Origin of the sequence: Streptomyces sp. NPDC002138 (assembly GCF_040296485.1) — a bacterium.
In the GTDB taxonomy this organism is placed as follows: Bacteria; Actinomycetota; Actinomycetes; order Streptomycetales; family Streptomycetaceae; genus Streptomyces.
The window spans coordinates 160,084-213,865 of the sequence record NZ_JBEOXE010000003.1 but is presented as its reverse complement, the minus strand read 5'-3'; the positions used below and the strand labels follow the sequence as shown (position 1 = coordinate 213,865).

The 53,782-nt window shown below is 72.7% G+C and carries 52 protein-coding genes (1 of these 52 cut by a window edge); 25 read left to right on the top strand and 27 right to left on the bottom strand.

The window, feature by feature from the left end:
* The 5 genes from ABT084_RS03145 to ABT084_RS03125 form a co-directional block, all read right to left on the bottom strand.
* Positions 1-1,117 (bottom strand): trypsin-like serine protease (locus ABT084_RS03145; RefSeq protein ID WP_351037924.1); only part of this gene is annotated, 1,117 nt, incomplete at its 3' end.
* Positions 1,118-1,219: 102 nt separating this feature from the next.
* Positions 1,220-1,759 carry a hypothetical protein gene (locus tag ABT084_RS03140; RefSeq protein ID WP_351037923.1) on the bottom strand — a complete coding sequence of 180 codons (540 nt, stop codon included), beginning with the start codon at positions 1,757-1,759 and terminating at the stop codon, positions 1,220-1,222.
* Between the two features lie 326 nt (positions 1,760-2,085).
* Positions 2,086-2,661, bottom strand: coding sequence for a TetR/AcrR family transcriptional regulator (locus ABT084_RS03135; protein ID WP_351037922.1), 576 nt, complete (start codon positions 2,659-2,661; stop codon positions 2,086-2,088).
* Between the two features lie 160 nt (positions 2,662-2,821).
* Entirely contained in the window at positions 2,822-3,661 is an 840-nt protein-coding gene (locus ABT084_RS03130; protein ID WP_351037921.1) for an NmrA family NAD(P)-binding protein, read from the bottom strand.
* Positions 3,658-4,083 carry a nuclear transport factor 2 family protein gene (locus tag ABT084_RS03125; protein ID WP_351037920.1) on the bottom strand — a complete coding sequence of 142 codons (426 nt, stop codon included), beginning with the start codon at positions 4,081-4,083 and terminating at the stop codon, positions 3,658-3,660. The genes ABT084_RS03130 and ABT084_RS03125 overlap by 4 nt, the downstream gene beginning before the upstream one ends.
* Positions 4,084-4,675: 592 nt before the next feature.
* Between ABT084_RS03125 and ABT084_RS03120 the strand changes: the two genes are divergently transcribed.
* A complete protein-coding gene (locus tag ABT084_RS03120) occupies positions 4,676-9,496 on the top strand; it encodes a HEAT repeat domain-containing protein (protein WP_351037919.1) in 4,821 nt (1,606 codons plus the stop codon).
* A gap of 152 nt (positions 9,497-9,648) precedes the next feature.
* Here the strand turns inward: ABT084_RS03120 and ABT084_RS03115 are convergent, their stop codons facing one another.
* Complete coding sequence (locus tag ABT084_RS03115) at positions 9,649-10,353, bottom strand: hypothetical protein (protein WP_351037918.1); 705 nt, start codon at positions 10,351-10,353, stop codon at positions 9,649-9,651.
* A 564-nt stretch (positions 10,354-10,917) separates the two neighbouring features.
* Between ABT084_RS03115 and ABT084_RS03110 the strand changes: the two genes are divergently transcribed.
* Entirely contained in the window at positions 10,918-11,895 is a 978-nt protein-coding gene (locus ABT084_RS03110; RefSeq protein ID WP_351037917.1) for an alpha/beta fold hydrolase, read from the top strand.
* A 219-nt stretch (positions 11,896-12,114) separates the two neighbouring features.
* Here the strand turns inward: ABT084_RS03110 and ABT084_RS03105 are convergent, their stop codons facing one another.
* Positions 12,115-12,618: a nuclear transport factor 2 family protein gene (locus tag ABT084_RS03105; RefSeq protein WP_351037916.1), complete on the bottom strand. Its 504-nt coding sequence runs from the start codon at positions 12,616-12,618 to the stop codon at positions 12,115-12,117.
* Between the two features lie 159 nt (positions 12,619-12,777).
* Here ABT084_RS03105 and ABT084_RS03100 point away from each other — a divergent pair, with 159 nt between their 5' ends.
* Positions 12,778-13,515, top strand: a complete 738-nt coding sequence (locus ABT084_RS03100) for a DUF4232 domain-containing protein (RefSeq protein WP_351037915.1) — start codon at positions 12,778-12,780, stop codon at positions 13,513-13,515.
* A gap of 36 nt (positions 13,516-13,551) precedes the next feature.
* Here ABT084_RS03100 and ABT084_RS03095 read toward each other — a convergent pair whose 3' ends face one another.
* Together ABT084_RS03095 and ABT084_RS03090 are read right to left on the bottom strand one after the other, a co-directional pair.
* Positions 13,552-14,772, bottom strand: coding sequence for a low temperature requirement protein A (locus ABT084_RS03095; RefSeq protein ID WP_351037914.1), 1,221 nt, complete (start codon positions 14,770-14,772; stop codon positions 13,552-13,554).
* A gap of 131 nt (positions 14,773-14,903) precedes the next feature.
* Positions 14,904-15,539 carry a TetR/AcrR family transcriptional regulator gene (locus ABT084_RS03090; protein WP_351037913.1) on the bottom strand — a complete coding sequence of 212 codons (636 nt, stop codon included), beginning with the start codon at positions 15,537-15,539 and terminating at the stop codon, positions 14,904-14,906.
* 46 nt (positions 15,540-15,585) lie between these two features.
* On the opposite strand from ABT084_RS03090, the gene ABT084_RS03085 reads away from it, so the two are divergent.
* Positions 15,586-17,196, top strand: coding sequence for an FAD-dependent oxidoreductase (locus tag ABT084_RS03085; RefSeq protein ID WP_351037912.1), 1,611 nt, complete (start codon positions 15,586-15,588; stop codon positions 17,194-17,196).
* Between the two features lie 33 nt (positions 17,197-17,229).
* Here ABT084_RS03085 and ABT084_RS03080 read toward each other — a convergent pair whose 3' ends face one another.
* Both ABT084_RS03080 and ABT084_RS03075 read right to left on the bottom strand, forming a co-directional pair.
* A complete protein-coding gene (locus tag ABT084_RS03080; RefSeq protein WP_351037911.1) occupies positions 17,230-17,961 on the bottom strand; it encodes a hypothetical protein in 732 nt (243 codons plus the stop codon).
* 209 nt (positions 17,962-18,170) lie between these two features.
* Complete coding sequence (locus tag ABT084_RS03075) at positions 18,171-18,878, bottom strand: TetR/AcrR family transcriptional regulator (RefSeq protein WP_351037910.1); 708 nt, start codon at positions 18,876-18,878, stop codon at positions 18,171-18,173.
* A gap of 106 nt (positions 18,879-18,984) precedes the next feature.
* Between ABT084_RS03075 and ABT084_RS03070 the strand changes: the two genes are divergently transcribed.
* Entirely contained in the window at positions 18,985-19,872 is an 888-nt protein-coding gene (locus ABT084_RS03070) for an NmrA family NAD(P)-binding protein (RefSeq protein WP_351037909.1), read from the top strand.
* Positions 19,873-19,906: 34 nt separating this feature from the next.
* Here the strand turns inward: ABT084_RS03070 and ABT084_RS03065 are convergent, their stop codons facing one another.
* Positions 19,907-21,169, bottom strand: a complete 1,263-nt coding sequence (locus ABT084_RS03065) for an RICIN domain-containing protein (protein WP_351037908.1) — start codon at positions 21,167-21,169, stop codon at positions 19,907-19,909.
* 180 nt (positions 21,170-21,349) lie between these two features.
* Complete coding sequence (locus ABT084_RS03060) at positions 21,350-22,081, bottom strand: SDR family oxidoreductase (protein WP_351037907.1); 732 nt, start codon at positions 22,079-22,081, stop codon at positions 21,350-21,352.
* A 144-nt stretch (positions 22,082-22,225) separates the two neighbouring features.
* Here ABT084_RS03060 and ABT084_RS03055 point away from each other — a divergent pair, with 144 nt between their 5' ends.
* Complete coding sequence (locus ABT084_RS03055; RefSeq protein ID WP_351037906.1) at positions 22,226-22,801, top strand: TetR/AcrR family transcriptional regulator; 576 nt, start codon at positions 22,226-22,228, stop codon at positions 22,799-22,801.
* A gap of 60 nt (positions 22,802-22,861) precedes the next feature.
* Here ABT084_RS03055 and ABT084_RS03050 read toward each other — a convergent pair whose 3' ends face one another.
* Positions 22,862-23,248 carry a scabin-related ADP-ribosyltransferase gene (locus ABT084_RS03050; protein WP_502968825.1) on the bottom strand — a complete coding sequence of 129 codons (387 nt, stop codon included), beginning with the start codon at positions 23,246-23,248 and terminating at the stop codon, positions 22,862-22,864.
* 3 nt (positions 23,249-23,251) lie between these two features.
* Complete coding sequence (locus tag ABT084_RS03045; RefSeq protein WP_351037904.1) at positions 23,252-23,617, bottom strand: hypothetical protein; 366 nt, start codon at positions 23,615-23,617, stop codon at positions 23,252-23,254.
* Positions 23,618-23,825: 208 nt separating this feature from the next.
* Between ABT084_RS03045 and ABT084_RS03040 the strand changes: the two genes are divergently transcribed.
* On the top strand, positions 23,826-24,401 hold the full coding sequence (locus ABT084_RS03040) for a GNAT family N-acetyltransferase (RefSeq protein ID WP_351037903.1): 576 nt from the start codon (positions 23,826-23,828) through the stop codon (positions 24,399-24,401).
* A gap of 21 nt (positions 24,402-24,422) precedes the next feature.
* On the opposite strand, the gene ABT084_RS03035 is transcribed toward ABT084_RS03040, so the two are convergent.
* Positions 24,423-25,199 carry a TetR/AcrR family transcriptional regulator gene (locus ABT084_RS03035; RefSeq protein WP_502968819.1) on the bottom strand — a complete coding sequence of 259 codons (777 nt, stop codon included), beginning with the start codon at positions 25,197-25,199 and terminating at the stop codon, positions 24,423-24,425.
* Positions 25,200-25,287: 88 nt separating this feature from the next.
* On the opposite strand from ABT084_RS03035, the gene ABT084_RS03025 reads away from it, so the two are divergent.
* A complete protein-coding gene (locus ABT084_RS03025; protein WP_351037902.1) occupies positions 25,288-26,454 on the top strand; it encodes an FAD-dependent monooxygenase in 1,167 nt (388 codons plus the stop codon).
* 9 nt (positions 26,455-26,463) lie between these two features.
* Here ABT084_RS03025 and ABT084_RS03020 read toward each other — a convergent pair whose 3' ends face one another.
* Positions 26,464-27,312, bottom strand: coding sequence for an aldo/keto reductase (locus tag ABT084_RS03020; RefSeq protein WP_351037901.1), 849 nt, complete (start codon positions 27,310-27,312; stop codon positions 26,464-26,466).
* 311 nt (positions 27,313-27,623) lie between these two features.
* Between ABT084_RS03020 and ABT084_RS03015 the strand changes: the two genes are divergently transcribed.
* Together ABT084_RS03015 and ABT084_RS03010 are read left to right on the top strand one after the other, a co-directional pair.
* The gene (locus ABT084_RS03015; protein WP_351037946.1) at positions 27,624-28,868 is read left to right on the top strand and encodes a PP2C family protein-serine/threonine phosphatase; all 1,245 of its coding nucleotides are present in this window, start codon (positions 27,624-27,626) and stop codon (positions 28,866-28,868) included.
* 153 nt (positions 28,869-29,021) lie between these two features.
* Positions 29,022-30,425, top strand: coding sequence for an amidohydrolase family protein (locus tag ABT084_RS03010; RefSeq protein WP_351037900.1), 1,404 nt, complete (start codon positions 29,022-29,024; stop codon positions 30,423-30,425).
* A 29-nt stretch (positions 30,426-30,454) separates the two neighbouring features.
* Here the strand turns inward: ABT084_RS03010 and ABT084_RS03005 are convergent, their stop codons facing one another.
* The 3 genes from ABT084_RS03005 to ABT084_RS02995 all read right to left on the bottom strand — a co-directional run bounded on the left by ABT084_RS03005 (position 30,455) and on the right by ABT084_RS02995 (position 34,247).
* A complete protein-coding gene (locus ABT084_RS03005; RefSeq protein ID WP_351037899.1) occupies positions 30,455-31,282 on the bottom strand; it encodes a helix-turn-helix transcriptional regulator in 828 nt (275 codons plus the stop codon).
* Between the two features lie 107 nt (positions 31,283-31,389).
* On the bottom strand, positions 31,390-32,586 hold the full coding sequence (locus ABT084_RS03000; RefSeq protein ID WP_351037898.1) for a PP2C family protein-serine/threonine phosphatase: 1,197 nt from the start codon (positions 32,584-32,586) through the stop codon (positions 31,390-31,392).
* Positions 32,583-34,247: a sensor histidine kinase gene (locus tag ABT084_RS02995; protein ID WP_351037897.1), complete on the bottom strand. Its 1,665-nt coding sequence runs from the start codon at positions 34,245-34,247 to the stop codon at positions 32,583-32,585. The genes ABT084_RS03000 and ABT084_RS02995 overlap by 4 nt, the downstream gene beginning before the upstream one ends.
* 161 nt (positions 34,248-34,408) lie before the next feature.
* Here ABT084_RS02995 and ABT084_RS02990 point away from each other — a divergent pair, with 161 nt between their 5' ends.
* A complete protein-coding gene (locus ABT084_RS02990; protein ID WP_351037896.1) occupies positions 34,409-35,182 on the top strand; it encodes a response regulator in 774 nt (257 codons plus the stop codon).
* A gap of 139 nt (positions 35,183-35,321) precedes the next feature.
* A complete protein-coding gene (locus ABT084_RS02985; RefSeq protein ID WP_351037895.1) occupies positions 35,322-35,825 on the top strand; it encodes a hypothetical protein in 504 nt (167 codons plus the stop codon).
* A 48-nt stretch (positions 35,826-35,873) separates the two neighbouring features.
* Here the strand turns inward: ABT084_RS02985 and ABT084_RS02980 are convergent, their stop codons facing one another.
* The 3 genes from ABT084_RS02980 to ABT084_RS02970 all read right to left on the bottom strand — a co-directional run bounded on the left by ABT084_RS02980 (position 35,874) and on the right by ABT084_RS02970 (position 38,861).
* Positions 35,874-36,764, bottom strand: a complete 891-nt coding sequence (locus ABT084_RS02980; RefSeq protein ID WP_351037894.1) for an FkbM family methyltransferase — start codon at positions 36,762-36,764, stop codon at positions 35,874-35,876.
* 19 nt (positions 36,765-36,783) lie between these two features.
* Positions 36,784-37,896, bottom strand: a complete 1,113-nt coding sequence (locus tag ABT084_RS02975) for a tetratricopeptide repeat-containing glycosyltransferase (protein ID WP_351037893.1) — start codon at positions 37,894-37,896, stop codon at positions 36,784-36,786.
* A 77-nt stretch (positions 37,897-37,973) separates the two neighbouring features.
* Positions 37,974-38,861 carry a helix-turn-helix transcriptional regulator gene (locus tag ABT084_RS02970; protein ID WP_351037892.1) on the bottom strand — a complete coding sequence of 296 codons (888 nt, stop codon included), beginning with the start codon at positions 38,859-38,861 and terminating at the stop codon, positions 37,974-37,976.
* 142 nt (positions 38,862-39,003) lie between these two features.
* Between ABT084_RS02970 and ABT084_RS02965 the strand changes: the two genes are divergently transcribed.
* From ABT084_RS02965 to ABT084_RS02940, 6 genes are all read left to right on the top strand, one after another.
* Positions 39,004-39,783, top strand: a complete 780-nt coding sequence (locus ABT084_RS02965) for an NAD(P)H-dependent oxidoreductase (RefSeq protein ID WP_351037891.1) — start codon at positions 39,004-39,006, stop codon at positions 39,781-39,783.
* Positions 39,784-40,055: 272 nt separating this feature from the next.
* A complete protein-coding gene (locus tag ABT084_RS02960) occupies positions 40,056-41,468 on the top strand; it encodes a family 2B encapsulin nanocompartment shell protein (protein ID WP_351037890.1) in 1,413 nt (470 codons plus the stop codon).
* A gap of 69 nt (positions 41,469-41,537) precedes the next feature.
* Complete coding sequence (locus tag ABT084_RS02955) at positions 41,538-42,929, top strand: family 2 encapsulin nanocompartment cargo protein terpene cyclase (RefSeq protein ID WP_502968818.1); 1,392 nt, start codon at positions 41,538-41,540, stop codon at positions 42,927-42,929.
* Between the two features lie 34 nt (positions 42,930-42,963).
* Positions 42,964-43,863, top strand: coding sequence for a geranyl diphosphate 2-C-methyltransferase (locus ABT084_RS02950; RefSeq protein WP_351037889.1), 900 nt, complete (start codon positions 42,964-42,966; stop codon positions 43,861-43,863).
* Between the two features lie 87 nt (positions 43,864-43,950).
* A complete protein-coding gene (locus ABT084_RS02945) occupies positions 43,951-44,472 on the top strand; it encodes a DUF2199 domain-containing protein (protein WP_351037888.1) in 522 nt (173 codons plus the stop codon).
* Positions 44,473-44,538: 66 nt separating this feature from the next.
* Complete coding sequence (locus ABT084_RS02940) at positions 44,539-44,880, top strand: avidin-fold protein (protein ID WP_351037887.1); 342 nt, start codon at positions 44,539-44,541, stop codon at positions 44,878-44,880.
* Between the two features lie 20 nt (positions 44,881-44,900).
* Here the strand turns inward: ABT084_RS02940 and ABT084_RS02935 are convergent, their stop codons facing one another.
* From ABT084_RS02935 to ABT084_RS02925, 3 genes are read right to left on the bottom strand one after another with little or no spacing between them, the layout of a single operon-like run.
* Positions 44,901-46,490, bottom strand: coding sequence for a phytoene desaturase family protein (locus tag ABT084_RS02935; protein WP_351037886.1), 1,590 nt, complete (start codon positions 46,488-46,490; stop codon positions 44,901-44,903).
* Complete coding sequence (locus tag ABT084_RS02930; RefSeq protein WP_351037885.1) at positions 46,483-46,971, bottom strand: SRPBCC family protein; 489 nt, start codon at positions 46,969-46,971, stop codon at positions 46,483-46,485. Before ABT084_RS02930 ends, ABT084_RS02935 begins: the two co-directional genes overlap by 8 nt.
* A gap of 57 nt (positions 46,972-47,028) precedes the next feature.
* The gene (locus ABT084_RS02925; protein WP_351037884.1) at positions 47,029-47,256 is read right to left on the bottom strand and encodes a DUF6296 family protein; all 228 of its coding nucleotides are present in this window, start codon (positions 47,254-47,256) and stop codon (positions 47,029-47,031) included.
* Positions 47,257-47,410: 154 nt separating this feature from the next.
* Here ABT084_RS02925 and ABT084_RS02920 point away from each other — a divergent pair, with 154 nt between their 5' ends.
* From ABT084_RS02920 to ABT084_RS02890, 7 genes are all read left to right on the top strand, one after another.
* Positions 47,411-48,568, top strand: a complete 1,158-nt coding sequence (locus ABT084_RS02920) for an aromatic acid exporter family protein (protein WP_351037883.1) — start codon at positions 47,411-47,413, stop codon at positions 48,566-48,568.
* 90 nt (positions 48,569-48,658) lie between these two features.
* Entirely contained in the window at positions 48,659-49,261 is a 603-nt protein-coding gene (locus ABT084_RS02915; protein ID WP_351037882.1) for a TetR/AcrR family transcriptional regulator, read from the top strand.
* Between the two features lie 293 nt (positions 49,262-49,554).
* On the top strand, positions 49,555-50,619 hold the full coding sequence (locus ABT084_RS02910; RefSeq protein WP_351037881.1) for an AraC family transcriptional regulator: 1,065 nt from the start codon (positions 49,555-49,557) through the stop codon (positions 50,617-50,619).
* 87 nt (positions 50,620-50,706) lie between these two features.
* On the top strand, positions 50,707-52,002 hold the full coding sequence (locus tag ABT084_RS02905; protein WP_351037880.1) for a VWA domain-containing protein: 1,296 nt from the start codon (positions 50,707-50,709) through the stop codon (positions 52,000-52,002).
* Positions 52,002-52,814 carry a hypothetical protein gene (locus ABT084_RS02900; protein WP_351037879.1) on the top strand — a complete coding sequence of 271 codons (813 nt, stop codon included), beginning with the start codon at positions 52,002-52,004 and terminating at the stop codon, positions 52,812-52,814. The genes ABT084_RS02905 and ABT084_RS02900 overlap by 1 nt, the downstream gene beginning before the upstream one ends.
* A gap of 140 nt (positions 52,815-52,954) precedes the next feature.
* Positions 52,955-53,218, top strand: coding sequence for a hypothetical protein (locus tag ABT084_RS02895; RefSeq protein WP_351037878.1), 264 nt, complete (start codon positions 52,955-52,957; stop codon positions 53,216-53,218).
* A 56-nt stretch (positions 53,219-53,274) separates the two neighbouring features.
* On the top strand, positions 53,275-53,679 hold the full coding sequence (locus ABT084_RS02890; RefSeq protein WP_351037877.1) for a hypothetical protein: 405 nt from the start codon (positions 53,275-53,277) through the stop codon (positions 53,677-53,679).
* Positions 53,680-53,709: 30 nt separating this feature from the next.
* On the opposite strand, the gene ABT084_RS02885 is transcribed toward ABT084_RS02890, so the two are convergent.
* Positions 53,710-53,782, bottom strand: the final stretch of a protein-coding gene (locus ABT084_RS02885) for a hypothetical protein (protein WP_351037876.1). Its footprint extends 632 nt past the window's final position; the window shows 73 of its 705 coding nt (coding positions 633-705); the start codon falls outside the window, past its right edge; the stop codon is at positions 53,710-53,712.

Sequence of the window (53,782 nt, the reverse complement as noted above, 5' to 3'; positions counted from 1 at the left end):
CATCACCATTGAAATCACCCGACCGGAGCTCAATGGCATTCCAATCCCAACCCGCACTCGCCGGAACACTCGCACTCGCCGTGAACGGCTGAATGTGCCCAGCAGCATCGGCCAGACCCGTGAACATCTTGATGGAGCCGTCACCGAACCGGTACATCATGCCGACATCCGCACGCCGATCCCCATTGAAATCACCCGAGATCAGCTTCATCGAAGCCCGATCCCAACTGTTCACCGGAACCGTGTACCCCAACGAGAAATCACCGAACCCACCCACCGCATTACCCAACGAGGTGTAGAAACCAATCTCAGAGTTCGCATGGTGATACACCATCACCGCGTCGGAGCGGCCGTCACCGTTGAAGTCGTGCGGAGCGACCGGGCGGACGGTTTCCCCGATCCAGTCGTTCAGGTCGTCGACGCGCGCGGTGACGGCGCCGGTGCGGGTCTCGGCGGCGGGGGTGCCGAGGCATCCTCCTTGCCAGGAACGGCTGTTGATGCCGACGAGCTCGCCGGCCTGGCTGAGCAGGGGGCCGCCGGTGTCTCCCTTGCAGATGGCCGCGCCGTCCTTGCCGGTGACGGCGAGGGTGGTGGCGTCGGTGGTGTTGAGGGTGAAGGTGCCGGTGTGGAGCTTGTCGGTCACCCATTCGGTCTTGGTGCGGCCGAATCCCGCGGCCGTGACGTCGGAGCCGGTGGCGGGCGCAGTGGTCGCGCGCTTGATGACCGCGATACCGGGGGCGGAGGTGGCGAGACGGCCGAGGACAAGGTCGCGGTCGGTGCGGGGCACGAGATCGGTGACCTCGACGACCTGGCCGGTGCTGAGCGTGGCGGTGCTCTTCAGGGCGGGCTTGCCGGCCTGGACGGGCGAACCGGGCCGGTCGGCGAAGCAGCTGGCGGCGGTGGCGATCCACGACTGGTCGACCAGAACGGCGGTGCAGGCGCGGGAGTTGGCCTCGCCTCCGACGGTGAGCCTGACGAGCGGGGCGAACTGTCCGCCGGTGGCTTCGGGGCCGGCGACCGCGAGGGCGGTGGGTGCGGCGGTGAGAGCGGCCGAGACCGCGATGGCGGTGACGAGCAGACCGGCTGTCCGCGCGGAGTGCGGAGGGGAAACAGGCATGCGGGATCCTTCAGGCGAGCAGGGGCGGGCGAGCAGGGGCGCGGGAATCGACCGACAAGGGTGACGTATCGCGGGAACGTCACCGCCTGATGAGGCGGGCGGTCACTTGGTCGTCTTGATTTCCATGAGCATGAAATCGCGACCCTGATCGTCCGCGCTCTCGCCCACCGGGGTCCACGCGTTCTTGTTCACGTCGTAGGACTTTCCCTCGGCGCCCGTGGTCATGTCGACCCGAGCCGCGTAGCTGTTGCCCTTGACCGCGAATACCGCGGGGATTTCGAGCGTCAGGTAGCCGGTGGTCCCGGTCACCCGGAAGCAGATCTTCTCGTTCGCGCGTGACCACACTTCGAGCAGGTCGGAGCCGCTCGCGCAGTCGGCGAGGAGGATATGGCCGTCGCCGCGCTTCAGCGTGATGCCGCGCTCCGCGAGGATCTTGTCGGCGTTCGGATAACCGAAGTCCTCGACGGCGTAACCAGGGCCTTCATCGGCCGTCGCCTTCATCGCGACGCTGTCCGTGGCGTTGCCCTCGGCGCTGTGCGCGGTGGTCCCGCCGATGGCTCCGCCGGCGATCGCGAGCCATGCCAGGGCGCCCGCCGCGACGGCCGCGCAGGCGGCCCGGAGCGTCGTCTTGCGTGCCTTCATCGCTGTCCTAGTCGTCGGTTCGGGATTACCCCCGAACATGGGTCAACGCAGAGGTGAAGGCGGCCGTCCGGCCCGAAGTAAACGATCCCGTCCGAGAGTTCGTGCCCCGTGGAAGCCCCCCGCTGCCGGTTGGAGAGTAGCCCGCCGGCCGGAGTTCTGTAACGGTCGAAATCGAGACAGAGGAGAGGCGGACGGCCGGGAAATGACCTTCCCGGCCGGGCCTCCGGAAGGGACCGCCTGGAGGTCTGAATTCCGCATCACTGCACGGATTTCCGCGTTCCGGATATTGCCCCTGACCGAGTCGGCTCAGGGCGATTCGGGCCGGCTCACTCGCCGCCGAGGACCTTGTCGACGTACGCCGCGAGCGAGGCCCGCAGGCCGTCGGAATCCATCCCCTGATCGTCGATCAGGTGGGCCACGAGGTCGGCGCGGATGGCGGCCAGCAGCGCGTGGGCGGTGAAATCCGGGTGGGGTACGCCGGGCATCTGCTCCAGTGCCGCGCGGAGGAGGTCGTGCCACCAACCGTAGTGCTCGGCCCGGTAGGGGCTGCTGAGCCCCGCGTCCTCCGCGGCCGACATCAGGTTCCGGTTCTCGATCTTGAAGCGCAGCGAGGCGTCGAGGAGGTCCAGCACGCGCTGCCGCGGCGAGGACCCGGCCGCGCCCCACGCCTCCTGCACGGCGCGCTGGAGGGGTTCGAGGCGGGAGGCGATCACGGCGCCGATCAGGCCCGAACGGTCCCCGAAGCGCCGGAAGAGGGTGCCTTTGCCGACGCCCGCGGCCGCGGCGATGTCGTCCATCGACACGCTCTGCGGGCTGCCGCTGGCGGCGAAGAGGGCGTCGGCCGCGGCCAGGACGGCTTCTCGGTTGCGCAGGGCGTCCGCGCGTTCTGGGCGCTGAGCCACAGGTCCTCCTTGGCGGCCTCGGCCGGTCCCCGCCGGAACGGGCTCGTGGTGCCGGTCGACGATACGTGGTGCCACCCTACGGAGGGTGCCCGGTGCGGGACTCCACCCACTCCGCCTCCTCCGCCCGCCCCCCTCGCTCCCCTCGCTCGCCTCGCTCCCCTCATGACACTTCCCGTTCGACGAAGGCGCGGAAGGTGCCCGGGGGCCGCCCGGTGATCCGCTGGACGGTGTCCGACGTGCGGTCCTCGGCGCCGTCCGCGATGGCCCGGTCCAGGCCGGCGAGCAGGGTGGCGAACTCCACCGGGATCTCGGCCGCCCAGCGGTCGCGCAGCTCGTCGAAGGTCAGGTGCCGGTGTACGACGGGGCGGCCGGTGACCTCGGTGATGATCGCGGCGACGTCGTCGTAGCTCAGCGTCTCCGGCCCGGTGAGGAGCAGATCGCCCTGGAGAGCCTCCTCGTCGGTCAGGGCGCGTACGGCGACGGCGGCGATGTCCTGCGCGTCGACGAAACCGACGCGGCCGTCCCCCGAGGCCGTCCGGATGGCGCCCTCCGCTCGGATGCTGCGGGCGTGCGGGGTGGTTCCGGTGAAGTTCTGCATGAACCACGAGGGCCGCAGCACGGCCCACTCCTCGAGCAGGCCGGGCAGCGCCTGGTGGACCTGCCCCACGGCCGGACCGCCCGCGGGGATCGCCGATGAGCTGAGCAGCACCGCCCGCCGCACCCCGGCCGCACGGGCCTCCCGGAGGAAGGGCAGCATCACCGCGGCCGGGTCGGAGGAGCCGATGGGCGGGACGAGGTACACACGGTCGACACCGCCCAGGGCCGCACCCCAGGTAGCGGACTCGTTCCAGTCGAAGCGGACGGCCTCCGCACCCTCCACCGGCGTGGCGGTGCGCCCGGCTGCCTTGACGAGGTGGCCTTCGCGGACGAGTCCGGCGGTGACGCGGCGGCCGGTGGTACCGGTGGCTCCGATGACCAGGGTGGCCTTGAGGTCGCTCATCGGTTCGCTCCGACGAAGTCGGCGCCCGGTTCCTGAACGGCGAGGGGGTTCCAGTAGTCACGGTAGGAGGTGATGAGCCCGTCCTCGACGGTGACCACGGCGATGTATTTCATGTCGAAGGGACCGCCGGTCTCCACCAGGCGGCCGACCCCGCGCATCTCGACCACGACCGTCTCGGGGGTGGTGGTCTGGTGGACCGTCACCTCCGGGAAGTCGTGGAGGTCGACGTGGTCGGGGTAGTGGCGCATGTAGTCGGCGATGGCCTGTCGCCCTTCCAGCCTGCCGGGCCAGCCGTGGGGCGCGAAGGGGAACTCCAGGACCCCGTCCTCGTGCCAGAGGTCCACCCACCCGGGGATGTCCTTGTCCAGCAACAGACGCAGGCCGTGCCGGTAGAGCTCCGCGGGTGCCATGGGGAGGGTCATGTTCGGGGGTTCCGTTCTGCTCCGGGACGCGGCGATCAAAAACGGACCGTCGGTCCGTATGTACGAACCATACGGACCGCCGGTCCGCTTCGCAAGGATGCGCCGCCGGGCACGATCCCGGCGGCTTGGGATACCTGGCGGGGCGGCGTGACTTTGGTGGCACCGGCCACCGCAGTTCCGCACCGAAGCATCACCGAGGCCCGGTCCTCCGTGGTCGCCCTGCCACCGCGGCGGGACCGACCGGCGACCTCATGGCCCACGACCTCTCCTACTGGGGCGCGCGGAAGCACGTGCGGTGGGACGCCTGCGGCCACCGCGTGAGCCTGATCAACCTGGGCGACCTCGAAGGAATCACGGGCCCGTGACGCCGGAACCCGCCGGGTACCTCGCGCCTCCTCCCCCTCTGCCCCTCCCGACGGACACGGGCGCGGGCGCGGCCAGGGCGGGGTTCTCGGCGGCGGCCGTCGGCCGGATCTCCTACGGCGCGGCCCGCCCGACGCACCTGGTGGGCGCTGAGCCGGAGCCGCATCAGGAACCAGCGATCCCGGCTCCGGAGCGCGGGCCGCCGCGGCGGCCCGGTTAGCATCCGATGATGAGCACGTCGCCGAACAAGGCCATCCACTATGCGATACGTCGAGCCGACGTCGACTGGCTGGGCCGCCATCTTGACGCGCGGCTCTGCCCGGCGGCCGTCTTCGGGCGTCTGGTCCGGCACGAGGATCCGCGCCTGCGGCGGCTGGGGTTGGCGCTTCTGGCCGAGCGCGTCGCGCCGGAGTCCGGCCCGGCGGCCGACGAGGTGGAGATGGCCGAGCTCGCGGGGCTGCTGCCGGTAGCGGTGGAGGGGCCGCCGGAGGTGGCGCTCGTACTGGCTCGGCTCCACGAACGGCTGGGGCCGTATCTCCGCGGGCGCCCCCGGCCGGCGTGGCGCGGCGCCGAGCTGCCCGCACGGGTACGGATCGCCTGGCTGCGCGCCGAGCTGCTCAACGAGCCGGCGGTCATCCGCCGTGAGGCTCCGGGCGAGCTGCTGTACCAGGCCGTACGGGAGGCGAGCATCACCCGCGCGCACCGGCCCGAGCAGCTCGTGAGCGAGCTGGTGGACAGCGGCGACCCGGTGTTGCAGGCCGCGGCGCTGCGGCTGGCCCGGCAGGGGCTGCACGCCGGTCTGCTCGCTCCCGGGCTGGTCCGCGCACGTATGATCCGCCTGCTCGCCGCCGACAGCGCGGACGCCCTCGTCGCCGTGCTGGGTGAACTCACCGAACCCTGGGCGGCGTTGGATCCCTTGCCGGCGGCATGCCTGTCCGCGTTCCTCACGGCCGAATCGGTGCACGCACGCCCCGGGGTGGCCGACGCCGCGCTCGCGGCCGCGGCTCATCATGGGCACCCTGACCTGCTGCGGCTGGTCATCGACGATCCGGACCTGCCGCCGGGCCCCCGGCGGCGCGCGCTGGAACTGCTCGGTGAGCTGGCGGAGCGCGGTGACATCGGTACGTTGACGGCCGTCGCCGCCCGGGACCCGTTGCTGTTCGGCGCGCCGATGGTGGCGTGTCTTCGCGGGCTCCATCGCCGCGGCCACTTCCCGGACGGTCCGGACGTGCCGTCGATCGTCGCCCTGGCCCTGGCCGATCACACGATCGCGCCCGACGAGGTCGCGACGGTCCTGTTCACCTGCCGACAGGCGATGTTCCGCGTACTGGTGGATGCCGCCGCCGACGATCCGAGCTGGCCGCGGCGGCTCGCGCTGCTGGTCGCCCTGGCCGACCAGGGGGTGCCGGAGCTTCCGATCGGGGACGCGATCACCCGGGCCCTTGGCTCGGCCCCCGTGCCGGGGCCATTCCTCGACGCGATCCGCGCGGTGCGCCCTGCGGATGCCGAGGACGCCGTCATCGCCCTCCTGCCCTCGGCACCCGCGGCGGCGCTGGGCGCTCTGGAGGCCATCGGCGGCCCGCGGACGGTGGCAGCGCTGCGCGAAGGACTAGGGCTCACCGCGCCCGCCACGCCCACCACGCCCGCCGCGGCCGCCACTGAGGACGGTACGGGCGTGATCGCGCCACACCTGCGCGCGGTACGCAACGACGCCCTCGAGGTGCTGTGGCATCTGACCCACGATCCGGCACAGCGCCGCTCCCTCCTCGTCCGCCTCGACCCCGCCGACCTGCCGGCGCGCGTCGCGGCGGATCTCGGTGGCCCGGACGAGGAGGAACTGGCCCTCCTGAGTTCCCATCTGGACCCGGACCAGCCGGTGGCGGCACTGTGCAGACTGGCCGCCCACGGCGGCGCGGGCACGCTGCCGGTCATCGCGGACCTCCTCCTGCGCGTCGTGGCCGAGCTGGCGGCTTCGCGCGCGCCGGGCGTGGTCCCGGCGCCGGGCGCAGGCGGCCAGCCGGCCGCCGAGCCCGTCGTACCCCAGGAAGTCGTCGACGCCGTCCACGACTTGGGCCGCCGTCTCCACGAGCGGGGACGGATCAGGCCGTCCTGCCTGCTGGACGCACGGACCGCGCGGGAGGCCGGAGACGCACTCGTCGCGACGACGGCGCTCGACCTGCTGGACCGTCCCGGACTGTCGAGCGGCGAGCAGGCGGTCCTGCTCGAACTCCTGCTCCGAGCCCCCTACGCCCGCGCCCGAGCGCGGGCGCACCGCCTGTTGCGGCACCGCGACCGGCACGTGCGCAAGCACGTGATCGCGTTGCTCGCCCGCGACACCACGGGGGACGACGCACAAGCGCTGTCCGCGACCTTGATCGCGCTGACCGCCGCCCCGGACATCCAGACCGTCCGGCAGGCGTTGCTCGCCCTCGGGCACGCGCGGGCCCGCTGGGCCTCCCGCGCCATCGCCGCGTGTCTCGGGCATCCGAACATGAACGTCAAGAAGACCGCCGCCGAGGTCCTGGTCCGCGCCGGCACCCCCGCGGCGGTACCGGCGCTCCTCTTCTGGCTCGGGCACCACGACAATCCCGGCCTGCGCGGCACGCTCGTCGAGGCCCTGCGCGCCGTCCTCGGCGATGCCTTCCTGGCGACCGTACTCGCCGCCGCCGAACAGAGCGAAGACGGCCGCGCCCGCGAGCTCTTGCTGGCAGGCCTCGACCGCACGCTGCCCGCGCGCTCGGTCCTCGCGCTGGACGCCCAGGCATCACCGGTCGCCACGCCCCTGCTCGCCCTGGTGGCGAGCGGCCGGGTCGGCCTCGCCTCGGGGACGGTCGAGGACCTGTCCACGGCCATGGCCAAGCACGGGATCGCGACGCCCGCCACGGCCGTCGCGCCCGCCGCGCTCCCGTCAGCGGTGGACGCCGCGGCGGACCCCGACATCAGGTCGCTGACGGTGGACGGCTGGAATCCGGCGGTCGCGCGACGCATCGCCGAGCGCCACGAGCCGCCGCACCCCGCTCAGTTGGCGGCGCTACGGCCCCTGCTGGCGGACTGGCTTCGGCTGGCCGGGAGCGAACCCGGAACAGAAGCCGGAACAGCAGCCGGGGCCGCAGCCGGGGCCGCAGCCGGGGCCGAACCCGGGACCGAACCCGGGACCGAACCTGGGGCCGCAGCCGGGGCCCGGGGTCGCGTGCTGCGGCTCACGCTCCGGCTCTGTCCCGCACCCTGGTCGGCCGCGGAGCTGTCGACTTTCGCCCGGTCCGCCAGGGTTCTGGTGGACGGGCTCGGCGAGCCATCGGCAAGAGACCGGCAGGACCTCGTCGTGCTGCTCGAAGCCGTCGCGCCGACGCTGTCGGCGATCGAGAGGCAGACTGTCGCCGACGCGGTACGCGCACTACCCGCCGCCGCACCCGGAGGGGACCGCTCCACTCTGGACCTGCTCGGTAGCCTCGGCGCGGTGCTGGTGCGCGCCGACCTCGAGCAGGCACTCGCTTCGGCCCGGCTGGGCGCCGACCCCTGGCGGGCCGAGGCAGCGGTGCTGCGGGATGCGTTCACACCCTCGCAGCCCGCCGCGAGCTCAGCGACCGCCGCGCCCGCCGCGGCAGCTGGGGAGGCGGGGGCGGCGGCGGAGGCGTGGCGAGCCGCGCTGTTTGCGACCGTACGCACCCCGAGCGCCCTGGAGGAATTCCGCCGCCTCCCGCGGCAGCAGGACGCCATCCCCGGCTCCCGGTACCGCCTGACCGCCTTGATCGAGGTCTACGCCTCCGCCGCCCCCGAGGTCCGCAGCGCCCTCGTCGACTGGATGACGGCCCTCCAGCCCCTCGACGCACCACCCTGGACCATCGCCGAGACCACCCGTGCGCCCGCGCCACGACCGCGGCGGACCGTGTCCATCGACGACCTCGACCAACCCCGCTCGACCGCGCTGCGCGAACGCCTGGTGGCCATGCTGCAGGCGCCCGAGGCGGACCGGCGGCACACCGCGGCCCGGGCGCTCCTGGCCTGGCCCGAGCCCGAGGCCGGACTCACCGTGCTCCGCGCGTTCCTGCACGGGCGCATCGACGTACCCGTCGGCGGCGGACTGGCCGGGACACTGAGCGCGATCGGCGAGACGGAACTGCGCGCGGACGGCGTCCTGCACGACAGGGTCGCTCTCGCGGCAAGCGCGCTCGACCCGGCGAACCTGGAGCCGCTGGTCCCGCTGCTGCTGGAATGGTGGGAGCACGACCCGCCATCGAGCGGCTCCGCGGTGGCGCGGGCGCTGCGCCGGGTCCCCGGCGACGTACTGGCGGGGCACCTCGGCGACCGCCTCGACGCCGGTGCCTGGGGGTTCCTCGAACTGCTCCGCGGGCGGCCCCTGCTGCGCACCCCCGTGCTGACCCGCACCTGTCGCCGACTGCGCGCCGAAGGGCGGGACGACCTCGCGGACCAGCTGATCCTCGTCGAGGGTCCGCTACGTCGCCCGGACGCCGCACGGCAGGACGCCGCCGCGCTGGCCTCGCTCCGCGACCGCGACCGTGCCCCCACCGTACCGACGGCAGCAGCCCAACCCCCCTCTCGACAGGAGCTGTTGGACCTGGCCCGGACCGGCGACCCGGTGCGGATACGCCAGGCACTCATGCTGCTGACCGAGGGACACGCCGGTCCCGACCCGGACCAGGACCCCGGCCTGCGGGACCTGCTGGGCGCATTGCTGCACCATCCCAGGCCGAAGGTCCGGCTGCACGCCCAGCGGACCTCGCGGGCCATGCTGGACCGCCAGACCTACCTGCACCACACCTCCGTCCTGCTCGAGGACCCCCAACCGGACCTGGTCCGCACGGCGATCCGCACCCTCTGCCACGCGGCCTGGACCCCCGCGATCCCCGCCGTGACCGGCTTGCTGGAACACCCCCACCCCGCCGTCCGCAAGGCCGCGGCCGAGGGACTCGTCCACATGGGCACCCAGGCCCTCCCCGCCCTCAGACACGCCGCCGACCACGCCCGTCCCGACAAGCGCTCCCTCTACGCAGACGTCCTCGAACGGATCCTGCCCACCGACGCCGGGTAGCCGATATGAGCCTCGATCTCAACCTCGGCATCGGCATCGGCATCGAGGAGCACCAAGCGGTGGGCATGCCGAGGTCGACATCGGCTGTCGCTCGAGCGCTCGGCCCGCGCTGCTCATTGGCCGGGGCAACGCGTCCCGGTGGCTCCGTCCGGTCAGCAGGCGATCGGGACCCAAGTGTGCACGGGGAAGGTGTAGGGGGAGGAGTCCCGGGTGCTCGACACGATGTCGAGTTCGGCGCCGGTGGGCGGGGCGACCAGGCGGAACGTCTGCCAGGAGTCACCGGTGACGTCGGTGGTGCCGGACGCTCCCGCCGTGTAGCCCTTCTTGCCGGGGATCCAGTAGTCGGTCCAGACCGGCAGGCCCGCGGTGCGGGGCCCGTCGTTCGAGCGGTGCACGGTCACGTCCACCGCGCGGACGGAGTACGGCCACCTGCCGACGCTGGTGCACTGCTGGAAGACGGTGACGGCGGCGAGGTCCTGCCACCACCTCTTGTCGACGTCGCTCGCGTTGTCCCGCGTGCAGTGGAGCAGTGGGCGCGTCAGCGTGTTGCTGTAGTAGGTGCCGTCGGGCCAGGCGATCTCGAAACTGATGCTCAGCGTCGAGTCAGCGGGTGGGGAGTCGATCGTGTAGTTGAAGGTCGCGTGTCCTCTGGCGGGGTCGTACTGGCCGAAGAGGGTGCCGTACTTGCTGGTGCCGGGGATGGTGTACACGACGGTGATCTTGGACCCGGCGGGGTCGTGCCCTACGGCGCTCAGGTTCAGGCTCAGCCGGTCCACGGGTACGGCGATGCTCGTCGTACCGCTCCCGATGGTGTCGATGGCGCAGTGCTGGTCGATGTAGGGATCCCGGGCGTCCAACCCGGCGAATGCGGGTGAGGCCCCGGCGGCGGTCAGGCCGAGGAGTACGGCCAGACTCGCTATCAGCGCGCTCCAGGTTCTCCGAGTTCTCCAGGTTCTCCGGGTTCTCCGGGTTCTCCAGGTTCTCCAGGTCATCGCTGATGCTCCCTCAGGTGGTTGGTGGCGACGGCGCTCTCCACTTGCGGCGGAAGAGACGCCACCCGGGGGCACCCGGTTCCGGCGCTGATCGGCTTGTGCGACCGCGATGCGTCGGCGGTCGGGTGTCCGCGCAGGCTCCCGCACGACCGGCGGCGAGCACACGGCAGCCCTCCCGCGGAGAGGTCGGGAGGGACGCCGGTGCCGGAGGTTTCCGGTGCCGTCACCGTAGGCCCAAGGCCCCGCGAGACGGTAGGCATATGCCAGAAATGGCTCGGACGCATACGGAGCCCCGGCAGCGGAGGGGGCGACGGCCGCCCCGCGGCTGCCGACGGCCCGCGGTACGGGTCCGGGTGGCGGGGTACGGGTCCGGATGGCGGGGTACGGGTCCGGATGGCGGGGCGCGGGAGGGCGAGGGAGGCTTGGGGCATGCGATGGCGTGTGCCCGGGGCCGCGGCGGCGCTCGTGGCCGCCGTCCTGCTGACGGCCGCAGCGCCGCCCCCGGGCGGCGGTGACACCGAACAGCGGGTGGACATCGGCGGCGGCCGGAGCCTGTACCTCCACTGCTCGGGCTCCGGGAGCCCGACCGTGGTGCTGTTGGCCGGGCTGCACGAGGCCTCCGACCCGTGGTCCCTGACGGACACCGCCCCGCCCGTGCCGAGGTCCCCCGCGGTGCTGCCGGGCGTGGCCGCCTTCACCCGGGTGTGCGCCTACGACCGGCCCGGCACCATCCGCTACACGCGACCGCCGGAGCTCACCGACCGCAGCACGCCCGTGCGGGGTACCCGGGCCCTGGCGGCCATGGTGCGGGACCTGGACCGGGTGCTGACGGCCGGGCGCGTACCCGGCCCGTACCTGCTGGTGGGGCACTCCTTCGGCGGGATGCTCGCGCTCCGGTACGCGCAGGAGCACCCGCAACGGACCCGCGGGCTGGTCCTGGTGGACGCGCTGGGACCGGCGCTGAAGCCCGCGATGGGGGCGGACTGGACGGCGTACGTCGAGGCGCTGCGGCACCCGGGCACGTCCTTCGACGCGGATCCGGACTTCGAACAGGTCGACATCGACGGCGGTGTCACCGCCATCGACCGCGGCGGCCCGCTCCCACCGGTCCCGGTCGCGGTGCTCAGCAAGACCGCACCCTTCGCCGCGCCGCCCACAATGTCCAAGGACCTGCTGGCGAAGCTGGAGAAGGCGTGGCCCGGGGCCCAGCAGGCGCTGGTGGGCATGCGGCCGCAGACTCCGCACTTGCTGGCGACCGGGAGCGACCACTACGTCCAGCTCCACGACCCGGACCTCACGATCGCGGCGGTCCGCCTCGTCGCGGACCGGGCCGGGGGCCATCCGGGCGCGGCGCCCGGCCCGTGCGGCACGGCGTCCGGGGCCCCGCCGCCCCGCGGGGGATGCTGAGGTCTCTCTCCCCGCAGGAGAGATCCGTGAGCGATCCCAGCCCCCGAGTGCCCCGGAGGCCGGCGGCCTGAGCGTGGCCGCTGCGCTCGCTCCCCTGCTCCAGCGCCAGACGTGGCTGTTCCGATGCCGCGGACGCGCGGCGACTGCGCAGCGAAGCCAACCCGTCCTGACGGACCGTCTCCCCGTCTCATCCCCGCTGCCCGGGCGCGCCGCCTCCGGTCAGCCGACGGGCGGGGTCCAACCGGCCGGCAGGCCGGACTGGGTGAGCACCGCGGTGAGGCTGTAGTGGTCCTCGTCGGAGGTGATCCGGCAATGGTTCCTGTCGAGGTCGAGGAGGGTGGTCATCGGCACCGCGAACGGCTGGGGCGCGCCCTTGAGATGGCCGGAGTACACGGCCTCGACGGTGATGTGGTCACCGGCGCGGTGGGCGGCGCGCACGGTGACGTGGACGTCGTCGATGAGGCCGTCGGCGCGGACCTTCCATCCGGCGATCTCCTGGGGGCCGTGGAAGGTGATCCCCACGCCCAGGTCGGCGTAGGTGCCGTCGGTGGTGAACAGGGCGCCGAGCGCCTGCGGGTCGGCGCCGTTCCAGGCGCGGGCCCAGTCCGCGACGATGCTCGGCGGCCGCCGCTCGGCGCCCGCGGCGCGGGCGTCGGTGGCGGTCGTGGCGGTGGCGGCCGTGACGGTGGCGGGGAGCGCCGCGGCGGCGACCAGCACGGTCATGGCGCGGGACGGGCGGGAGTTCGGGGCTCGCCCTCACGACGGAATCGTCACTGCCGCATGCGAGGGCTGTAACGGTGCTTCGCGGGGGGTGCAAACGAACCCGGGACGGGCATCCTGTCCAGACCAATCCCAGCACGTCAGAAGCCACGGGGGCTCGTGATGCGCACGTACCGCAAGACCACCCACGCCCGGACGCTCGGCGCCCTCGGCCTCGCCACCGCCGCGCTCCTGGCCGCGACGGCCTGCGAGCCGAGCGACGGCAAGGCCGGGGCGAGCGCGCCGCCGAAACCCTCCGCCTCCCCCTCCGTCGCCGCGTCCGCGTCCGCATCCGCATCCGCCTCCGCCTCCGGGCCCGGGTCGGCGCCGACCGTTCCCCCGGCCTCCGCCAAGCCCTCCGCGTCCTCCGCCGCGCCGGGCCGTCCGGGCGAGGCCGAGGGCGACTCCACGGGCATCGACGGCAACTGCTCAGACGACTACACCAGGGTCACGGTGGAGTGGGCCGTGCCGCCCGCGAAGGACGACTCGAAGCTGCTGCTGACCGTGACCAACACCGGGACCAAGCCGTGCAAGTTGAAGACCTACCCGGTGCTCCGGCTCGAGGACGGTCACGGCCGCCTCGTGGGGGTCTTCGAGAATTCCAAGCCGCCGACGGTGGTCACCCTCGCCCCCGGCAAGGAGGCGTACGCGGGTCTGCTCCTGCGCCAGAGCAACAAGGACGTCAGCACCCTCGTGACGAACATGGCGCTCGCGCCGCACGGTCAGAGCCCCGACCACAACACGGGCGAGGGTCTGCTCCTACAGATGCCGAAGGGCGGCGTGTACGTCGACGACAAGGTCCGCGTGACGTACTGGAACAGCAGCTCGGAAGCCGCCGTGACGCCGCTGTTCCCCCACTGAGGCAACGGCCCCACCGAGCCCGCCGGTCAGGTCAGGTCACATCACCACCGGTTCCGGAGGCATCTTGTCCGGCCGGCCGGGCGCGTCGGGGACCAGGGCCGCCGGAGCCCAGCGGTCCTCGGCCATCAGCATCGCCACCACCACACCGACCAGGGCGACGAGTTGGGCCAGCCCGGACAGCCAGTGGCCGACCGGCACGGTGGCGAGGGCGCACGGCACCGCGGCCGCACGGTACGCGAGGGGCCTCAGCCGCAGGGCGGCGCGGAAGGCGACCTCGCCGGCGAGGAACAGGGCCACCCCGCCGGCGAGCGACAGGGCGGGGGCGGTGTGCAACGGCTCGTCGAGGTGCGGGAGCACCTTCTTGACACCGGCGGCCAAGCAGGCGATGCCCAGGAGCATCGGCAGGAAGGCGTAGTAGAAGGCCTTCATCGTCAGCGCGAAGCGATGCGACGGCGCCGTGCGCCGGACGGCGGCCTCCGCGGCGCTTTCGTCCCGGACGAAGTACGTCCACCACAGCGCGGCCACCAGGGCCAGGGTGAGGAACGTGCCGACGGCCACCCCGGCCGACAGGGCCGTGTCGCCGATACCGATGCCGATGGCGACGACCGACTCGCCGAACGCGATGATCAGCAGGAGTCCGTGGCGCTCGACGAAGTGCGCCGGGTCGAGCCCGCCGAGCTGGCTGCGCAGCTCCGTGGCGCTGCGGCCGTCCCGACGGCCGGGGCCGAACTGGGCGATGTACGGCGTCACGAACTGCAGCACCAGGGCCAGTACCCACAGCTCGTCGGCGGCGAGCCCGTCGGCCGGGCCCGCGGCGGTGACGGACAGCGCGGCCAGTGCGTTGGGTATCGCGAACCAGATGACGTCGCGGCCGTGGCTGCGGGTGTACAGGGCGCTGTGCACCACGACCACGAGGAGGTAGCCCAGCCCGAAGGCGACCCCGGCGCCCGTGTCGCCGAAGGCACGCGGGACGGAGAGTGCGCAGACCAGGAACCCGCCCATGCCGAGCAGGAGCAGCAGCCGCCGCGACGTCCTGTCGGGCGGCACCTGGTTGGTCAGGTAGGCGTAGGCGCCGTACATCCAGAAGAGCACGATGAAGATGAGCGCGACGCGGCCCGCGGTGGCGAAGGTCAGGTCGTGCGCGAGCATCACGGTCAACTGCGTGATCGTGAAGACGAAGACGAGGTCGAAGAACAGCTCGAGCGTGCTGACGCGCCGCTCGGCCTCAGGGTGGAGCTGGGGGTGGAGCTGGGACATGCCGGTCACTCCATCAAGCACGAGCCGACCCTGTCCAGCGGAACTTCCCCCGCACGCAACCGGTTTCGGAGGAAGATCGCGCTTGCCCGGAAAAGAGAGTCGGGCACCCCGGTCTCGGTCGGCGGGGAATCTCAGGGAGTGGCGGGAAGCGCGCGCTCCAGGGCGTCGAACGCCGCGTCCACGCGCATGCGGTGGTCTTCGGCCAGGTCCGCCGCACGCTCGCCGTCGAGCAGCCGGGTGGCCGTGGTGACGTAGACGGTCCGGTACGCGGCGACGGCCAGGGCGGCGGTCAGGCGGGCATCGGGGCCTCCGATCGCATCGGCCAGCGCGTTCTCCAGTTCCTCGACGCCTTCGCGCGCCCGCGCTCGCAGCGCCGGGGAGTCGAGCACGATCCGCCAGAAGTGCGGAAAGGTGTCGCCCACGCCCGCCAGCGGGTGGCGCTGGTCGAGGAGTTGGAGCAGCAGCGCGCGCAGGCCCTGGAGCGGGGTCGTGCCCCGCGCTCGGCCGCTCACCGCCGCGGAGAACAGCTCGACGGCCTCGGGGATCCGGTCGAGGAAGAGGTCCTCCTTGCGCGGGAAGTGGTTGAAGACCGTCATCGTCGATACGTGCGCGGCTTTGGCGACCTCGGCCACGGTCACCTGGTCGAAACCCCGCGCCGCGAACAGCACCGTCGCCTCGTCGGAGATCCGCTGCCGGGTCTCGCGCTTCTTCGCCTCGCGCAGGGAGACCGTTCCCGGTGCTTCCTTCGCGTCGTTCGATCGCTCCATGGAATGACTATAGCAACTACAAACTTTTAGTGACTATAGTGAGCTTATGAACTCGGACGTGATGACAGATGTGGTGGTGGCCGGCGGCGGGCCCGTCGGACTGATGCTGGCCTGCGAACTCCGGCTGGGCGGAGCCCGCGTGGTCGTCCTGGAGCGGCGCGCCGACGTGGACCCGACCGTCAAGGCGGGATCGGTCAACACGCCGACCGCGGAAGCCTTCTACCGCCGCGGGCTGCTGCCCGCGATGGCCGACGTACAGCAGCGCGTACTGGACCGGCTCCAGGCGTTCGTGCGCGACCGGCCGGGCGGCTCGACGGGCGGGCAACCCCCGCGGACGCCACCCAAGTTCGCGGGCCACTTCGGCGGAATCATGCTGAACGGCGACCTGCTGGACACGGCCGACCCCGACTTCGCGCACGCCGGGTCCGCCGGTGACGTGGGCCTCGTACCCCAGCAGGACGTCGAGCGACTGCTCGGCGAACGCGCCGCGCAGCTGGGGGCCGAGGTGCTCCGGGGCGTGGAGCTGACGGGCTTCGACGCCGAGGACGGCGGGGTCGAGGTGCGCATGGCCCCGGTCGGGGGTGGCGCCGACCGGACCGTGCGCGCCGGCTGGCTCGTCGGCTGCGACGGCGGCCGCAGTACGGTGCGCAAGCTGGCCGGCTTCGCCTTCCCCGGAACGGAACCGCAGATCACCGGCCACCAGGCCGTCGTCACCCTGACCGGCGCCGAAACCCTGAAGACCGGCTGGAACCACACCCCCACCGGCACGTACGTCTACGGGCCGGCCCCCGGCCGCGTCCTCACCGTCGAGTTCGACGGACCGCCCGCCGACCGCGAGGCACCCATCACCGCCGAGGAGCTGCAGACGAGCCTGCGGCACGTCACGGGGGTCGCGGAACTGGAGGTCACCGAGGTCCGATCCGCCACCCGCTTCACCGACAACGCACGCCAGGCGGCCGACTACCGGGCCGGCCGGGTGCTGCTCGCGGGGGACGCCGCGCACGTCCACTCGCCGTTCGGCGGCCAGGGACTGAACCTCGGCATCGGGGACGCGATGAACCTCGGCTGGAAGCTCGCCGCGGTGGTCCGGGGCCGGGCCCCCGAAGGACTGCTGGACACCTACACGGCCGAACGGCACCCGATCGGAGCCTGGGTGCTCGACTGGTCCAGGGCGCAGATCGCCCTGATGCGGCCGGAACCCGCACCCCGCGCCCTGCTCGGCGTCGTCACCGAGCTGGCCGGGACGGTCGCGGGCACCACCCACTTCGTCAAGAAGATCTCCGGCGTGGGGCAGCGGTACGACCTTCCCGGCAGCCACCCGCTGGTGGGCCGCAGCGCCCCCGACTTCGAACTCACCGACGGGCGCCGCCTCGCCGACCTGATGCACGACGGCCGGGGCCTGCTCCTGCACCTCACGGACGGCGCGAAGCTCGGCGGCCGCGCGGACTTCACCGCACTGGCCGAGGGGTACGACGACCGGGTACGGGTGGTCACCGCCGCCCGCCCCGCCGGGGCGGCCCCGGCCGCACTGCTCGTACGTCCCGACGGATGCACGGCCTGGGCGGCCGACGCGGCCGACGACCACGCCGAGGCGGCTCAGGGCCTCGCCGCGGCCCTGACGCGGTGGTTCGGCGCCCCCGCATCCACCGGGAGCTGACGGGCCCGGCCGGACCGTCGCATCATGCGCCGGTCACTCCGAGGCGTTCCATGCGGTGGCCAGCCCGTCCAGCCAGGCGGGCGGCAGTTCCGCGGCGTCCCATTCCTCCTCCAGCTCCCGCGGCGCGGTGGTGAGCCGCTCCAGAACGGCGATGCTCGTGGCGGAGTGCAGGAGCGAATAGCGGCCGTGGACCGTGATCGCACTGTCCGGGCCGAACGCCGCGAACAGCCGCTCCAGCCGGGCCCGGTGGGCCGCGGCGAAGGCGGCCAGCCGTCCGGCGTACCGCGCCCGCCAGCGGGGGCTCATCGTGCCGAGGACGGCGGCGAGCACCTCCTCGGTCTCCTCCGGATCCAGCTCCGAGGCCGCGGTGAACGACAGGTACAGGGGCGTGAGCGCCACTCGCGCCCGCTCCACCTCCATGCGTCCGGCCCGCGGGTACTCCCCCGCCGGGCCCTGCTGCCCGGCCGGGCCCACGACCCGGAGCAGGGTCCTCTCGGCGACGGCGCCGAGCTCCTCCAGGAGTTCACCGGCTCCGTCGAGCCAGCCGGACTCGTAATCCTCGCCCTTGTCCCCCGGCGCGCTCCGGCCGGTGTGGCCGAGCTCGTCGTGTGCGAGGGCCAGCGCACCCGCCTCCACCAGCCCGATCAGCTCCCATGACGCGTCGGAGGGGACGCCCGCCCGCGCGAGCAGCTGCAAGAGCGTCGCCCTCGCGTTCTCGACACTGACCTCGTCCAGCCACTGACGCCCCTCGTCAGCCCCGCTCATCAGGCCCTCCTCGTCATTCGGGTCATGCGGTGTGTGCCAGCGGGACGGCCGGCCGGCCGCGGGAACTGCTCCTCCCCCAGCATGCTGCACACCCGCAGGATCATGGGGAGCTGACAGAACGCCACTCGTCCGCACGGCCAACCGTAGTGCGGCTCACGGGGTATACGAAGTCCGACCGGATCGGGACACGGACGGCCTCGAGCCTGCGGTCATGCCGTGCCGGCGATGCGGTCGAGCAGCTCGGTGAACAGGAGGTGTTCGCCGGGGGTCAGTGCGGTGGTCCGCGGGAGGAGGGCCCGCAGGGCGATCGCCGCGGCGGCGGGGCCGGGCGCCGTGGCGGTGGGGGTGTCGTTGGTGATTGCGGCGATGACCGCTTCCCTCGCCAGGTGGGAGACGCCGAGGTCCCTGCGGTCCTCGGGAGTGGCGAGGAGGGCGAGGGTAGTGCCGCCTCCGACGGCATGGACGAGCCGGGTGGCGCGTTCCTCGTCGATGCGGAGCCTGCCCGCCTCGGCGATCCGGTGGATGTGGGCGCCGAGGACCTCCAGTGCGGCCAGCGCCGCCGGGGGGAGGACGCCGGGGCGGGGTTCGCCGTACATGAGGGCGTAGAGGGCCGGATGGGCGAGGCCGAAGGCCAGGTTGCGCTCCCAGCCGTGGCGCAGGTCCTCGACCGGGTCGCCGCTGGGTTCCAGGACGGCCTTCTCGCTCAGGTGGGCCGCGAAACCGTGGGCGGCGACCGCGTCGAGGAGGCCCTGTTTGTCCCCGAAGAGCCGGTAGATGGTCGGCGCCTGGACGCCCGCCGCGGTGCTCACCGCGCGGGTCGAGACCGCTTCGCGGCCGCCTTCCTCGAGGAGGGCGGCCGCGGCGGCGATGATCCGGTCACGGTTGCTTTCCGCCGATGCGGAGCGGTCGGATTCCATGTTTCCAACGATAACAGCGGAGCGTTAGCGAGTTGCGAGCCCAGCCGCTAACGTGTTTTTGTTAGCGGTGGAAACACAGAGAGCCGCGACTCCCCCGGAGACCCTCATGATCGTCATCACCGCCCCCACCGGCCGGATCGGCCGACAGGTCCTCGGCACCCTCCTCGACAGCGGCCACCCGCTCCGAGTGGTCGTCCGCGATCCCGCGCGGCTGGACCCGGCCGTCCGCGATCGCGTCGAGGTCGTCCAGGGTTCCCACAGCGATCCCGAGGTTCTCGCGAAGGCGTTCGCGGGCGCCGACAGCGCCCTGTGGCTGGTGCCGCCGAACCCCCGGGCGGAGGACATTCAGGACCACTACCTCGACTTCACCCGCCCGGCCTGCGCCGCCATCGAGACGCAGGGCGTGAAGCGGGTCGTCGGCATCACCAGCCTCGGCCGTGCGTACGGCCGGCACGCCGGTCTGCTGTCACCCGCGTTCGCGATGGACGCGCTGATCGAGAACACCGCGGTCGCCTACCGGGCGCTGGCCATGCCCTTCTTCATGGAGAACCTCCTGAACCAGGCCGAGGCGATCAAGGCGACCGGCGTGTTCCTCACGGCGAACACCGTCGACCGCCCGCTCGCCCTCGTGGCCACCCGCGACATCGCCGCGGCCGCCGCCCGCCTCCTCGCCGACGCCTCCTGGAGCGGCCGGGAGAGCATCCCGGTGATCAGCCCCGACACCCTGACCCCGCAGGACATGGCCCGGGTCATGTCCGAGGTCCTGGAGCGTCCGGTCCGCGCCGAGCAGGTCGAGCTCGACGCCTACGAGGCGACGATGACGCGGTACGGGATGAGCGCCGCCTGGGCACGCGGCCTGGCCGACATGGCCGCCGCCCAGAACGACGGCATTTACGACCTCCACGCCGCGGAGCACACGACCCGGGGGCTCACCGCACCCACCGACTTCCGTCAGTGGTGCCAGGACGTCCTCGCGCCCGCCCTCCTGGCCTGAACCCCCGGTGCGCGGCACCGCGGTGCGGGAGCGGTCAGCCGGCCGGGACCGTCCACTTCTGCTGGGCGGCCCCGGTGCAGGTCCACAGTTGCAGCCGCGTCCCGTTGGCGGAGTTGCCGCCGGTGACGTCGAGACACTTGTCCGCCTGCGGGTTCACGATGTCGCGGGCCCCGGACACCGCCCAGCGCTGGGCACCGGTCCCGTTGCAGTCGTAGAGCTGGACCGGTGTCCCGTCGGCGGTACCACCGCTCGCGACGTCGAGGCACTTGCCGAGCGCCCGTACGGTCCCGTCGGAGCCGAGGGTCCAGCGCTGGGCGCCGGTGCCGTTGCAGTCGTAGAGCTGGACCGGCGTGCCGTTGGCCGGGTTGGCCCCGGCGACGTCGACGCACTTGCCGGCGAGTCCGCCGATCTGGCCGGTCCGGCCGCCGGGGCCGCCGTCGTACGAGGTCACGCGGACGTGGTCGACCACCAGCTGCTGGGGGAACGCCGTGCTGCCGTCGGGGTCACCCGGCCAGTATCCGCCGACCGCGAGGTTGAGGATCAGGAAGAACGGCTTGTTGAAGGCCCAGCTGTGGCCGCTCAGGTCGGCAGGCGTCCGCCGCTGGTACACGACGCCGTCCACGGACCAACTGACGGAGTCGGGAGCCCAGTCGACGGCGAAGGTGTGGAAGGCGTCGGCGAACGCCTGCCCGCCGGGGAGGGAGTAGGCCGCCCCGATGCCGCCGGCCCCGGAGTAGCCCGGCCCGTGGAGGGTGCCGTGCACGGTCGACGGTTCGAAGCCGACGTTCTCCATCACGTCGATCTCGCCGGAGTTCGGCCAGCCGACCTGGCCGATGTCGTTGCCGAGCATCCAGAAGGCGGGCCACATGCCCTGGCCGCGCGGCACCTTGACCCTCGCCTCGACGTGCCCGTACGTCTGCGTGAACCGGCCCGCGGTGTTCAGCCGGGCCGACGTGTACTCGCAACGGCCGTACCAGCAGGCGTAGTCGGCCGGGTTCTCCCGGCGGGCGGTGATGACCAGGTGGCCCTGCCCGTCGAGGGCGGCGTTGCGGTTGCCCGCCGTGTAGTACTGCCGCTCGTGGTTGCTGACGTTGTCACCGGTCTCGATCTGCCATTTTCCCGGGTCGACGGCGGCTCCGGCCGGCCCGTCGAAGTCATCGGAGAAGGTCACGGCCGCGCCGGCCGACGACGGCGTGGGGGCCGCGGCGCCGGTGGCGGGGGCCGCCAGACTTCCCCAGCAGACGAGGGCGAGGGCGCATAAGAGCGCGCGCCGGTACCAAGTGGGATGCACTGTCATCACATCACTTCGGGGGTGTGGGGGGATGGCGCCGGGCCACTTCGGGCATGCGCATGACAAGGCTCTACCAGAGAATGAACGCGGAAGCGGGCCCTCCGGACCCCTTTGTTCACTACTTGATTCAAGGCGCACGGTACGGCCGCGTCAAGATGCCCGTGCCGATCGGCCGTTCGGCCTCCGCTACCCCTGAGCGGTCGGGCGGACGACGATGTCGCCCACATCGACACCGTCCGGCTGCTCGATGGCGAAGGCGATGGCGCGGGCCACCGCGTCCGGCGACAACGCCGTCTCCATCATCGTGTCGATCCGCGCCCGCGCCTGCGGATCCATCCGCTCCGTGAAGTCCGTACGGACGGCCCCCGGGGAGACGACCGTCACCCGCAGGCTGTCCCCCGCTTCCTGGCGCAGACCTTCGGAGATGGTGCGCACGGCGTTCTTCGTACCGGCGTACACCGACTGGAGCGGCACGACGCGCAGCCCGGCGGTGGACACGATGTTCACGAAGTGCCCAAAACCCTGCCCCCGGAAGACGGGGAGGGCCGCGGCGATCCCGTACAGCACCCCCTTGAGGTTGACGTCGATCATTTCCTCCCAGTCCTCGACGCGCAGGTCGTCCAGGCGGGAGATCAGGCCCACACCGGCGTTGCTGACGAGGACGTCGAGCTTGCCGTACCGGTCCCCCGCGAGCCGGACCAGGCCGCGGAGGTCCTCGCGGCGGGTCACGTCCGTAGCGGCCCAGGCGGCCTCGCCACCGGCGCCTTCGATGCGCGCGGCCAGCGCTTCCAGACGCTCGGCGCGGCGCGCCCCGAGGACGACCTTCGCGCCCCGCGCGGCGAGATGGAGCGCGGTGGCCTCACCTATGCCGCTGCCGGCACCGGTGATCGCCACGACTTTGCCTTCGATTCCCGACATGGCCGAGAGTCCTTCCGGAAGAGGGTTCGGGGCATGGACAGACGCATGCCCTAGAGTGAAAGTGGAGGCACCGCCACTTAGTCCAGAGTAAGTGGAGGCGCCTCCACTTAGCAACCCGACCGGAGACAAGGGAGCGAGCCGCCGATGGCCCGAGACGCAGGGCGCCCGCTGAGGGCCGACGCACAGCGGAACCGGGACAGGATCCTGGCCGCCGCGGTCCGCGTGTTCACCGAAGAGGGGCTCGACGCGCACTTCGAACGCGTCGCCAAAGAGGCGGGCGTGGGGACCGGCACCCTCTACCGCAACTTCCCGACCCGGGAAGCCCTCATCGAGGCGGCGTACCGCAACGAGGTGGCACGGCTGTGCGACGCCGCCCCCGGCCTCCTCGCGGAGCTGCCGCCGCCCGAGGCCCTGCGGGCCTGGACCCGCCGCTTCATCGACTACGCCACGGCCAAATTCGGCATGGCCGACGCCCTGCGTTCCGTCGTCGATTCGGGTACCAACCCCTACGCCGACAGTCGCGAGCTGATCCAGGCCGCCCTCTCCTCCCTCATGGAGGCGGGTACCGCCGCCGGAACGATCCGGCCCGACATCAGCCCGACCGACCTGTTCGCCGCCCTCTCCGGCATCGCCCTCACCTCGGCCGGGCCCGAGCAGCGGGAACAGGCCGAACGCCTCCTCGACCTCACCTTGGACGGGCTGCGCGTCATGCCGCACTGACGGTGGGACCCAGCGGGACGGGCGAGCGGCCGCCGGGTTGGTCCGACGGCTCGTGACCTGTCAGCGGGCCGCGGCGAGTGCGGCCGCGGCCGCTCCTTCCCCGCGGGCACCCTCGCCGTAGGGCGCGTAACCGGGGTTGTTCTTGCAGCCGAGCTCCTCGAAGGTGTTGACCTTGGTCTGCGGGTCGGTGTGGATCAGCCGGAACTTGCAGGCGCCCTTGATGAAACGGCCCTGGACGCCCCCGGGGAAGTCGATCTCCTTGTTCCAGAGGTAGGGCGAGTTGTAGTTGTTGTGGCGGGCGGTGGCGTTCACGTCGATGCCGCCGGGCGCCTGGATCTCGTAGACCCAGCCGGTCTTCGCACTGCCGTAGGTGGCGAACTTCTGGGCGACCCACTTCTCGCAACTGGTGCTGAGGTGGGCGCTGTTCTGGCCGCCGCCCTTGACGATGTACTAGGCGAGGGGAGTCACCTGGTCGCCGCGGGGCGTGAAGCCCGTCTCGAAGATCTCCTCGACGCTCTCCCGGGTGTCGCCGCGCCACAGGGTGTTGACGTCGGTGCGCCACTGCCACCGCTCGTCCGCCGCGGCCGAGGCGACGGGGCGGGCGAGCGTCGGGTTGGTCGTGGTGCGCCACCAGTCCCAGGCCCGGTACTCGACCACCGGCCCGCAGGGGGCGGTCAGCGGGTCATCGGCGGCGGCCCGCGCCGTGATGGCTCCGCGGGCCGGGGCCGGAGCCGGAGCGATGGCCGCCGCGGCCGGGGAAACGGCGGCGGAGACGAGGGACAGGGCGGCGAGCACCCGCAGAGCGGCCTGCAACATGGTGAGGACCCATCAGTCGATCAACGTGACGGGCCCTTTTATAGGGGCGGGTTCCAGGTCGGGCGGAGCGCGGTGCACCAGGTCCACCCGCACGGGTGGATCAGTCGTACTGGGGAAAGGATCCGCCTGTGCCCCGGCGGGCGCGGTGTGTCCGGCCGCGCGGACGGCCGCTTCCCGGAGCGGCGCGGGGGCTGGTTAGGGTGACGGCATGAATACGGCCACGACCAGCGGTGGAACCCTCGAGCCCGTCATCCTCGACGCGACCGGGGTGATGTCCGATCCGGACCTGGGGGCCCGGTTCGCGGAGTCGGCGCACCGCATACTGGCCGACCTCGTCCGGGGCGGTGCGGCGCTCGGCTGGGTGGAGCCTCCCGCGCCCGGCGAGGTGGCGGAGCTGCTCGCCCACGTCACCGCCGCGGCGCACGCCGGAGACGCGGCCCTGCGCGCCGCGTACGTCGGCCGTCGGCTGGTCGGGCTGGGGTACTGGCTGCGCTACGCGCGGGCGACCCATCGGCCGCACGCCGATCTGGAGAAGCTCGCGGTGGACGCCGGCGCCCATGGACTCGGCATCGGCCGGGCCCTGACCGCCGCCTTGATCGCTGATGCCGGGCGGGCGGGCATCGAGGTCCTCACCCTGGACGCCCGCGGCGACAACGCCAACGCCCTGCACCTCTACGAGTCGCTGGGTTTCCGCGAATACGGCCGACTGCCCGACTTCGTCGCCGTCGGCGCCCAGCGCTTCGACAAGGTCTTCTCCATGCTGGACCTCCGCCAGGAGCGGTGACGGCCGGGGCGCCGCGCCGCGTCAGGGTGTTCCGGCGAGGGCCGCGTCGATCATCCGGCGTGCGGTCGCGGTCAGTTCGGCCGGGTCCGGGGCCGGGCGGGAGCGGGCGAGGGCTCCGGCCAGCCGGTCGTAGAGCAGCCCGTCCGTCCACGCCGCCAGGAGTTCGGCGGCCTCCTGGGGCCGGTCCGCGCCGAGCGCGGCCAGGATCCCCGCGGCCCGGGCGCGCGCACCCCGTCCCGCCCGGTGGAGCTCCGGCTCCAGCTCGGGGTGACGGGCCGCCTCGAGGCTGAGCTCGAAGCGGGCCAGCTGGCGCTCGCGCCCCACCGTCAGCCAGCGGTGCAGCAGCCCGGCCAGGACCACGGCGGCCGCCTCCCGGTCCGGCGGCGCCGTGGCACGGGCACCACCGCCGCCGGCGTAGCTGCCGCGCTCGGGGCCGGGGCCGGGGCCGGGGCCGGGGCCGGGGCCGGGGCCGGGGCCGGGGCCGGGGCTGGGGCTGGGACCGGAGCCGGGGCTGGGGCTGGGACCGGAGCCGGGGCTGGGGGTGAAGGTGAGGTCGAGGGTGAGGGTCAGGTCGAGGTCGGCGATGTCCAGCTCCGCGAGCCGCTGGTAGCACGCGCCGATCAGAGCCGTTCTCGTACGGAAGTAGTACGACGTGCTGCCCGCCGGCAGCTCCGCCGCGCCGTCGACGGCCCGGTGGGTCAGGCCGCGCAGCCCGACGGCGGCCACGAGCCCGATCGCCGTGTCCGCGATCAGCGTGCGGCGGTCCGGTGCGGACGCGGGGGTGCCAGGGGTGGACATGACGCAACTCTACAGCTGTAGAGTGCGGCCACGAACTTCTCCTCTACGGATGTAGAGGGAGGCCATGGCGGGAAGGGCGTGGTGTGACATGGCGGAGATCCGGAGTCGTCGCGCGGTGGTGGTCGGCGCGGGGATCGGTGGGCTGGCGGCAGCCGTGGCCCTGCATCGCCGCGGCTGGGAGGTCACGGTCTGCGAGCGGGCGCCCGGGCCGACCGCCGTGGGCGCCGGGATCGTCCTCGCCCCCAACGCCCTGCGCGCCCTCGACACCATCGGCCTGGACATCACGCGGGCCCTGGGAGGCGCCGCGCCCGCCGCGCTGGGTCTGCGCCGCCCGGACGGCCGCTGGCTGCGACGCGCCGACTCCGGCGCCATGACGGCCCGCTACGGGTCCCCGCCGCTCGCCGTGCACCGCGCGGCTCTGGCGGACGCCCTGACCGCGGGGCTCCCCGGGGGAGCGATCCGCTACGGCACCGCCGTCACCGCCGTGGACGGCGTCGACGCACCGGCCGGGCGCCCGGTGGTCCGTACCGCGTCGGGCGAGCTCGGTGCCGACCTGGTGATCGCCGCCGACGGGATCCACAGCCCGCTGCGTCGGCGGTACCACCCGGAGCACCCCGGGCTGCGGTACAGCGGCGAGACCGCCTGGCGCACCGTCCTGCCCGCCCGCGGACCGGCCCCCGCGGCCGCCGCCGAGACCTGGGGCCGCGGCGAGCGCTTCGGCGTCGTCCCCCTCGCCGACGGCCGGATCTACCTCTACGCGACGGCCGTGGTCCCCGAGGGCCACCGCCCCGCCGACCTGCGCGCCGAACTCCTGCGCCGGTACGGCACCTGGCACGACCCGGTCCCGGCGCTGCTGGAGTGGATCGACCCGGCGGCCGTGCTCCAGCACGACCTCCACGAGCTGGCCGCCCCGCTCCCCCGCCACCACCGGGGCCGCCTCGTCTGGCTCGGCGACGCCGCGCACGCCATGACCCCCAACCTCGGCCAGGGCGGCTGCCAGGCCATCGAGGACGCCGCGGTGCTCGGCCGCCTCCTGGCCGGTACCGACGCGGTCGGCGTCCCGGCCGCCCTGGCCGCCTACAGCGCGGCCCGTTGCGCCCGTACGGACGCCCTCCGGGTGCGGTCCCGGCGCGCGGGCCGGATCGCCGCCCTCACCCACCCGCTCGCGGTGGCCGCCCGGGACGTCGCCGTCCGCGCCACCCCGGCCCGTACCGTGCGGCGCGCGATGGACGACCTCTTCGGGGGCGGTGGATGACGGCGCGGCTCAGCTGGTCAGGGGGGCGTTGCCGAGGCGGCTGACCATGGCCGGGTCGCGGTGGTCGAAGAAGAGCGACGCTCCCGTGTCCAGGGCGGCGATGGCCGCCATCTGGTCGGCGGTCAGCTCGAAGTCGAAGACGTCGAGGTTCTCCGCCATGCGGTCGGCCCGGACCGACTTGGGGATCACGACGACGCCCCGCTGGACCAGCCAGCGCAGCACGACCTGCGCCACCGACTTGCCGTGGGCCGCCGCGATCCGGCTCAGCTCCGGGTGGGTGAAGAGGCCGCCCCGGCCCTCGGCGAAGGGGCCCCACGACTCGATCTGGACCCCGCGCTCGCGCATGAGTTCCTGGTCGGCGGTGCGCTGGTGGAAGGGGTGGGTCTCGACCTGGTTGACCGCCGGGGCGATGGCGTTGTGGTCGATCAGGTCCACGAGCCGGTCGCCGTGGAAGTTCGAGACGCCGATGGCCCGGACGAGTCCCTCCTGGTACAGGGCTTCCATCGCGCGCCAGGAGCCGTAGACGTCGCCGTACGGCTGGTGGATCAGGTACAGGTCGAGGTGGTCCAGGCCGAGCTTGCGCAGTGAGGTGTCGAAGGCGCGCCTGGCTTTCTCCTCGCCCGCGTCGGACACCCACAGCTTGGTGGTGACGAACAGGTCCTGGCGCGGGATGCCGCTGGACTTGATCGCGCGCCCCACGGCCTCCTCGTTGCCGTAGGCGGCCGCGGTGTCCAGGGACCGGTAACCGGCGGCGAGGGCGTCGGCCACGGCCCGCTCGGTCTGCTCGGCCGGGATCTGGTAGACGCCGAAGCCGAGGATGGGCATGGCGACGCCGTTGTTCAGGGTGACGGTCTGCATCCGGGGGTCCTTAGGTGCGGGGGCGTGGGGCTCGTCCAGCGGTTCCCCTCCACCCGTACCCGCCGGGGAGAGCCGCGTCCCGGCCGGTGGTCCATGTGGACCCGGCGCCGGGCCGACCGGCCCGCCCCTCCGCGTGACGGCCGGTCCCGTCACCGGCCGCGGCCGGACGCGGTGGCGTGCTGTTGGCGCTCGGGGCCCTCATGTGCTGCGGTGGGAAATGCCGGGGTACCCGAGGTGCGGGTGCGGGGTGCGGCCGGGCGAGGCAAGGGAGCGCGGGCGTGGACGTGGACCGTGAGGCGGGCGGTCGGGCGATGCTCGCCGGTCTGCTCGAGGCCAGCCACCTGATGCCGCTCGACGCGCTCCCCGAGGGGGTCGGCGCGCATGCCGGGGCCGCGGGCTTCACCGGCGTACTCGTCTACCTGGCGGACCTGGGCCGCCAGGGGCTGCACCTGCTGACCGGCCCGGGCGGGGCCCCGCCGGGCGCCGAGAGGGACATCCCGATCGAGGGCACGGTGCCCGGGCGGGCGTACCAGTACGGGCGTCTCACACCCGCCGCACCGGCACCGGGGGAGGCGGGCGTCCCTGACTGGTGGGTGCCCCTGGTGGACGGCACCGAGCGCCTGGGGCTGCTGCGCGTGCGCTCGGCCCACGACGACGCCCGCGCCCGGGAGGACATCGACCGGCTCGCCGCGCTCCTGGCGCTGATGATCTCCGCCAAGCGCGTCTCCAGCGACACCCTGGCCCGGCTGACGCGGACCGAGCCGCTGAACCTCGGGGCCGAGATGGCGTGGAACCTGATGCCGCCGCGTACGTACGCCGACGGGCGGGTCGTGATCTCGGCGTCGATGGAGCCGGCCCACCGGATCAGCGGCGACGTCTACGAGTACGCCATCGACGGCCCCCTGATCCATCTGACGCTCTTCGACGCGATGGGCCACGACACCGCCGCCGGCCTGTGCGGAGCCCTGGCCCTGGGGGCCTGCCGCAACTCCCGCCGACAGGGCGCCGGACTCGTCGCCAAGGGCGAGGCCGTGGAGGCCGCCCTGATGGAGCAGTACGGCCACCGCCGCTTCGTCACCGGCATCCTCGCCGTCCTCGACACCCGCACCGGCGAGCTGAGCTGGGTCAACCGCGGCCATCCCCCACCGATCATCATCCGCGGCAACCGCTGGAGCAGCCACCTCACGTGCCCGCCGGCCCACCCCATGGGCACCGGCCTCGGGCTGGTCAGTACGGTCTGCCGCGAGCGGTTGGAACCGGGCGACCGCATCGTGCTCTACACCGACGGGATCACCGAGGCCCGCCGCCCCGGCGACGGCGAGTTCGGGCTCGAGCGCTTCACCGACTTCCTCATCCGCCATCACGCGGAGGGCCTGCCCGTTCCCGAGACCATGCGCCGGCTCATGCGGGCCGTCCTCGATCACCACGACGGGCGCCTCCAGGACGACGCCACCGTCCTGATGTGCGAATGGCTCGGCCCCGCGCCGCAGGACACGCGACCGGCCGCTCTCCGGGCGGGGCTGCCGTCCCGCGACCCGGCCACCCCCGGTCTCTGATCCCCTGCTGCCCAGGGCATCGGGATCAGCCAGGGTGCGGTGTACCCAGGCTGACGGCGGCCTGGTTGTCGCCGGCGGGCGGCCCGAGGCTGGGGTCATCACCCCCTCCCGTACGGGCTCCCACGCCCCGGCACGACGAACAGGACGTCCCCCTTGACCGCCTCCGGCACCACCAGCCCCGCCGTGCTCGAACAGCTCCTGCGCCGATCCGCCGACCCGCGGCGGCGGATCCTGTTCACCGGCGCGACCGTCGTCACCATGGACCCGGACCTGGGCGTCCTGGACCGAGCCGATCTGCTCGTCGAAGGCGACATGATCACCGCGGTCGGTCCCGGTCTCAACCGGGACGGCGCGGTGGTCGTCGACGCCACCGGCACCGTCCTCACTCCGGGCTTCGTCGACACCCACCGGCACGCCTGGGAGGCCCAGTTGCGGCGGATCATGCCGGATGTCGACGACCTCGGCGCCTACGTGATGTCCACGCTGGCCGGCTACGCGACCGTCTACCGGCCCCAGGACATGTACGTCGGCACCCGGCTGGCCGCTCTGACGGCGATCGACGGCGGCATCACCTGCATGCTCGACTTCTCCCACAACTCCCGTACCCCCGAACACTCCGACGCCGCCGTCCAGGCCCTCGTCGACACCGGCATCCGCGGTGTGCACGCCTCCATGGCTCCGCACTTCGGCGCGTGGGACGAGCAGTGGCCCGGCGACCTGAGCCGCCTGAGGGACCGGTACTTCGCCGGTGAGGACCAGCTGCTGACCCTGCGCCTGGCCGCCCTGGCCACCGACGAGATCGCCGGACCCGCGCTCGCGTACGGGCCCGAACTCGCCCGGGCCGCCCGGGACCTGGGCATCGGGGTGAGCGTGGACGCCGTCTTCGGCGCCTCCTCCTCGCGGGCCGTCCAGCGGTGGGCGCAGGAGGGCCTGCTCGGCCCCGACCTCACCCTCATCCACGCCACCGGACTCAGCGCGGCGGCCTGGGGCGCGATCGGGGAGAGCGGCACGACCATCGCCCTGGCCCCCACCTCCGACGCGCAGATCGGGCTGGAGACGGCGATCCCCGCGGTCGACGAGGCGCTGTCCGTCGGCGTGCGCCCCGGGCTGAGCATCGACGTCGAAGTCGCCCTGGCCAGCGACATGTTCACGCAGATGCGGGCCCTGCACACCATCCAGCGGATGCGCGCGGTCAACGCCGTACACGGCACCGGCCGGCAGCCCGTACGCATCTCCACTCACGACGTCCTGGACTTCGCCACCCTCCAGGGCGCCCGCACGAACGGCCTGGAGCGCGTCACCGGCTCGCTGACCCCGGGCAAGAAGGCCGACCTGCTCGTCATCCGGGCGGAGGACCTCAACAACATGCCGCTCAACGACCCGATCGGCACCGTCGTGCTGGGCTCCGACGCCCGCAACATCAGTGCCGTCCTCATCAACGGCGAGCCCCGCAAGTGGAACGGCCAGGTCCTGGGCGTCGACCTGGCCGCCCTGCGCGACGAGGTGCACGCTTCTCGGGCGTACGTGCTCAACACACCTGCCGCCCAACGAATGTGACGGCACGCCAGGCAGCGAGCCGCGCGCCACTACCGCTCCGAGCGGGTCGCGTGGAGAGCGCCGAGCAGGGTCAGCGCCTGCGCGGCGGGGCTTCCCGGCGCGGCGTGGTAGATCACCAGCTGCTGGCCCGGGGCGCCCCGTACGTCGAAGGTCTGGAAGGTGAGGGCCAGCGGACCGACGTCGGGGTGGAGGAGCTCCTTGGCGTCCCGGGTCTTCGCGTGGACGCTGTGCGAGGTCCACAGCGCCGCGAACTCCGCGCTCGCCCCGCCCAGGGAGCGGACGAGGTCGTGCAGGCGGGCGTAGTGCGGGTCGAGGCCCGTGGCGTGGCGCAGCGCGGCCACGACCGCCTCGGCCGCCCGCCCCCACGGGGCGAAGAAGCCCCGGGCGGCCGGATCGAGGAAGGTCATCCGGGCGAGGTTGTCCACCGCGGCGAACGGGGAGAACAGCGCCTCGGCCAGGGTGTTCGTCGCCAGGAAGTCGGTGGCCGGGTTCAGGACGAACGCCACGGCGTTCGCCTGCCCGTCCATCAGCTGCCGCAGCTCCGCGCTGACGGTCTCCCCCGGCTGCGGGCGCGCACCGTCCGGCGCGGTGCCCGCCAGCCGGTACAGGTGCTCCCGCGCCCCGTCGTCCAGCCGCAGCGCGCCGCTGATCGCTTCGAGGATCTGCGGGGAGGGCCTGCGCTCGCGGCCCTGTTCCAGGCGGGCGTAGTAGTCGCCGTTCATCCCGGCCAGGACGGCGACTTCCTCCCGCCGCAGCCCCGCCACCCGGCGGGCGCCGTGGGACGCGAGCCCGACATCGGCGGGCCGCAGGCGGGCCCGGTGGGCGCGCAGGAAATCTCCGAGAGCGTTGCTGGTCACCCGCTCAGGCTAAGCGCTCGAAGCCCGCGGTCCCTCGGGGTCGATCGTGCCGGGTACGCGGCCCGCCGACCCGGCGGATCGCCTCCAGGGGCTCTCGACGGGGGGCGTCACCCGTGCTTCCAGTCCAGGCGGAGTATGGCCAGGTCGTCGGTGTGCCGACCGGCGTCGAGTGCCTGTGCCTCCTTGATGAGCCGGTCGACATGGGCGGCCGGGTCCGTCGGGGGGAGGCTCCGGATCAGGGTGAGGAGTCCTTCGACGCCCAGGCGTCCGGCGTCCGTGCCGTTGTGCCCTTCGGTGAGGCCGTCGGTGTAGAGGGTGAGGGCTCCGACGGGCGGGAGCGGGACGACGGTGGCGGGCCAGTCGCGCAGGGACGGGGCGATGCCCAGTGCGATGCCGTGGGCGGCGGCCACCTCCCTGGTGTCGTCCCCCGTGGTGAGCAGGGGCTCGTGGTGGCCGGCCAGGTGGAGGGTGGCGGTGCCGGCCTTCTGGTCGAGGGTGAGGAGGGTGCAGGTGGCGAACAGCGGCTGGGCGCCGCGCTCGGCGATGAGAATGCGTTCCATGAGGTGCAGCAGGTCGTTGCCGTGGTGTCCGCCGAGGATGAGCGAGCGCCAGGCGATGCGCAGGCAGACGCCGACCGCCGCCGCGTCGGGGCCGTGGCCGCTGACGTCACCGACCACCGCGTGCAGCCGTCCGTCGTCGCCCTCGACGACGTCGAGGAAGTCGCCCCCGAGCAGGGTTCTCTCGGCGCCGGGCAGATAGCGCGTCGTCACCGTGACGGTGGAGGTGGCGAGGAGGGGCTGGGGCAGCAGCCCCCGCTCCAGGCGGGCGTTCTCCTCGGCGTGCAGCCGGGCCTGCTGGGCCTCGACGGTCGCGCGTTCGGTCTGGCTGCGGTAGACGGCGTAGCGGACCGTCCGGTGCAGCAGGTCGGCTTCGACCTTGCCCTTGACGAGGTAGTCCTGGGCTCCGGCGGCCATCGCCTCGGCGCCCGCCTGCGTCTCGGACAGACCGGTCAGGACGATCACCGCGGCGTGCGGGGCCAGCTCCCGTACGGCGGCGATCGCCTCGGTGCCCGCCACGTCCGGCAGGTGCAGGTCCAGCAGGATGCAGTCGATCGCGCGGGCGGCGAGTTGGGTGCGCGCCTCGGCGAGGGTCGCCCCCGTGGTCAGCTCGTACCGCAGCCCGGTGTCCTGGAGCAGCTCCTCGACCAGGAGGGCGTCGCCCTCGTCGTCCTCGATGAGGAGGATGCGGTACACCGCCGCCTCGGTCGGGGCCGCGCCGAGGGCGGTTGAGGTGGCGAGGGTCACCGGGCCTGCACCTGCTCCGCGTCACGCTCCGGGTCTCGCTCCGCGCCGTACTCCGTGCCCGGCTCCTGCTCCGTGTCGGCGCGGGTGGCTTCCGGCAGGGTGGACGGGCCGACCGCCTTCGGGGGTTCGGCGGCGAGGGTGAAGGTGATGCGGGTTCCGTCCTGGTAGCCGGTGTCGACGGCGATGGCGCCCCCGTGGAACTCGACGATCTTCTTGCACATCGCCAGTCCGATGCCGCTGCCGTTGTAGGCCTCTTTGGTGTGCAGCCGCTGGAAGATCACGAACACCTTCTCGGCGTACTCGGGGTCGATGCCGATCCCGTTGTCGGTGACCGTGAACCGCCACTGCTCCCCCTCCGGGACCGCGGTCACATGGATCCGCGGTGCCTCGTCGGGGCGGTGGAACTTGATCGCGTTGCCGATCAGGTTCTGCCAGAGCATGCCCATCTGGGTGGGGTCGGCGACCAGGGCGGGCAGCGGGTCGTGCGTGATCGAGGCCTCCGTCTCCTCGATGCTCACGCTGAGGGCGGACAGGGTCCGCTTCAGTACCGAGCCCAGGTCGACGCTCTGGAGTTCGCGGTGGACGCGGCCCACGCGGGAGAAGTCGAGGAGGTCGTTGATGAGGACCTGCATGCGGTTCGCCCCGTCCACCGCGTAGTCGATGTACTGGTCGGCCCGGGAGTCGAGCTGCCCGCCGTAGCGGCGCTGGAGGAGCTGGGTGAAGCTGGAGACCTTGCGCAGCGGCTCCTGCAGGTCGTGGGAGGCGACGTACGCGAACTGCTCGAGCTCGGCGTTCGAGCGCTGGAGGTCCGTCGCCTGTGCGTCGAGACGCAGGCGCGCCTCCTCGACGAACGCCAGCTCCCGGACGAGACGGCGCCGCATGAAGTCGATCTCGCCACTGAGTCGGCGCAGGTCCGCCGGGCCGGTCAGGGCGATGGGGTGGCCGAAGTCACCACCGGCGACCGCGCGGGCGTCCGCCCCGAGCCGGTCCAGGGGCTCGGTGATGCCGCGGCGCAGCGCCTCGAAGACCAGGACCGCCAGCAGGACGATGAGCACCGCGATCGCGGCGAAGATCGCGTTGCACAGCCCCATCGAGGCGGAGAGGTGCTCCACCGCCCGCGCCCGGTCCGCCTCCAGCCGCCCCTGCTGGCCGCTCAGGGCGGCCCGGACCCGGTCGAAGGACGCCTTGCCCTGCGCGGCGCGCTCGGCGCTCGGCGGGGAGACCGTCCCCGCGGGGGCGGCGGCGATGGGGCGGGCGGTGCGTTCCTGCCAGTTCCGCGCGGCCTCCCGCACGGCCGCCAGGTCCTCCAGTCGGGCCGGGTCGTCGTGGAGCAGCTCGGCCAGGCGCGCCGCGTTGGTCGCCTGGTCGGTCAGTCCCTGCCGGTAGGGGGTGAGGAAGTCGGGATTGCCGGTGAGCCCGTAGCCGCGGATCCCGGTCTCCTGGTTCAGCAGGGCCGCTTCCAGGCGGAACGACGTGCTCACCGCGGGAGCCTTCACGTCCAGGAGGTCTTCGCTGAGCGTTTGCGTGCGCCCCAGGACCCATGCTCCCGTCACGCCCAGGACCGTGAGGAGAGCCAGTGACACGGCCACTCCGACACGCAGCCACCGCCGCGTCGTCCAGGCGGAGAACCGCTGCGGACGCGGACCCGTGTTCCCGCTCATGTACTGCACCCCTCCGCCCTGCCGACTACCTGCGATGACTGCTATGCCCTGTGATGCGCATGATGCCCGTGATGCCCCGCCGTCAGGGGCCAGCGGCCACTGTAGAGGGTTCTCGACAACCTTTGTTGTCGAGGGGCCGACCCGGGGCCTAAGGTTCCGGTATGCCTGGCAAGAACTTCTTCCTGAAGACGACCCCCGAGGAGACGGCCGCCGCCGCGGACTCGGCGGTCGGTCTTCTTGCGCGGCGCCTTGCCCTTCGACTACTCGCAGACACCCCTCCCCCTCCGGATCCGAACCCCGCCCAGGCCCTGGCCCTCCTGCACCTTCTGGAACAGCTCCAGCGGGCCGCCGAACGCCTTCAGCGGGACGCGGCCGTGGCAGCCGCCCGCGGAGGTGCCGGATACCCCCAAATCGGCCGGGCATGCGGGATGACCCGCCAGGGTGCCCGGCGCCGCTGGCCGGGGCTCTTCCACCACACCGACGAAGCACCCACGGAGCATCCGATGATGACCACCCCCGCCCGCCCTTTCGACGTGCTGCTCGTCGAGGACGACATGGCCGACGCCATGCTGATCGAGGAGGCCCTCTCCGAGCGCGGTGCCCGCAATCTGGTCCAGGTCACCGACGGAGTCGCCGCTCTCGAACACCTCCGCGACCCGGACAGCGTCCGGCCCGACCTCATCGTCCTGGACCTCAATATGCCCCGGATGAACGGCCGCGACCTGCTGAAGGTCCTGAAGAGCGACGACGACCTGCAGGCCATCCCCGTGGTGGTCCTCACCACCTCTTCCGCGCCGGACGACGTGGTCGGCGCGTACAGCAGCCACGCCAACGCCTACGTGACCAAGCCGGTCAACCTGGAGGAGTTCGAGCAGGCGGTCCAGAGCATCGACGCCTTCTACCTCGACACCGCCGCCCGCCCGCGCCGCACCTGAGACCGGCCGGCGGAACGACGCCGCCGCCCCGGGTTCCGGGGCGGCGGGATCCCGGCCGACAGCGGGTTTCGCTCCGGTCCGTGGGGGCCTAAACTCTGGCTCCTTCCGTGGCGTGCACGGGCAGGGGGCTGGGGGGTCCATGGGGTTGGCCAAGCAGTTGCTGAACGAGGAGTACACCCTGAGCATGGGGTGCCGCGTCAGTGTCACGTCCGGACTCGGCGGGACCACGGTCAAGTGGAGCGTCTCCCGCATGTCGGCGGGCGAAGGCCGCCGGCCGCGCAAGGGTGACGAGACCGTCGGCTTCACCTGCCCGCGCTGCCACAAGCCGCTTTCCGTCACGGTCGAGAGCCTGGCCAAGGCCCGCGCGAAGTACGAGATCTACCGGGTGCTGGGCTGGCTCCTGCTGCTCTCGCTGCTCGTCACCGTCCCGATGCTCGTCCACCTGGGAGGCCAGACGGTCGAGGAGGGGGACACCGAGCCGGTGAACGTGATCGGCAGACTCGTCGCCGCCTGCGCCGTGGCCATCATCATCGGACCGGCGTTCCTCACGACCGCCGGCAACTACTCGGGCGTCAAGAAGCTCCGGCTGGTCCGCGACGGCGGCGGCAGGACCGTGTGGGTACAGGGCCACCGCCTGTTCTGAGACGCCGACCGGCCGGTGCGGCCGTGAGGGGGACCTGGGCCGTGGCGGTCAGCCCGCCATCGTGAGGTAGCGGGCCGGTGCGTCGGGTGCGGCGGCGTTCCGGGCGGCCAGGGCGCCGAGGCAGTGGTGCGCGAGGTCGGTGGAGCCGTACACGTGGTGGGCGATCAGGGCCAGTTGCCCGAGCTGCTCGTCGGTCATGGCGTCGGGGTGCCCGAAGTCGCGTACGTACACGACGTCGGCTTCCAGGAGTTGGTGCCGGGCGAGGCGGAAGTCGCCGCCGAAGACCACCGGGGCGATGGGCCAGCGCTTGACCGCCGCGAAGGCGTGCGGGATGAAGCCCTGGCGGCGCAGCTCCTGGTCCACATCGCCGAACACGGGCTGGTCCTCGTACAGCGGAACGAACGAGACCTCGGTGTGGATCGCCACTGCCTCGGCCAGCTTCTGCCGGGCGCCCTGGAACACCATCAGCTCGGCACCCTGGATGTCGATCTTGAGGAGGTCGAAGGGGCCGACCTCCTCGACCTCGTCCAGCCGCCGGGTGGCGACCGGGATCTCCTCGAGGACCCTGCCCCATTCGGTGAAGCCGTTGAAGAGCCCGAGCCGCTTCGGGTCGGGACGGTAGAGGCTGGTCATTCCCGAGGCCGCGGTGACACGGAGCGTATGGGTGGCGCCGTCTCCGATGGCATCGGGCAGGTAGGTCTCGAGCGGGCCCTTGCGGCGCCGCAGGTCCTCCAGGGCGTCGGGCTGCGGCTCGAAGCCGGTCACCCGGCACAGTCCGGCTCGCAGCATGTCCTGGTACGGCGGGTCCCCGTCGATCGGGTTGGCGCCGATGTCGACGACATGGGTCGGCCGCTGGGGCCGCACCAGCGCGAGCACGGGCGAGGCGGGAGCGGTCGTGGCGGCGGGGGCGGTCGTGCTGGAGGGGGCGGTGACGGTCATGACTCTCTCATCCTCGGGATCAGGCGACCACGTGGTACGTCGCGCTCAGCTTGCGCTGGACGAACTCCAGGTTCCCCGCGACGCGTTCGCGCTCCTCGCCGGGAAGCCGGCCCTCACCGAGGAGCCGCTCGCAGCACTCCAGGGACTCCTGGTAGGCGCCGACCCAGGAGGCGGCCACGGCGAGTTCGTCGAGCGCGCGCCATTCGTGCCAAGAGAACTCGACGAACAGGATGTCCGTCGGGAAGGGGATGCGGGCCGCCTCCTTGGCGAACATGTACGCCAAGGGCCAGCGCTCCGCGAGACGGCAGATGCGGGCGAGGTCGCCGATCGCCTCGGCGCGCGAGGGGCGGCTCTCGTGGGCGCGCAGGTAGCGGTCCATCACCTCGGCCGGCGGCCGGCCCAGCTCCGCGGCGAGCCGCGCGGCGTAGACCTGGGCGCAGTAGGTCTCCTCGACGAAGCCGGGCATCGCCGCCCGGCGGTCGTAGGACGCGAGGGACTTCTCCGGCTCTCCCGCATCCCGCCAGCTCTGGGCCAGGTAGAACATGTACCGGGCGTTCCCGGGTTCCTCGATCAGCCCCTGCTCCAGGATCTCCGCGTCCCGCAGGTATTTGTTGCGCAGGCCGCCCTCCCGGAGGCGCGCTCCGCCGCCGACGGTGAGGATGTTGGCTCCGTCGAGCCTGCCGTGGGTGTACGGGGTGCCGCACTCGATGTACTCGTGGAGGACACCGACGTACCGCCAGGGCAGCCGGGTGGAGACGAGAGCGGGCCGCCAGTGGATGATGGGGCCGTCGTGGAGGGCCACCTGGTACGCGTCGAGGGTCAGGTCCGGCATCCGGAACCCGGGCTCCACCTGCATCTCGTCATCGGCGTCGATGAACAGCAGGTAGTCGGCCCGGGAGCGGGCGAGTTCGATCGCCTCGGTACGGCTGGCGCCGAAGCCCTTCCACGGGCGCTCGTGCAGCACCCCCGGCAGGTCGCGGAAGCAGTCCCGGATGACGTCCTGGGTACCGTCCGTCGAGCCGGTGTCCACGATCACCCAGGTGTCGATCAGGGGGCGCAGCGAGTCGAGGCACTTCCGGATGGTCGGAGCCTCGTCCTTGACGATCATGTTCAGGCAGACTGTTGGTTTCACGGCCCCACCCGCTGTAGCGAGGCCGTCCGCCCTGCGGATGGCCGGGTCGGCATCGGACTGCGACCCTAATGACTCGTTCAGCCGTTTTGTCCGAGGCTCGCCGGAGCCGGAGCCGGTGCGGCAACCGGTGCGGGGACCGGCGCGGGCGCGTCGGCGGCGCCGGCCGTGCCCAGGCTCGCGAGCAGGCGCAGCCCGTCCTCGGCGGCGCTGCCGGGCGCCGCGGACAGCACGATCAGCTCCAGCCCCGGTGTGTCCGGCAGCGCGAAGTTCTCCTGGTGCAGCTCCAGCGGCCCGACCAGGGGGTGCCGGTACGCCTTGCGTCCGTGGGCGCGGGCGGAGACGTCCGCGCGGGCCCAGAGGTGCCGGAAGCGCTCGCTGCCCATCGCCAGCTCGCCGATGAGCGAGGCCAGGCGGGGGTCGTCGGGGTACTCGCCGGCGGCCAGGCGCAGGTGCCCGACCACGTCGAGGGTGCATTTCTCCCACTCCGCGTACAGGCCGCGCCCGGTCTCCTCCAGGAAGACGTGCCGGGCGATGTTCAGGCCCGGCACCGGCCGGCCGAAGAGCAGCCCGGCGAGGGGGTTCCCGGCGAGCGCGTCCAGACGGTGGTTCATGATCAGCGCGGGCGCGCCGGTCACCAGGCCGAGGACGTGCAGCAGCTCCGGCCGGATCCGCCCGCTCGGCGCCTTCGCGCGGCGACGGCGCTGCCGCGCCAGCCGGTGGAGGTGCCCGCGTTCGGTCTCGTCCAGGCCGAGGACGCGGGCGAGCGCGTCCAGGACCTGCTCGGAGGGCTGGGTCGCGCGGCCCTGCTCCAGGCGTACGTAGTAGTCGACGCTGACTCCGGACAGGTGCGCGACCTCTTCGCGGCGCAGCCCCTCGACGCGGCGGCGGCTGTCGGTGGGGATGCCGACGGCGGCCGGGTCGACCCGGGAACGCCGGGTCCGCAGGAAGCCCGCAAGATCGTCCATGCCGCCAGTATCGCCCCGGACGGCGCGGGTGAGGGTGGCCCTGCCAGTACCAGGAAGTCCCGTCCTACGGAAGCGGCGCCCCTGAACGCCGGGCGCCGCGGCGCCCAGGATCGACGGCATCACCCGATCCGAAGGAGTTCCCGTGAAGACGCTCATCGTCCACGCCCACCCGGAGCCGAAGTCGCTCAACAGCTCGCTCAAGGACCTGGCGGTGTCCACCCTGGAGGCCGCGGGGCACGAGGTCCGGGTGAGCGATCTGTACGCGATGAACTGGAAGGCGGTCGTCGACGCCGCGGACTACGGCCCCGAGGCGTCGAGTCCGCTGAAGGTCGCCCTGGACTCGGGCCGGGCCTTCGACGCCGGGACGCTCACCGCGGACGTCCTGGCCGAGCAGGAGAAGCTGCTGTGGGCCGACACGGTCATCTTCCAGTTCCCCCTGTGGTGGTACACGATGCCCGCGATCCTCAAGGGCTGGGTGGACCGGGTGTTCACCTACCGCTTCGCGTACGGCGTCGGCGAACACAGCGAGACCAAGTACGGCGAGCGCTTCGGCGAAGGCACCCTCGCGGGCCGGAAGGCCCTGCTGTCGGTGACCGTCGGCGGCCCCGAGTCGCACTACGGCGCGCGCGGGATCAACGGCCCGATCGACGACCTGCTGTTCCCGATCCACCACGGGATCCTCTACTACCCGGGCATGGAGGCGCTGCCGCCGTTCGTCCTGCACGGCGTCGACCGGATGACCGACGAGGACTACGCGGACGTCGCCAAGGCCTGGCAAGAGCGGCTGCTCACCCTGGAGTCGACCGACCCCATCCCGTTCCGGCGGCAGAACTTCGGTGACTACGAGATCCCCTCGCTGCACCTGAAGGAGGGTCTGGAACCGGCGGGCCGCACGGGATTCGGGCTGCACGTACGCGACTGACCCCGGCGGGGCATGGCGAGGAGGGGCGTGAGCGCCATTGGCCGGAAATCCGGCCCGAGTTGGCCTGGACACCGATGGTGTCCAGGCCAAACTCCGTGCGGCAGAAGATCACCGCTTCGAGGTAATCCCGCCGACTCCGCTGGGGCGCATGGGCCCAGGACATTAGCGTTCTCAACGGATCCGGACCGATTCCCGAATGTTTATTCGTTTTTCCTCTTTTGTCGAGAACGCGCGCGAACCCCCGCCACCGCCCTGTCAAGGAGATCTCGTCGATGACCGTTGAGACCAGCCCCGAAGCCCAGCTGGAGCCGCCTCGGCAATCCAGCCTGGGCACGGCGGCCGCGCGCAACCTCGCCACCACGACCAAGTCCGCGCCGCAGATGCAGGAGATCACCTCCCGCTGGCTGCTGCGGATGCTCCCCTGGGTGGAGACCAAGGGCGGCACCTACCGGGTGAACCGCCGGCTGAGCTACACCGTCGGCGACGGGCGCGTCGAGTTCGTCCAGGACGGCGGCCGGGTCCGCGTCATCCCCCGCGAGCTCGGTGAGCTGGCCCTGCTCAGGAGCTTCGAGGACCTGGACGTACTGACCGCGCTCGCCAACCGGTGCGTGCAGCGCGACTTCCGGGCCGGCGAGGTCCTGACCGAGCGCGGCGGCCCCGCGGAGCAGATCCACCTGATCGCCCACGGCCGGGTCGGCCAGACCTCCGTGGGCAAGTACGGGGAAGAGGTGGCCGTCGCGGTACTGGCGGACGGCGACCACTTCGGCGAGTACGCCCTGCTGGACGGCGACGCCACGTGGGACGCCACGGCCACCGCCGAGACCGCAGGCACCCTGCTCACCCTGTCCCGCGCCGACTTCGCCGCCGTACTGTCCGCCGCGCCGGGCCTGCAGGCCCATGTCCGGCACTTCAGCGCGCTGCCCCTGCAGCGGCAGAACAAGCACGGCGAAGCCGAGATCGCGATGTCGGCCGGCCACACCGGCGAGGCCGAACTGCCCGGCACCTACGTCGACTACGAACTCAATCCGCGCGAGTACGAGCTCTCCCTCGCCCAGACCGTGCTGCGGGTCCACACCAGGGTCGGCGACCTCTACAACGAGCCGATGAACCAGACCGAGGAGCAACTCCGGCTGACCATCGAGGCGTTGCGCGAGCGCCAGGAGTACGAGCTGGTCAACAACCGGGAGTTCGGTCTGCTCCACAACGCCGCCTTCAAGCAGCGGATCCAGACCCACTCCGGCCCTCCCACGCCGGACGACCTCGACGAGCTGCTCTGCCGCCGTCGCGGTTCCAAGTTCTTCCTCGCGCACCCCCGGGCGATCGCGGCGATGGGCCGGGAGTTCAACGCGCGCGGCCTCTACCCCGATCACGTCGATCTGGGCGGCCAGCAGGTTCCGGCCTGGCGCGGGGTCCCGATCCTGCCCTGCAGCAAGATCCCCATCAGCAAGGAGAACACCACCTCGATCCTCGTCATGCGAACGGGCGAGGACAAGCAGGGCGTGATCGGTCTGCACCAGACGGGGCTGCCGGAGGAGTACGAGCCGGGTCTGTCGGTGCGCTTCATGGGCATCGACGAACGGTCGATCATCTCCTACCTGGTGACCACCTACTACTCCGCCGCCATCCTGGTGCCCGACGCCCTCGGTGTGCTCGAGAACGTACAGATCGCGCGCAGGCGCGACTAGGCCGTCCGGCCGTCCCCTTCGGCCCGTACCTCCCCGGACAAGCCCACCCACCCCACCAAGGAGCCACGGATGCCCGATCCCGGGCTTTCCCCTCTGCAGTCGAGCCTGCCTGCCGCCGCGGCTCGGTTCGGGGCCTACGTCGTCGCGGCCGCCCAGGCACGGGCGGCCACCGACACCGGCGCCCTGACGGCCCTGACGCCCCCGGCCGCCCCGGTCGTCCCGCCTCCCGTACCCGTACCCGTATCCGTACCGGCACCCGCGCCCGTACCCGTACCCATGTCCCCCGGCGACGCGGCCGTCGACCCGGCCGCCGCGCACCCGCCGGAGGAGGTGGCGGCCGCGGCGGGCCGGAGCCGCTCCGCCCTGGAGCGGCTCCTGCGCGGCCCGAGCGGCCTGGGCACGTCGGGTCTCTACCCGGCCCGGGTCCTGGAGCCCGTACCGGCCGCGGCGCTCGAGGCGGCGGCGCCCGCCGAACCGGTCGCGGGCCGCCCGATCCCGGGCCTCTACCACCACCCGGTGGCGGAGCCCGATCCGGCGCGGGTCGAGGAGGTCAGCAGGAGGATCAAGGCCTGGGCGCTGGACGAGGTCGAGCTGTATCCCGAGGACTGGGAGGACCAGTTCGACGGCTTCTCCGTCGGGCGCTACATGGTCGCCTGTCATCCGGACGCGCCGTCCATCGAGCATCTGATGATCGCGACCCGGCTGATGGTCGCCGAGAACGCGGTCGACGACTGCTACTGCGAGGACCACGGCGGTTCGCCCATCGGTCTCGGCGGGCGGCTCCTGCTGGCCCACACCGCTCTGGACCCCCTCCACACGACGAAGGAGTACGGCCCCCCGTGGGCGGAGTCCCTGCACTCGGACGCCCCGCGGCGCGCCTACCGCTCCGCCATGGAGTACTTCGTCCAGCAGTCCACGCCCTCCCAGACCGACCGGTTCCGGCACGACATGGCCCGGCTGCACCTGGGTTACCTCGCCGAGGCCGCCTGGGCCCAGACCGACCACGTCCCCGAGGTGTGGGAGTACCTGGCGATGCGGCAGTTCAACAACTTCCGCCCGTGCCCCACCATCACCGACACCGTCGGCGGCTACGAACTGCCCGCGGACCTCCACGCGCAGCCGGCCATGCAGCGGGTCATCGCACTCGCCGGCAACGCCACCACCATCGTCAACGACCTGTACTCGTACACCAAGGAACTCGCCGCCCCCGGACGGCACATGAACCTGCCCGTGGTGATCGCCGATCGCGAGGGCGCCTCCGAGCGGGATGCCTACCTCAAGGCGGTCGAGGTCCACAACGACCTCATGCACGCCTTCGAGGCCGAAGCCGCCGCTCTGGCCATCGCGTGCCCCGCCCCCACCGTGCTGCGCTTCCTGCGCGGGGTGGCCGCGTGGCTCGACGGCAATCACTACTGGCACCAGACCAACACCTACCGCTACAGCCTTCCCGATTTCTGGTAAAGCCTCGCAAAGCATGGCAAAGATGGGACTATCCATGACTGGCACCGACCTGACCACCGCCGCTACCGCGACCTCCATCGGCACCTCCGTGTTCATCCCTTCCCCGGCGACCGCCTACCAGGGGGACATCGCCCGGTACTGGGACCACGAGGCCAGGCCCGTGAACCTGCGACTCGGTGACGTGGACGGCCTCTACCACCACCACTACGGCATCGGCGAGGTCGACCACTCCGCCCTCGGGGACGCCGGCGACAGCACGTACGAGAAGAAGCTGATCGCCGAACTCCACCGCCTGGAATCGGCGCAGGCCGAACTCCTCCTGGACCACCTCGGCGACATCAGCCGCGACGACACCCTCGTGGACGCCGGCTGCGGCCGCGGCGGCTCGATGGTCATGGCCCACCAGCGCTTCGGGAGCAAGGTCGAGGGCGTGACCCTGTCGGCGAAGCAGGCCGAGTTCGCCAACCACCGCGCCCACGAACTCGGCATCGAGGACCACGTCCGCGCCCGCGTCTGCAACATGCTCGGTACGCCCTTCGAGACCGGGCAGGCCGCGGCCTCGTGGAACAACGAGTCGAGCATGTACGTCGACCTGCACGACCTCTTCGCCGAGCACTCGCGCATCCTCAAGGTCGGCGGCCGCTACGTGACCATCACGGGCTGCTGGAACCCGCGTTACGGCCAGCCCTCGAAGTGGGTCTCCCAGATCAACGCGCACTTCGAGTGCAACATCCACTCCCGCCGGGAGTACTTGCGCGCGATGGCCGACAACCGCCTCGTCCCGCAGACCGTCATCGACCTGACTCCCGACACCCTCCCCTACTGGGAACTGCGGGCCACGTCCTCCCTGGTCACCGGCATCGAGGAGGCGTTCATCAACTCCTACAAGGACGGCTCCTTCCAGTACGTCCTGATCGCGGCCGACCGCATCTGACCGCAGCCGCGCCGCACCGGGATCCCCCGTCGTCTCCAGCACATCGACGCGCTCTCCCGGTGCGGGTGGTCCCGCTAGGCTCCCCCCATGACCAACGATCCCGGCTTCACCTGCTCAACCTGCGGCGAGCACCACGCTGAACCACCCCTGAGCTACGAGGCCGCCGCCCCCACCGTCTGGAACTCCGGCTTCGAAGCCGACCCGGACAGCACGCTGTCCCCCGACCACTGCGTCATCAAGGGACAGCACTTCTTCGTCAAGGGCCTGATCGAAATACCCGTGATCGGCACCGCGGACGTCTTCTCCTGGGGCGTCTGGGTCTCCCTGAGCAGGGACAACTTCGCCCGCGCCGTCGAGGTGTGGGACACGCCGGGCCGCGAGGCCGAGAAGCCGTACTTCGGCTGGCTCAGCACCGAACTCGCGCTGTACTCCGAGGGCACGATCGACCTCAAGACGAACGCCCACACCCGACCGGTCGGCCACCGGCCCGCCATCCGGCTGGAGCCCACCGACCACCCGCTCGCCGTCGAACAGCGCACCGGCATCACGCGGGACCGCGTGCGCGAGATCGCCATGGCCGTGCTGCACCCGGAATCGCCCGCCGCCTAAGGTGGTTCGCACAGTCCGAGCGGGCCGGGGGCCTTCCCCGGGCCGCCTTCCCCTCAGGAGTTCCCCATGGCGCGCTCGCTCGACGGCCTCGTCTTCGTTCCCGTGGCCGATCAGGCAGCCGGACAGGTCGGTCGGCAGACCCGGTTCGAGTACCGCGAGCAGGACGGGCACGTCTGGGCCGAGTACGCCGGCGGGGACGTGGTCAGGGGTCATCTGGTCGGCACCCGGGCGGACGACACCATCGACTTCCGATACGTCCAGCTCCGGCTCGACGGCACGACCGCCTCGGGGCACTGCGTCTCCCTCGTGACGGAACTCCCCGACGGCCGGCTGCGCCTGGAGGAGGACTGGGCGTGGGAGTCCCAGGAGGGCAGCGGCACCAGCGGGGTCGAGCAGATCCTGGGCTGAGGCGGGGAGCGGGGCCGGGTTCAGACGCGCTGGGCCCGGTGGAGCAGGGTGCGCGGTCCGTGGGGCCGCAGGGCCGCCCGGGCGGCGTTCGCGCCGGGTGCGCCGTGGACTCCCCCGCCGGGGTGGGCCGCCGCTGAGGCGAGGTAGAGGTTCCTGACGGGGGTCTCCGGTCGGCCGGTGCCGGGGGTGGGGCGGAAGACCGCCTGCTGGTGCAGGGCGGTGGTGCCGTTGTTGATGGCGCCGTTGTGAAGGTTCTCGTTCATGGCCTGCAGGGTGGCGGGCGCCAGGATCCTGCGGGCGCCGATGCGGCCGCGGAAGCCGGGTGCGAAGCGTTCCACCTGCTCTTCCACGCGGTCGGCCATGGCCTCCTGTTCGCCGGGGCTCCAGCGGCCGGTGATGCCGTCGGGCCCGGCGTCGGCGGTGATGCGCTGCGGCAGATGGGTGTAGGCCCACGCGGATTCCGTACCCGCGGGAGAGCGGGTGGGGTCGGCGGTCGTCATCTGGCCGAACAGGGCGAACGGTTCGGCGGGCACCTGGCCCATGGCGATCTGCGCGGCGAACCGGGTCAGGGCGTCCATTCCGTCCGCCACGTGGACCGTCCCCGCCGTGGCGGCCCGCGGCGCGGACCAGGGCACCGGGCCGGTCAGCGCCCAGTCGACCTTGAAGGTCGCGAAGTCCCACTGGAAGCGTTCGAGGTCCCGCAGCAGCCGGGCCGGGAGGTGTTCCTCGCCGACGAGGTCCCGGTAGAGGGTGGGCGCCGAGGTGTCGGCGAGTACGGCCTTGCGCGCGTCCACGCTCTCCCCGCCCGCCGTCCTGACCCCCACCGCCCGGCCGCCCCGTACGACCACGGACGTGACCCGCTCCCCGCACCGCAGGACGCCGCCGCGCCGCCGCAGGCGGCTCACGAGCGCGTCCGTCAGGGCGCCCGCCCCGCCGACGGGGACCGGGAAGCCGTGGCTCTGCCCGAGCATCGACATCAGCCAGCCGAATCCGCCGCTGCCCGCGGCCTCGGGGGCCAGGTCGGCGTGCAGGGCGTTGCCCGCCAGCAGGAGCCGGCCGCCCTCACCCCCGAACGTCTCCTCGCCCAGGCGGCGCACCGGCAGGGCGAGGCTCCGGGCCAGCCGCAGGCCGCCCGCCGCCCTCAGTTTCGCCGCCAGGCGGAGGCCGGACCGGACCGGGGGGAACGGGGTGAACAGGGCCCGCACCACGTCGGGGCCGATCCTGCTCCACACGCCGTACAGGTCCCGCCAGGCGTCCGCGTCGGCCGCCGCGAACTGCGCGAGGCCGGCTGCCGTCTCCTCCGCGCCGCGCTCCAGAACCGCGCACCGGCCGTCCCTGAGCGGGTGGGCCAGTACGGACGGAGCGTGGCTCCACCGCAGCCCCTCGGCCGCGAGGTCGAGCCGGGCCAGCACCGGGGAGGCCGCGGCCAGCGGGTAGAAGGCGCTGAACAGGTCCGAGACGTAGTCGGGATGTACCCCGCGGTCGCTGCGCACCGCGCCTCCGGGCTCCGGCTGCGCCTCCAGGACTTCCACGCTCCACCCCGCGTCGGCCAGCAGGTTCGCGGCCACCAGCCCGTTCGGGCCCGCGCCGATCACGACCGCGTCAGGCACGACGGGCCGCCCCGGGCCGCTCTTCGTGCCGCTGTCCGCGCTGTTGCCCGTGCCGCTCTTCCACGACCCGGCCCAGCCGGGCGAGCATGCCCCGGTGCCGGATCTGCAGGGCCACCTCGCTCACGGGATTGTGGAGGGCTCCGCCCAGACCGCGCAGTGGGTGTTCGTCACAGATGACCAGGGTTTCTTCGCCCCACGGCCGGAGCTGGAGGAAGATCCGCGCCGTGCCGAGCCGCTTGAAGGCGGCCTCCAGCTCCAGCTCCCTGCCGGGCTCCTGGTGGCGGACGGTCGTCACCCCTTGGACCGACCAGGGGCCCAGCCGGACGGTGTAGCGGAGCCGGGATCCGACCTCGGGCCAGTACGGGTCGATCGGGACCGACTCGGACGGCCCCACGACCCATTCCCCGTACAGGGTGGGATCGGCGAGCACGGACCAGACGGCGCGCGGCGCGCGCCGGATCAGATGGTGTCGGACGGCCATGAGCGCGTCCTCCTCCCAGGTCGGACGGCCGGGACGGACGGCCGGGTCGGACGGCGCTCAGTCCGCCAGGGGACGGGCCATGACGCCGTGGGGCGGCTGCTGGCCGCCGCCGGTCGCCAGGATCCGTACTTCTGCCCGGTCGCTGATCTCCGCCTCGATGATTCCGGTGGCATCGGCGTAGAGGGGGTGGCCGCCCGGGCCCGTCCGGCCGGTCGCCGTCACCTCCACGATGTCCTGGCCGCCTTCGGGGCCGTCGGGAAAGACCAACTCGTAGCGTCGCGGCATCCCGCTCCCTCCTCGTCAGGCGTTCTTCACGATGACGGCGAGCGGGGCACTCGGCAACTCCGGGGGCTGCCCCACGGCGCCGCTCGGCCGTCCCGGCGCGTGCGGCCGATGTTTGCCGTGGGCGACGGGGGAACACGGGGTGGGGAGGTGATCGATGGTGCTGGTGCCCAGGTGGGGCAAGGCGTACGCAACGGTTCGGGCCGTCTTCGCGGAGAGAGCCGGCTATCTGCGCCGTGCGGTGCGGGAAGCGGGGAGCGAGCGGGACGATCTGGTGCTCGGTGCCAAGTCCGTCCTCGCCTCCATGGCCGCATGGGTCCTGGCGCGCTATCTGCTGCCGCCGACGGTTTCGACGTTCGCGCCGTTCACGGCGCTGGTCGCCCTGCGCGCCACCGTGTACCGCTCGGTGCGCGACTGCGTCCAGTACCTCCTGGCGATGGCGGCCGGGGCCGCGCTCGCCGCCTCCCTGGCGGCGCTGGCCGGGATCCACGGGTGGACGTTCGGCCTCCTCACCCTGCTCGCGCTCTGTGTGGGCAGGATCAGGCGGTTCGGGCAGCAGGGCACCCAGGTCGCCATCATCGGCTTCTTCGCCTTCTCCTCCGGCCAGGGGCGGATCGACTACATCGGCCATCTGGCCGCCTCGGTGGGCATCGGCGCGCTCTGCGGCCTCGCCGCCCACCTGGTCCTCGCCCCCGCCCGTCACGTCCACCACCGCCAGCAGGCCGTCGCCGACTTCTACACCGGGATGAGCCGTCGGCTGGACGGCCTGGCCGAGATCTTCGAGGGCGGCGACCCGGAGGCCGAGCGCGTCCGGCAGTGGCGCCGCGACTGGCACAGGCTCTCCGCCGACTGCGAGCGCATCCTGCGCGGCATCGACGCCGAGATCGAGAACAGCCGGCTCCATCCCCGCCGCGGCGCCGATGGCGCGGAGTCCGCGCTGCCCCGCGCCCGCGAGGCCGTCACCGTCGCCGAACGCGGGATGGACCACCTGCGCTCCCTGACGCGCACCCTCGACTACGCCCTGGGCAGTGCGGAGATCGAGAACCTGCCCGGTTGCTTCCGCACCTCCTTCGCCTCGCTGTTGCGAACGACCTCCGCCGCGATGCGGCAGATCGGGCAGACGTCCCCCACCGACGCCGGGCACCTCGCCCGGACGCTCGACGACGCGCGGGCGGAGCTCGAGCGCGTCGAGCGGCGAGACCGCCCGGCCGCCGAGGCCTCGCCGGAAGTGCACACGTTGCGGGGCACTCTCCTCACGGACGCGGGGCGCCTGCTGGCCGAACTCCGCTCGGCGCACGGCGTCCACTCGTTCTAGAAAAATATCCAGAAACGATGTTCTACGCTGTCCGCGACGTGGAGTGAGCGGCGCGGCCGCCATGAGAGTGAGAACGAGGACGCCTGCTCGATGAGTCCGAAACAACAGCGTGGCGAAGCCACGGTCGAACAGGTACTGGACACGGCGCTCTGCATCTACGCCTCGTCGGGCGAGGCCGGCCTCACCCTCGGCGCGATCACCAAGGCCAGTGGGGTCAGCTCCGGAAGCATCTACCACCACTTCGGCAGTCTCGACGGGGTGCTCGCCGCCCTCGCGCTGCGTACGGTGGGCCAGTTGCTGCAAGCGCTCGGGACGGCGCTGATGCGGGCGGCCGAGGCGCGGTCCGGCGTCCGGGACGTCGTCCTGGCCTACCTGGAGTTCGTACGGACCCACCCGGGCGAGGCCCGCCTCATCCACTCCGTCACCGCGGACCGGGAAGGGATGGCGCAGGCCGGGCAGATCCGTGACTCCCAGGAGGCGCGGCTGGCGCCGATCACGCTGTGGATCCAGGCGCACCAGGAATCCGGCGAACTCGCGGAGCTCTCCGCCCCTTTGATCGAGTCCCTGGTCATGGGTCCGGTCGTCGCCGTCGTACGCCGCTGGCTCACCGTGGGCGACATCGATCTCGACGAGGCCGCCCGCGTGCTGCCCGACCAGATCTGGCGTTCGGTCGGTCGGCACCAGGCCGTCTGACCCCGCGCGGAGTGCGGGAGGTGATCCCGCCGCACCGGATCCCGGGTTCCCCACCCCCGTGGGGGAGCCCCGTTCCGTGCGGCAACCTCCCGTACTCCGCTTCGCGGGTGACCCCGTGTCACTCGGAGCCACGAGGAACACGCTATGGCCGGAAAGGCCTCCTGACCCGGGGCAGCGCACGCCAGCAAGGGGACCGGACGCGCCACGGGGGACTCCGCACGCCACGAAGGGGACACCAGGCTCCCGGGTCCGGCCGTGACCTGGCACATCCCGCTCGTCTATGCTCAGCCGCTGTGGTCTCGCACGCACACCAGGGGACAACGTCCTCCGCCCTCACCCGTCTGAGCGTCACCGCCGCACGGCTGGCCGGCATACCCCCGCGCGGATACGCGCACCTGCTGGGCGTGGCGCCCGAGCACCTCAACGACGACCTGTGCCGGACCCCCGCGGCCACGGGTCTGCGCATCGCGGAACTGACGACCGCCCACCTCGCGTGGACCGACCTGTCCCTGCTGCTGACGCAGCAGTCCGGCATCGGCGCCCTCGGCATCTGGGACTACCTGATCACCTCCGCGCCCACGCCGCTCGAAGGAATCCGGGACGCCTCCGCGTACTTCGCCACCGTCGCCGACATCGGCACGGACACTCTCCGGATCGCCGAGGACGGCGAACAGGTCACCATCAGCCACGTCAACCACGCCGATCTCGCCCACGAGGCGGCGTGCGCCATCCGCGGCTACGCGCTCGGCCTCTACCAGCGCCGCCTCGGCGAGGCCGCCCAACGGCGCCTCGTTCCCGTCCACGTCTCGCTGGCCGCCGCGGCGCCCCGCCGCCACCACGCCCTGACCGAGCTGTACGGCACCCGCAGCATCGCGTTCGAGGCCCCGGTCAGCTCGGTGACCTTCCTCGCCCGCGACCTGGACGCCCCGAACCCCCACGCGCAGCCCGGCCTGTCGAGCGTGCTCCGGCGTCACGCCGAGCAGACCCTCGCCACCTCGGTCGCATTGCACGACTGGCTGGATCTCTTCCGCACCGCCCTGGCCGCGTCGGCCCAGGACGACGGCACGCCCACGCTGCCCGCGGTGGCGCGGCGCCTGGCCGTCAGCACGCGCACCCTCCAGCGCCGCCTCGACGAACACGGCACCACCTGGAGCAGCGAGGTCGACACCCTGCGCCGGGCCCACATCACGCGGTTGCTGCACGGCACCGACCTCAGCATCGATTCGATCGCCGCCCGCAGCGGATACGCCGATGCCCGCGCCCTGCGCCGGGCCGTCCACCGCTGGTACAACACCACACCGGCCACCCTGCGCCGCACCGGCCACCCGCACGGCGGCGCGGCGCAACTCCCGGCCTGAGCCGTCGAGGAGGCGCCCCGCCTCCTCGACCGGCGCGGCCGGGCGGCCCGTTTTGGATTGGCGGACGATCCTCAATACGATCCGGCGATGATCACAAGCAAACGACTGGCGGCCGGGGCGTGCGGCCTGTTGGTCGCCCTGGCCGTCGGGCTCTTCCCGGCGAGCGCCGTCGCCGCAGATGGACCGACGGCCAAGGAACCCCCCAAGGTCGACCTCGTCCTGGACGTCAGCGGCTCCATGCGGGCGACCGACATCGACGGCCAGTCCCGGATGGCCGCGGCGAAGCAGGCCTTCAACGAGGTCATCGACGCCGTGCCCGACGAGGTACGGCTCGGCATACGGACCCTGGGGGCCACCTACGCGGGTGAGGACAAGGCGCTCGGCTGCAAGGACACCAAGCAGCTCTATCCGGTGGGGCCGTTGAACCGCACCGAGGCGAAGACCGCGGTGGCCACCCTGGCCCCCACGGGGTGGACCCCGATCGGCCCGGCCCTGCTCGGCGCCGCCCAGGACCTCGACGGTGGCGGCGCCACCAAGCGGATCGTGCTCATCACCGACGGCGAGGACACCTGCGCCCCGCTCGACCCGTGCGAAGTGGCCCGCGACATCGCCGCCAAGGGCATCCACCTCGTGGTCGACACCCTCGGCCTGGTCCCCGATGCCAAGACGCGTACGCAGCTGACCTGCATCGCCGAGGCCACCGGCGGTACGTACACCGCCGTGCAGCACAAGGCCGAACTCTCCGGCCGGGTCAGGCAATTGGTCGACCGCGCGGCCGACCCGGTCGTCAACCCGGTGGCCACCGAGGGCGCGAAGCAGTGCCAAGGCGCCCCGCAGCTCAAGGCCGGCCTCTACAGCGACCGCGAGACCTTCGGCGAGCACCGCTGGTACCGGGTGGACGTCCGGCCCGGTCAGGAGCTGCGCGCCTCGGTGAGCATCGCCGCCGACCGCGCCGTCAACAAGGACTACGGCGTCCTGTTGCGGGCCACGACCGTCCACGGGCGGGAGATCGTCCGGGGTTCCGAGGCGGGCGACGGGCGCACCGACGTCCTGTCGACCGGTCTGCGCTATCCGAAGGCCACGCTCGACGACGCGGATTCGGACACGGACGACGGCAAGGGCGCCGCGTCCGGGACGGAGACCGTCTGCATCCAGGTCAGCAACTCGTTCTCGGCGGGCCCGTCCGTGAAGACCGCTCCCGGCATGCCCGTCGAGCTGACCATCGATCTGGTGGACGGCCCCGACCAGGCGTCCGACGCCGCCGCCTTCGGGCTCGGGCGCGGCTGGTGGCTGCTGGGCGTGCTGGTGCTCACCGGACTGCTGGCCGGTCTGGTGTGGGGCTGGATCTCGCGCTGGCGCATCTCCGTCTGGAGGACCAACTGATGCGTACCGTACGCACACTGACCGCCGCCCTGCTGACCGGCGCCGCCGCCCTCGCGCTGGCGGGACCCGCCTCGACGGCCGTGGCGGACACCCCCTCGCCGAGCCCGAGCTCCAGCTCCGACTCCGGCAAGGGGACCTCCGGGGCGTCCGCTCCGACGGAGGCGGGCACCAGCTTCCGTACCGCCACCGCCTTCCGCCCCGGCCAGCAGGCCACGGCCGGCGCGTCGACCGGCGACTACCTCTACTGGGTGCTCCCCATCGACGCGCAGCAGCGGGTGACCGTGAAGGCCACGGTCACCCTGCCCGAATCGGCGGCCCGGCACGGCGCGGCGACATGGCAGCTCGACGTGTACGACGGGCTGCGCCGCCGCCAGGCGTGCACGTACGGCACGCAGTCCCGGGCGGCCGCGAAGGAGGCCGCCTCGGTCGAACTGACCTGCACCCTGCGCACGGTCCGTGCCGCGGCCGAGCCCTGGGCCAATGATCCGCTGCCGGGGAGTTACTACGTACGCCTCACCGTGGTGGCCCTGCCGGACGAGGACCTCGGCCTGCCGGTGAAGGCGGCCGTCGCAGCCGCCGTGACGGAGACCGGCGGGGCCGACGCCGTGGACGGATCCCTCGCCGCTCCGCTGGTCCCCGCCACCGTGTCCGGGTCGCTGCGCGAGCCGGAGGACGGCTGGTCCGGCGGCTGGTGGAGCGACCGCTGGATCTGGACCGCGGCCGGCGGAGTGCTCGGCGCCCTCGCGGGCCTCTTCGGCTACTCCCTGACGCGCGGCTCGGGCCGCCCGTCCCGGGTACGTCCGCAGGGCTGACCGGACGGGCGTCGCGGCTCGGGGGCTCCCCCGGGCCGCGACCCCCGGCTCCCTCCCACCGACTCGGGTCACTACCTCTCGCGAGTGACCCGGTATGTGCCCGGAGGGCCGAGCGCGCCCGGTCGTGTTTGGCTGGGCCCATGACCACGTCCCGCACGGCCCGTCGCCTCGCCCGCTTCACCGCCGGCCTGCCGCTGATCGCGGCTCCGCTGCTCCTCGCCGCCGCGAGTGCCGCGCACGCCTCCCCGGAACCCCCGGTCGATTCCTGCGCGGCCGTCACCGTGCCCGAGGGCCACGCGTGCGTGCCCGAGCCCAAGCAGTGCATCACCACCCCCTGCCCCCAGTACACGATCGTCCCCGCCGAGCCCGCGCTCCCCGCGACGGCGACCAGCCGGTCCGCGTAGCCACCCGCCGGCGCGCGGGCCCGCCCGGGGGGACGGGGCGGGGCGATACTCCTCCCATGCGATGGTTCGAGCAGGCCGAGGCAGCGGAAGCGGAAGGCGATTGGGACACGGCCATCGGGCTCGTGAGCCCCCGCGCCGCGTGCTACTCCGCCGACTCCGGCGCGCACGGCCACCACCTGTGGCACATGGAACTGCTCGCCCGCGCGGGGCGGTTCGCGGCACTCACCGAACTCGCCCTCACCGACCCCCACGCGCGGCGCAGCCTGCACAGATCGCTCCGGGAGCGGGGGATGGCCGCGGAGCTGCGCGAGCGCGCCGAGCGGGGCGACCGCGGCGCTCTCTACACCCTCGTACGGATGCTCTGCGAGACGAACCGGGCCCAGGAGGCCCGGCGAACGGTCCAGGACCTCGATCCGGAAAACGCTTACGCGCACCGGCTCCTGGACGGTCCCGCGGGGTGATCCGCGGCCCCGGCGTCGGTTGGGGCACGGTCAGACGGTGTGAACGGCGCCCTCGCGGGCCGGGGCCGGGCGGGGGGCCGCCGGGCGGACCAGGAGGCGGAGG

Excerpts from the sequence above, each read along its gene's own strand:
- ABT084_RS03140 (WP_351037923.1), bottom strand. The coding sequence starts at position 1,759 with ATGAAGGCACGCAAGACGACGCTCCGGGCCGCCTGCGCGGCCGTCGCG.
- ABT084_RS03130 (WP_351037921.1), bottom strand. The coding sequence starts at position 3,661 with ATGAGCGACCTCAAGGCCACCCTGGTCATCGGAGCCACCGGTACCACC.
- ABT084_RS03125 (WP_351037920.1), bottom strand. The coding sequence starts at position 4,083 with ATGACCCTCCCCATGGCACCCGCGGAGCTCTACCGGCACGGCCTGCGT.
- ABT084_RS03120 (WP_351037919.1), top strand. The coding sequence starts at position 4,676 with ATGAGCACGTCGCCGAACAAGGCCATCCACTATGCGATACGTCGAGCC.
- ABT084_RS03110 (WP_351037917.1), top strand. The coding sequence starts at position 10,918 with ATGCGATGGCGTGTGCCCGGGGCCGCGGCGGCGCTCGTGGCCGCCGTC.
- ABT084_RS03105 (WP_351037916.1), bottom strand. The coding sequence starts at position 12,618 with ATGACCGTGCTGGTCGCCGCCGCGGCGCTCCCCGCCACCGTCACGGCC.
- ABT084_RS03100 (WP_351037915.1), top strand. The coding sequence starts at position 12,778 with ATGCGCACGTACCGCAAGACCACCCACGCCCGGACGCTCGGCGCCCTC.
- ABT084_RS03095 (WP_351037914.1), bottom strand. The coding sequence starts at position 14,772 with ATGTCCCAGCTCCACCCCCAGCTCCACCCTGAGGCCGAGCGGCGCGTC.
- ABT084_RS03090 (WP_351037913.1), bottom strand. The coding sequence starts at position 15,539 with ATGGAGCGATCGAACGACGCGAAGGAAGCACCGGGAACGGTCTCCCTG.
- ABT084_RS03085 (WP_351037912.1), top strand. The coding sequence starts at position 15,586 with ATGAACTCGGACGTGATGACAGATGTGGTGGTGGCCGGCGGCGGGCCC.
- ABT084_RS03080 (WP_351037911.1), bottom strand. The coding sequence starts at position 17,961 with ATGAGCGGGGCTGACGAGGGGCGTCAGTGGCTGGACGAGGTCAGTGTC.
- ABT084_RS03075 (WP_351037910.1), bottom strand. The coding sequence starts at position 18,878 with ATGGAATCCGACCGCTCCGCATCGGCGGAAAGCAACCGTGACCGGATC.
- ABT084_RS03070 (WP_351037909.1), top strand. The coding sequence starts at position 18,985 with ATGATCGTCATCACCGCCCCCACCGGCCGGATCGGCCGACAGGTCCTC.
- ABT084_RS03065 (WP_351037908.1), bottom strand. The coding sequence starts at position 21,169 with ATGACAGTGCATCCCACTTGGTACCGGCGCGCGCTCTTATGCGCCCTC.
- ABT084_RS03060 (WP_351037907.1), bottom strand. The coding sequence starts at position 22,081 with ATGTCGGGAATCGAAGGCAAAGTCGTGGCGATCACCGGTGCCGGCAGC.
- ABT084_RS03055 (WP_351037906.1), top strand. The coding sequence starts at position 22,226 with ATGGCCCGAGACGCAGGGCGCCCGCTGAGGGCCGACGCACAGCGGAAC.
- ABT084_RS03045 (WP_351037904.1), bottom strand. The coding sequence starts at position 23,617 with ATGTTGCAGGCCGCTCTGCGGGTGCTCGCCGCCCTGTCCCTCGTCTCC.
- ABT084_RS03040 (WP_351037903.1), top strand. The coding sequence starts at position 23,826 with ATGAATACGGCCACGACCAGCGGTGGAACCCTCGAGCCCGTCATCCTC.
- ABT084_RS03035 (WP_502968819.1), bottom strand. The coding sequence starts at position 25,199 with ATGTCCACCCCTGGCACCCCCGCGTCCGCACCGGACCGCCGCACGCTG.
- ABT084_RS03025 (WP_351037902.1), top strand. The coding sequence starts at position 25,288 with ATGGCGGAGATCCGGAGTCGTCGCGCGGTGGTGGTCGGCGCGGGGATC.
- ABT084_RS03020 (WP_351037901.1), bottom strand. The coding sequence starts at position 27,312 with ATGCAGACCGTCACCCTGAACAACGGCGTCGCCATGCCCATCCTCGGC.
- ABT084_RS03015 (WP_351037946.1), top strand. The coding sequence starts at position 27,624 with ATGCTCGCCGGTCTGCTCGAGGCCAGCCACCTGATGCCGCTCGACGCG.
- ABT084_RS02995 (WP_351037897.1), bottom strand. The coding sequence starts at position 34,247 with ATGAGCGGGAACACGGGTCCGCGTCCGCAGCGGTTCTCCGCCTGGACG.
- ABT084_RS02990 (WP_351037896.1), top strand. The coding sequence starts at position 34,409 with ATGCCTGGCAAGAACTTCTTCCTGAAGACGACCCCCGAGGAGACGGCC.
- ABT084_RS02985 (WP_351037895.1), top strand. The coding sequence starts at position 35,322 with ATGGGGTTGGCCAAGCAGTTGCTGAACGAGGAGTACACCCTGAGCATG.
- ABT084_RS02980 (WP_351037894.1), bottom strand. The coding sequence starts at position 36,764 with ATGACCGTCACCGCCCCCTCCAGCACGACCGCCCCCGCCGCCACGACC.
- ABT084_RS02970 (WP_351037892.1), bottom strand. The coding sequence starts at position 38,861 with ATGGACGATCTTGCGGGCTTCCTGCGGACCCGGCGTTCCCGGGTCGAC.
- ABT084_RS02960 (WP_351037890.1), top strand. The coding sequence starts at position 40,056 with ATGACCGTTGAGACCAGCCCCGAAGCCCAGCTGGAGCCGCCTCGGCAA.
- ABT084_RS02955 (WP_502968818.1), top strand. The coding sequence starts at position 41,538 with ATGCCCGATCCCGGGCTTTCCCCTCTGCAGTCGAGCCTGCCTGCCGCC.
- ABT084_RS02950 (WP_351037889.1), top strand. The coding sequence starts at position 42,964 with ATGACTGGCACCGACCTGACCACCGCCGCTACCGCGACCTCCATCGGC.
- ABT084_RS02945 (WP_351037888.1), top strand. The coding sequence starts at position 43,951 with ATGACCAACGATCCCGGCTTCACCTGCTCAACCTGCGGCGAGCACCAC.
- ABT084_RS02940 (WP_351037887.1), top strand. The coding sequence starts at position 44,539 with ATGGCGCGCTCGCTCGACGGCCTCGTCTTCGTTCCCGTGGCCGATCAG.
- ABT084_RS02930 (WP_351037885.1), bottom strand. The coding sequence starts at position 46,971 with ATGGCCGTCCGACACCATCTGATCCGGCGCGCGCCGCGCGCCGTCTGG.
- ABT084_RS02925 (WP_351037884.1), bottom strand. The coding sequence starts at position 47,256 with ATGCCGCGACGCTACGAGTTGGTCTTTCCCGACGGCCCCGAAGGCGGC.
- ABT084_RS02920 (WP_351037883.1), top strand. The coding sequence starts at position 47,411 with ATGGTGCTGGTGCCCAGGTGGGGCAAGGCGTACGCAACGGTTCGGGCC.
- ABT084_RS02915 (WP_351037882.1), top strand. The coding sequence starts at position 48,659 with ATGAGTCCGAAACAACAGCGTGGCGAAGCCACGGTCGAACAGGTACTG.
- ABT084_RS02905 (WP_351037880.1), top strand. The coding sequence starts at position 50,707 with ATGATCACAAGCAAACGACTGGCGGCCGGGGCGTGCGGCCTGTTGGTC.
- ABT084_RS02900 (WP_351037879.1), top strand. The coding sequence starts at position 52,002 with ATGCGTACCGTACGCACACTGACCGCCGCCCTGCTGACCGGCGCCGCC.
- ABT084_RS02895 (WP_351037878.1), top strand. The coding sequence starts at position 52,955 with ATGACCACGTCCCGCACGGCCCGTCGCCTCGCCCGCTTCACCGCCGGC.
- ABT084_RS02890 (WP_351037877.1), top strand. The coding sequence starts at position 53,275 with ATGCGATGGTTCGAGCAGGCCGAGGCAGCGGAAGCGGAAGGCGATTGG.